The following is a 55,227-nucleotide window of genomic DNA, read 5'->3' as shown; positions in this document are numbered from 1 at the left end:
GCGCGCCGGGCACCGGCTCGACATGGTGCGCGCGATCGTCGATGCCGAGGATCCGGAAGCGGCCGAGGAATGGGCCGATGCCGGGATCGAATCGGAAGCCAGAGACGTCTGAGACATGGACATCGCTCGCAAGTTTGCCGCTTTTCTGCTGCTCCCCGTACTGATGCTGCCGGCCGCCTGCTCGAAAGGTGCGGCCGAGGCGGCGGCCACTGCCCCGTCCGAAACGGCATCGGTCCATCCCGAATCGGGGCTCGCGGTGGTGCCGCTGACGGTCGGACTGGCGTCGGGCAAGAGCCATGCCTTCCGCGTGGAAGTGGCCGCGACCGAGGCGGAGCAGGCCAAGGGCCTGATGTTCCGCACCGAAATGGGCGCGGACGAGGGCATGATCTTCCCCGAGAAAGCCCCGCGTCAGGCGGCCTTCTGGATGAAGAACACGGTAATCCCGCTCGACATCCTGTTCATCGGGCCCGACCACCGCGTGCTCAACATCGCCGCCGATGCGGTGCCTTATGATGAGCGGCCGCTGCCGTCCAAGGGGCCGGTGATCGGCGTGCTTGAACTCAACGGCGGCCGCGCCGCGCAGCTCGGCATCGCTCCGGGTGACAAGGTGAGCTGGTAGGGCCTTCTCAGGTTCCGGTTTCGGCAAGCCGGTCGATCATCGCCTGTACCGAACTGATCTGCGGGCCATAGCGCGTGGCGAAAGGCCCGGTGTAGCCCCACCAGTCCCAGCAGCCCATCGGATTGTCGGATAGCGGGCTTTTCTCGACTTGCGGATAGAGCACCACGATGCGGTTGGTGTCGGCCCAGGCGTTGTATCCAAGCTGCGCATAGACCGCATTGCCGGTGTAGGCGGCAGCCTGACCGCAGCCGTGGAAGACGACATGGATGCGGCAATTCGCGCCGGTCTCGCGGCAGGGCTTGGGAATATAGACATAGCCGGTCGTCGCCATGGCGCTGAGCGCGGAGAGATAGGGCGACTGCGCGAAGGCTTGCGGTGCGCTCGATAGAGTTGTGGCCGGGGGTGCGAGGTCGCCGCCGATGACTTTGGTCAGGATTGCGCCGGGCTGGTCATAGCGCGGCATGCCGGTGGCCGTGGCGTCGGCACCGCAGCGGTTCACGAACGGCGTGCCCAGAATGCCGCAATTGTGCGGCGCGGTGAGCGAAAGGAAGGCGTGCTCGGCCGGGAAGTTCTGGAGATACTGAAGGTTCGCGGCGGGCACGCCGACATCGAGGTAGAAGTCGCGCAGAGCATCGAGCGCGCCCTTGCCCACCACACTGTCGGCCGCGCCGTGGAAGAGGTAGACGCGCTGATCCTTCACATGGACGAGCGGATCGATGGCGCCGCTCATCTCGTTCATCTGTGCGACGATCCTTGCCCCGGCGCCCGAGGGCGTGCCGGACATGCAGGCCGTGACCACAGTGATACCCGCCAGTCCGCAGCCATAAGGTCCGCCCGCGACGATGCCTACGCCGCTTACCGTGGCGGAATGGATCACCGAGAACTGCGCGGCCATGAACCCGCCCGAGGACAGGCCCGAGACAGTGACGTGATTCGCGTCCACGCCCAGAGCGGGCAACTTGGCCAGCCTGGTCGCGGTTTTTGGCGCTGCATCGGCACGCGATGGCGGCATCACGGTTGAAAAAGCGAACGGGAGCAGAGCGACAAATGCAAGTCGCGTGAAAACCTGTCGACGCATGCGAAACCCTCCCCAGGGTTGTTGCCAAGCCAAGCGCCTTCAGGCTTCTCTCCCGCATGAGAGGCTGATCCTGCGGGCCCCGCATGTCCAGCGCGCGTTCGGGGGAGATGCCTCGGAAACGGAATAAGAAGCGGGGCTGCCCGCGAAACCCCCAGCGACTATCGTTTTCGCACGGGAACATGCTTGGCATCGGCGCGGAACGGCGCTAACGCGCAGCCCATGGGAATCCTGTCCAAGATCTTCACCTGGTGGGACGGCGCCACCATTGGCACCTCGCTCTGGAGCTCGCGCAATGGCGAGCACGTCGGCACCGACGCGCAGGGCAACAAGTACTATCGCTCGAAGTCCGCCAAAGTGCGGACCACCGAGGGGTATGACCGCCGCTGGGTGATCTACGCGGGCGCCAACGACGCCAGCAACGTCCCCGCCGAATGGCACGGCTGGCTGCACCACAGCTATGACGGCGTGCCGGAAAGCCACCTGCCGCCGCCGCGCATCTGGGAAGTGGACTATTCGCCGAACGCCACTGGCACGGTCGAAGCCTACCGCCCGCAGGGCGCGCTCGAACGCGGTGGTGTGCGTGCTGCTGCCACGGGCGATTACGAAGCCTGGTCGCCGGAAGCCTGAGCACAAGGCCTGTGAAGCGGGTCTTCGCCTACGCGCCGATCTTCGTCTTGCCGCTGGCGCTGGCCGCCTGCGGCAAGGGTGAGCCCGCGCCTGAGGCGCAGGATACCTCTATCCCCGATGCCATTGCTGGCATGCAGGCCGGCCCGGCGCAAGCCGCGCAGGGCCAGCAGCTCGGCACGCCGAACAAGGACCGCGTGGTCACGCTCGGCGTCCTCAACAAGCGCAACAACCTGACGCAGGACCTGGTGATGAGGCCGGGCGAGGCCAAGCGCATCGGCAATCTGGTGGTCAAGGTCGCCACTTGCGAGAAGTCGCTCCCCTGGGAACGGCCGCAGGAAGAAGGCGCTTTCGTTCAGGCCTTCGTCGAGGAACGCGCCAATGCGAACGAGAAGCTCGCATGGCACAAGGTGTTCTCGGGCTGGCTGTTCAAGAATTCACCCGCGCTCAACACCGTGCAGCACCCGGTCTATGACGTCTGGGTCAAGAACTGCGCGATGAGCTTCCCGGGTGAAGAGGCACTGCCGCCGGGTGCCGAATCGACTGGCAACGCCAAGAGCGCAGCAAAGGCTTCGGGCAATGGCGACGCGGCGCCTGCGCCCGCTGCCTCCGAATCGGATGCGGCGCCGTCGCCGGCACCGGCATCGCCCGCACCCACCACTGCGCCTTCGCCCGCCGCGACTCCCGACTGAGCCTGCTGCAACAGCGCGAGATAGCGCTTCTGCGGCATTTCCACCGCGCCCAGCGAGGCGAGGTGCGGCGTCATGAACTGGCAGTCGAGCAGAGTCGCGCCGCCAAGGCGCAGCGCCGCCACCAGCCAGCACAGCGCCACTTTCGAGGCATCGGGCACGCGCGAGAACATGCTCTCGCCGCAGAACACCCGGTCGAACCCCACGCCGTAGAGACCGCCGACCAGCGCGCGCTTGCCGTCCGCGTCGTCCTGCCAGACCTCGATCGAATGCGCCTGATCCAGGAAATGCAGATTCTCGTAGCTCGCCTGGATGCGGTGGCTGATCCAGCTGCCTGATTCGTCGTCGCTGTCCGGCCGCACCTGACGCGGTGCGGCGCAGGCTTCCATGACTTCGGAAAAGGCCGCGTTGCAAGTAACCGTGAATCGGCCGCGCCGCAGCGTGCGGGCCAGCGAATGCGAAAGGTGGAAGCCGTCGAGCGGGAGAATCGCCCGCAGACGCGGCTCGATCCAGAAAATCTCCGGATCGTCCCGGCTGTCCGCCATCGGGAAAATCCCGCTGCGGTAGGCGAGCATAAGAAGCTCGGGCTCGATCATTCTGGTGGAACTGGGCGCGTGCACGTGTCTTGCCTGACTGGATTGGCGGGTGAGGGGGTGCCTATGGCTTAACAGATTGTGGGGGCGGATTGCAGGGCTGTGGATTAAGTTCGCGCCTTTCTGCCGTAATCCCCTTGTCATCTGCGCCAAGGCGCTCTAGAGGCCACCCCGCCCGCAGGAGTGTAGCTCAGTTGGTAGAGCATCGGTCTCCAAAACCGAGGGCCCACGGTTCGAGTCCGTGCACTCCTGCCAGCATTTTCTTCGCACTATTGCAACGCGGAGCCCCGGAAATCCCCGAGGCCCTGCGCTGCAATGGTGCGATTTGCATTGGTCGCCCCGTCTTCGCGTTTGCGATAAGCCGCAAGCCGCGATACCGTGAAACGCTTGCCAATCGCGCGATTGCGGTTAGGCGCGCTCAGGAGGGGCCGCTTCTGGCGATTCGGGCACTCGTGGAGCCAAGGGCTCCCGCCCCGAAGGGCGCCAGACTGGCTTAAGTCGGGAAAGAATACCTCGCAGATGCACGGTACCGCGCAACCGCAGACCCAGAACCTGTTCAGGGCCATGGCCAAGGCCGTGACGGGCATTCGCATGCCCGCGATCGACCGCGGGCTGGCCTTCGCGCTGGCCATGGCGGTGATCGCCGCCTTGCCGGTGCTGGTCGCCTGGGCCCCGCAGATGACCGACTATCCCTCGCACCTTGCGGGGTACAAGGTCGCGCTCGATCACGGGCAGGATCCCTATCTCACCCGCTATTTCCGCTTCAACTGGGAGTGGACGGGCAATCTCGGCGTCGAACTGCTGATGGTGCCGATGGCGCCGGTGTTCGGGCTGGAGCGGGCAGGGCGCATCATCGTTGCGCTGATTCCCTTCCTTTCGGTGCTTTCGGTCCATGCCCTGTGCCGGTCGCTCGGCCGCCGCATGAACGTGGGGCCGATTCTGGCGCTGGCGATGATCTGGTCGCCCTCGCTGCTGATGGGCTTCGTCAATTGGTCGCTCTCGGTGGCCATGGCGCTGTTCGTTTTCGCGGCCTGGGTGCGCCTGGAGGGCAAGGCCTGGCGCTGGATACCGATGGTGCCGGCCGGATTCGTCGTCTGGCTCTGCCACGTCTCGGGCTGGGGCGTGATGGGCGTGATGATCTTCGGCTACGAATGGGCCCACCGGAAGAGCTGGCGCGATTGGCGTCCCTTCGTGAAGCCCTGGCCGCTGATCTTCCCGCTGCTGCCGATGCTGGCTGGCATGGGATCCAACTCCAAGGTTTCCTACGGACGCTGGGTGCTCGATTACAAGTGGGGCATCCTTTACCGGTCGATGCGCAGCTTCGACTACAGCTTCGACATCGTCAGCCTCTGCGCCGTTCTGGCGGTGCTGGCGGGCGCGCTGGCGCTGCGCAAGATCGATGGCCGCTTCGGCTGGGCCGCGCTGATGCTGCTGGTGCTGACGTTGATCGTGCCGCGCCAGATCTTCGGCGGTGACTATGCCGACTATCGACTGAGCACGATGGCGCTGATGGTCGCCTGCCTCTCGATCGACTGGACTCTGCCGCGTTGGGCGGTCTCGGCGGCAACCGCGCTGTTCGTCTCGCGTACGCTGGTGACCACGGTGGTCTGGTATCAGGACGCGCAGACCGCGCATGAACTGATCGCCGCGCTGGACCAGGTGCCCGAAGGCGCCCGCGTCGCTACCGCCGTGGCGATTCCGCGTCGGCAGTGGCGCTTCGGCCCGTTCGAGCATTTCGGCTCCTACGCCGTGGTGCGGCGCAGCGCGATGGAGAATTCGAACTTCGCGCTGCCCGACGTGCATATGCTGTCGATGCGCGATCTTTCGTACCGTTTTGCCGATCCGACGCAGCGCATTCTCTACGCGCCGCAGCAGCACATCGACCTGCGGACTTTCCCGCCCGCGCGCCATGCCGACTACCTCTGGTACATCGGCACGATCAAGCCGGTGGCGCTGCCGGATGGCGCCCGCGTGCTCTATTCCAGCTCGAACTCGTTCCTCGCGCGGCTTGCTGATCCGGCAGACCTTGCAAATCGGGCAGACGGACGCTAAGTCGCGCTTTCCTTCCGACATAAGGATCCTATCTGCCCCTCCCGGCCCCGGCCGGGGCGGCGATGGCCCCTAGCCGGAAGCGGCGAGACATTTTCCCGCCCGGGCTTCCATCCCGGGCACCAGGCAGAGATGCGAGTACGACTGACATGGCCAAGACCACTCCGGGCGAATTCTTCCGCCAGGTGCGCAGCGAAGCCTCCAAGATTCACTGGCCGTCGCGCCAGGAAACGGTGACGACCGCGATCTTCGTCGGCCTGATGACGCTGCTGCTGGCAGTGTTCTTCCTGGGCATCGACGCACTGTTCGGCTGGATCGTCAGCTCGCTCCTGTCGCTGATCGGCTGAAACCAGACAACGAGAGAGAACCATGGCCCGCTGGTACATCATCCACGCCTATTCCGGCTTCGAGAACAAGGTGAAGGAATCCATCCTCGGCGAAGCCGAGCGTATGGGGCTGTCGCAGCTCGTTGAGGACGTGCAGGTTCCGCACGAGACCATCACCGAGGTCAAGCGCGGCAAGAAAGTCCAGGTCGAGCGCAAGACCATGCCCGGTTACGTGCTCGCCAAGCTGACGCTGAACGACGACGTCTATCACCTCGTCAAGAACACCCCGAAGGTCACCGGCTTCCTGGGATCCAGCGGCAAGCCGCAGGCGATCAGCGAGAGCGAGGCCGCGCGCTACTTCGGCGCTGCCGAAGCCGCTGCCGCTGCCCCGCGCAAGACGGTCAGCATCGATTACGAGATCGGCGATTCGGTCAAGGTGCTGGACGGTCCGTTCGCGACCTTCAACGGCATTGTCGAGGAACTCGATTTCGACAAGAATCGCGTCAAGGTTTCGGTCTCGATCTTCGGCCGCGCGACGCCGGTCGAACTCGATTTCGAGCACGTCGAACTCAGCAAGTAATCCGCGTCGCCTCGCTTCGTGCGGGGCTGCTGGATCGAAAAGAGGCGCTTTCCCATGTGGAAAGCGCCTCTTTTTCGTTTCAGGCAGCAGGAGCGTAGATCGTCAGGCTCACCCGCGCGCGCTCGACGAAGCCGAGCTTGTGATAAAGCGCCAGCGCGGCGGCATTGTCGGCATAGGAATGCAGGATCGGCGTGCGGCTGGCGCCGAGAATCGCGGCGGCGACCCGGCGGGAGAGCAGCGCGGCCAGCCCGCGGCCCCGCGCGTCGGGATGGGCGCAGACGGCGCTGACTTCGATATAGGATCCGGTGCGGGTGCGCTGGCCGGCCATGGCGAGCAGGCGGCCGTCCTCCTTCACGCCCCAGAACTCGCCCAGTTCGCCGGTCCGCGTGCCGAAGGGGCCCGGCTCGGTCAGCGTGGCCAATTCCAGCATCTCGGGATGGTCCGGCGCCTCCAGCGTGACGATACGCGGGTCCTGTACCGCCGCGTCGATGGCATCCCGCGCCGCTGCGTCCCCGGCGAAGATCATCTGCACGCCTTTGGCGGACTTCACGAGATCGATGCCGGGCACGGGCACCGATTCGCCGGGTTGCATCAGCGCGAGCGGCCCATGTTCGCGGCAGAGCGCGGCGAAGTCGGCAAGACTTTCGGGCGAATGGTCGCGCACGGCCGCCAGTGGGCCGATATCGGGATGGAAGCGGCGGGCATTGCCGCTCCCGAGTGCAAAACGCGCCTGTTCGCCGGTGAGAGCGTTCCAGATCAACTGGTCGAGTTCGGTATTTTCCATGGTCCGGCCGATATGGCGAGCGGCGGGCGCGACGTGAAGCCGCAATTATCAGCCTCTTAACCCTGACCCTGCTAAGGATCCGGGCGATGGGGATTTTCGCGACCTTGAAAGGCGAGGCGACGGGGCCGGGCGGACGCTTGACGCGTCTCGATGGGTTGCGCGGGCTTGCCGCGTGCGGAGTCGCGCTGCTCTACCACCCGCAATCGCTGTTCGCGCCGGATGTGAATGCGGCGCTGCCGGGGCTGCTGCGCTGGTTCCAGCACTGGGGCTGGACGCTGGTGGACCTGTTCTTCCTGATCTCTGGCTACATCTTCGCGCATGTCTATCTGATCGAGCGTTCGCCGGGGCAGGGCTATGTACTTCGGCGCGGCACGCTGGAGAGCTTCGCGGTGGCGCGCGCGGCGCGGCTCTACCCGCTGCACCTTGTCATGCTGCTGGTCTGCGGCGTGGTGTTTCTGGACGATCCCGGCAACACCCCGCTCGCCTTGATGGCGCACCTATTCATGTTGCAGGGCTTCGTTGGCTGGGTTGGGCACAGTTTCGACGGACCGAGCTGGTCGATCTCGGTCGAATGCGCCTGTTATGTGCTGTTCGCGCTCGGCGCGGTGGGCGGTCGGCGCACATTGCAGCGGGTGACGGTACTGGCGATCCTGGGCGCCCTGCTGCATTTCGCGGTGCAGGGCAGGGCGGGCGGCCCCTGGGTCGGGGATGGCCTGCCGCGCGGATTGCTCGGCTTCTTCCTTGGCCAGGTGCTCTGGCATGCGCGGGCGCGGCTGCGCCATGCGCCGACGATGCTGCTGCTGTGCCTCATGGCGATCGGCATCTCGCTCGACATGGGCCGGATGAGTTCGCTGCTGCCGCTGAGCCTGCTGGCGTGGCCGGCGCTGTTGCTGCTGGCATTGCGGCTGAAGATCATGGGTTCGGCGCCGATGCGCTGGCTGGGCGATCGGTCCTATGCGATCTACCTCGTGCACTGGCCGATATTGATGCTGGGTGAGCAACGCTTCGGGCATATTCCCGGAGACGGCACCACCTGGATTGTGGCGACCCTGCTCTACTCGGCGTTGGTACTGCTGGCTGCGGACGTCTCGTTCCGCTATATCGAGGGCCCGGCCCGCCACGCGATCCGCGCGGTATGGCAGCGGCGGGCAGATCAGCGGGCAAAGCGGCGGGTGGCAGGTCCGTCCGGCGCGTCGGCCGATATGGGCGGGGCCTGAACTCGGCCCTTTCCTTTCTTTCCGATTTCGTTTAGGGGCGCGCCCTTCGGACCGGATCCGTTCCGGTGCGATTCCCTGCGGGAGGATGCGCCAGCGTCCGTAAAACCGCTAAACATGAGCATCCGCCAAGCGGCTGCGAAAGTGTGAAGGAGTGGCCACATGGCCAAGAAGATCGAAGGTTACATCAAGCTGCAGGTCAAGGCCGGCAGCGCCACGCCGTCCCCGCCGATCGGCCCTGCGCTGGGTCAGCGCGGCGTGAACATCATGGAATTCTGCAAGGCGTTCAATGCCGCCACGCAGGAGCTCGAAAAGGGCATGCCGATCCCCACCATCATCACGGTGTATGCGGATCGCAGCTTCACGTTCGTCACCAAGACGCCCCCGGCGACCTTCCTCATCAAGAAGGCCGTGAATCTGAAGTCGGGCTCGAAGGAGCCGGGCAAGATCAGCGCCGGTACCGTCAAGCGCTCGCAGCTTGCCGAAATCGCTCAGGTCAAGATGGCTGACCTCAATGCCAACGACATTGAAGCCGCCACCAAGATCATCGAAGGTTCGGCCCGCGCGATGGGCCTCGAAGTGGTGGAGGGCTGATTCCATGGCCAAGGTGACCAAGAAGCAGAAGTCGCTGACCGAAAAGCTCGGCGACAACCTCAAGCACTACCCCGTCGCTGAAGCGCTGCAGACCCTGCGCGACCTGAAGACGACCAAGTTCGACGAAACCGTCGAAGTCGCGATGAACCTGGGCGTTGACCCGCGTCACGCCGACCAGATGGTTCGCGGCATGGTTTCGCTTCCGGCCGGCACCGGCAAGACCGTTCGCGTTGCCGTGTTCGCCAAGGGCGACAAGGCTGCGGAAGCTCTCGCCGCCGGCGCCGACAAGGTTGGTGCGGAAGACCTCATGGACGACATGCAGGCCGGCAACCTCGACTACGACCGCGTCATTGCCACCCCGGACATGATGGGCGTCGTCGGCCGTCTCGGTAAGCTGCTGGGTCCGAAGGGCCTGATGCCGAACCCGAAGCTCGGCACGGTTACCCCGAACGTGACGCAGGCCGTGAAGGACGCCAAGGGCGGCCAGATCGAGTTCCGCGTTGAGAAGCAGGGCATCATCCACGCCGGCATCGGCAAGATGTCGTTCTCGGACGCCGACCTGCTGACCAACTTCAGCGCGTTCGTCGATGCGATCGTCAAGGCCAAGCCCTCGGGCTCGAAGGGCAAGTACGTTCGCAAGATCTCGCTTTCGTCGTCGATGGGCCCCGGCCTCAAGATCGACACGACCGAGATCGCCGGCGCCTGATTTTTCAGGAACCGCGAAACGGATTGAAGGGCCGGAGGGAAACCTCCGGCCCTTTTCGTTTGTCCGCCAAAGCCGTCAATTTAACCCGCCGAAAGGCTTGCTTTGCGAAGGCGGCCCCGTAACTTGGCCGCTTCCGATCGTGGTCGCCCTTTCCCGAAAGTCGATAGATGAAGCCTGCCCTGGCCGCCGTTCCCTTCGCTTGCCTGCTGGCCGCGTCCGCCGCGCTGGCCGCGCCGCCCGCGCCCAAGGCGGATGCGCCGGTGAATGCGCCGTCGGGCGATGCGGACAAGCCGGTCGCGCTGTTTCAGCCGGAAGCGGTGCAGTCCACCGGATCGGTCAACGTCGGCGGCTCGCGCATCGCCTATCACGCGGTGGCGGGAACGCTGGTAGCGCATGTCAAGGGCTGGGAAGACACCGACGCGCTTGACGCCAAGGCCTCCGATGACGACGACGACGCGAAGGCGGGCAAGGCCGAAGCCTCGATGTTCTACGTCGCCTATTTCAAGGACGGCGTGCGTTCGCCGGATCGCCCGATCACGTTCCTGTTCAATGGCGGTCCGGGCTCGTCGAGCGTCTGGCTGCACATGGGCGCCTTCGGCCCGGTGCGCGTGCAAACGGCCGACAATGCTCATACCGCGCCGGCGCCCTACAGCATCGTTAACAACGACGCGAGCCTGCTCGACGCCAGCGATCTGGTCTTCATCGACGCACCGGGCACCGGCTTCAGCCGCATCGCGGGGAAGGACAAGGCCAAGGCCTTCTACGGCGTCGATCAGGACATCGATGCCTTTGCGCAGTTCGTGGAGCAGTTCCTGAACAAGTACGGGCGCTGGAATTCGCCCAAGTACCTGTTCGGCGAAAGCTACGGCACGATGCGCGCGGCCGGCATGACGCTGGCCTTGCAGAACAAGTCGATCGACCTCAATGGCGTGATCCTGCTGTCGGACATCCTGAACTGGGATCTGATGCCGGACGATCCGCAGACCAATCCCACGGTGGACCTGCCCTATATCGTCGCGCTGCCCACTTATGCGGCGACCGCGTGGTATCACAACAAGCTGGCCGACCGGCCGGCCGATCTCAAGACGTTGCTTGCCCAGGTAGAGGCTTTCGCGACGGGCGATTATGCGCAGGCACTGATGAAGGGCAATGCGCTGCCCGATGCCGAGCGTCACCGCATCGCCACCCAACTCGCGGCCTATACCGGGCTGCCGGTGGACTATCTGCTGAAGACCAACCTCAGGATCGAATACGGCGCCTTCCAGAAGGAGCTGCTGGCCGATCAGGGCCTGACCACCGGCACGCTGGACACGCGCTTTGCCGGGGCGACGCTGGATCCGCTGAGCAAAGTGGCCGACTACGATCCGCAGAGCGCGGCGCTGGAAGGCGCCTATATCGCGGCGTTCAACCAGTACGTGCGCGGCACGCTGCATTACGGCACCGGCGAGGGCGCCGACAAGCAGTTCAAGCCGGGAATCAGCATCTACGGCAGCTGGGACTATCGCCACCAGCCCCCCGGCGCGGGCAAGCCGCTGATCGCGCTGCCCAATGTCCTGCCCGATCTGGCGATCGCGATGAAGCAGAATCCGACCATGAAGGTCATGGTCAACGGCGGCTATTTCGATGTCTCGACGCCCTATTACGAAGGCGTGTTCGAGATGCAGCACTTGCCGGTGCCACCCGCGCTTCAGGCGAATGTGGAGTACCGCCACTACGAATCCGGCCACATGGTCTATGCCCACCTGCCGTCGCTGCATGAACTGCACGACAATGTGGCGGAGTTCATCCGCAAGACGTCCGGCAGCACCGGGAACTGATGCCTGCTCGCCGGGGCAGCAGCGATCAGGCATCGTGCCCGCGTTTGGTGCTGACCGCCTTTCACCCTTAGATCTTCCGCCAAAGCAGCGCGATGGAGAGCAAGGATGAACGGAACGATCGCATCAACTGGAGAGAGAGCGGGCTCCGTCGCGGTGGTGACCGGGGGCGGTCGCGGTTTCGGCAAGTCTTTCGGTGAGGCGCTGGCCGCCCAGGGCGCCCATGCGGTGCTGGTAGACCGCGACGGCGCGGAAGCCGAAGCGGCGGCAGCAGCGATTCGTGCGGCGGGCGGCAGCGCCACCGGCTATGCAGGCGATGTGACCGACGAAGCGCGCATGGCGGCGATCATGGCCGAGGCTGCGGCGGGGCACGGCGGGATCGACCTCCTCATCAACAATGCGGGCCTTCACAGCGACGAATACAGCCAGCCGATCGCGGCGATGGGGGCGGCCAAGGTGCGGCGCCTGTTCGACGTCAACGTCATGGGCACCGTTATCGCTACGCTGGCGGCGAAGCCCTACATGGCAGGCCGAGCCGGCGCGAATATCGTCAACATCTCCTCGTCCGCTGCCCATATGGGCGGGACGGCCTATGGTACCTCCAAGCTGGCGGTTGCCGGATTGACGATCACTTTCGCCCGCGAACTCGCGCCCGAGGGTATCCGCGTGAACGCGATCTCGCCCGGCCTGATCCTGACCGACACGATCCGCAACGAACTGCCCGAAGCGACCAAGGTGCGGGTGAAGGCGATGCAGTATCTCGACGCCTTCGGCGAAGAGGCGGATATCGTCGAGGCCATGCTGTTCCTCTCGTCGCCGCGCGCCCGCTTCGTCACCGGAGAGACCCTGCGCGTCACGGGCGGCATGGCGGCCGGGATCTGATCGGGGCGAATTTTCCTACAGGGCTTTGTTCTGTCATCTTGGTCGGCAGCAGAGTTCTTTGAAATCGTCGGATTTATGCCACGGACGCCGGCTCCAGACCGGGGGCCGCGTTTCGGTTCAGTACCGTGTCAACTGTGTCAACCGGACTGTCACCTTGCGATCCCTCCACACCATTGCGCCCCCGAAGGGGCAGCCTGCCGGGGCGGTTCGCATGAGCCCGCGCAGGCCGCGGGCCCTGCGGCCCGCGCAATGACGAGGGAAGTCGCGGGGCCTACTTCGAGGCGGCCGCCGCGGCTTTCTGCGCGGGGATGAAGTCGCGCTCGACAGTCTCGGCAAGGATCGAGAGCGGCAGGAGGCCCTGCGAGAGAATGAAGTCGTGATAGGCCTTGCGGTTGAACGCCGGGCCCAGCGCCTTCTCGGTCTTCACGCGTAGCTGGGCGAGTTGCTCGAAGCCGTAATAGTATGAGCCTGCCTGTCCCGGCATGCGGAAGGTGTAGCGGTCCAGCTCCTGATCGGTCATGCCCTTGGACAGCACCACTTCATCCCTCAGTACCCGCCGCGCACTGTCGAGATCGATCATGCCGAGGTTGAGCATCGGATCGAGCATGGCGCGGGCCTGACGCTGGAGGCGGGCCTGCAATGCGATGAGCTGCCCCTCGACCGGCTCGTAGGGCAGCATCTCGCCCTCTGCATAGAGTGCCCAGCCTTCTGCGTTCACGCTGTTGAAGGCATAGAGCGCGCGGGCGAGCGAGACGCCGTGGTCGACCATGGCCCCGAACTGCAACTCGTGGCCCGGGCGCGCTTCGTGGGCGCTCAGGGTCCAGGTGGCGGCATCGTAGCCGAAGTCGTCATAGGCATCCTCGGCCTTTTGCGAATTGCCGGTGGTGAGGATGAATTCGCCTTGCTCGCCGGTATTGCCAATGAGGCGCGGCGCGGTCATGTGCGGGGCAGCCACGGCGGCGGCCTCGGCAGGGGTGGCGAGGCGCATGCGTAGCTGGGTCTGCGGCAGCGTGAGGATGTCCTCGCGGCGGACAATGGCCTCCAGATCGGCATTGACCTTGCGGTACCGCGCCTCGACCTGATCGGCGGGGATCACGTTCTTCTTCAGCTCGCGGATCACCGAGGGGTAGTCGGTGGCCTTGTAGCCGAACTTGGCTGCGACCACCGGGGCCAGCGCCTGCATTTGCGCGCGGGTCACGTAGTAGCCTCGCGCGGCACGGTCGATCAGCTGGCGCGGGTCGATATCAATGCCGACCTGCTGGAGGTTCAGCGCGTAGACTTCCTCGGGCAGGCGATAGTCGGCGCGGGCGGCGGGGAGGACCGTGGTCTGCGCCCACTTGGCATAGTCGGTCAGTTGCTTGTCGAGCTTGGCAAGATCGGCATCGGCGCCCTTGATGCCGTACTTCGCGAAGAGTGCGTGGATGCCCTGGATATAGGTCGGGACATTGCCGATCGCCTGCTCCACGTCGCGGCGATAGGGGCCGAGATGGCCTTCACGGCTGGCGAGGAACTGCGCCTTGGCGAGTTCGACGGCCGGCTTGGTGCCCGGCTCGCTGCCGACATAGCGGCGCAGGCGCTCGGCGGCCTTGGCGCGGCGCTCGGGCGGGGTCTGGTCGGACAGCAGGTCGCCGAAGCCCGAGGCGATTGCCTGCGGCAGGTCGATCCAGTTCATCTGCAGGCGATCATGGGTCTTGATGCCGTCGATCTGGCGCTGGATGTAGGCGGCAAGGATCTGCAGATCCTGACGCACTTCGGGCTGCTGTTCGGTGGCGATCCGGCTCTTGATGTCGGCCAGACGCGCTTGATAGGCGGCGACGAGGCGATCGTCGGCATCGAGCGAAAGGTCGGTGATCTTGCCGTCGAATTCAGGAAGGCCCATCTGCGAGGCGGACTCGGGGGTGAAGGCCGCTTCGAGCTGGATCAGCTTCATCGTCTCGGCATCGCTGGCGACGACCCGGGCCGGCTTGGCGGGGGCGGTTTTCGCAGATGCGGTTGGGGTAGGCGCCGATTGCGCGGAGGCGATTGCCGGGAAAGTCAGCGCGAAAGCCATGGCCGCGAGGGCCGGGGCGACGCGGATAAGAGCACGTCTGGGCATGTGAAGAGAAGCTCCCTGTTTTATGGGCGCCACTCTTAGAAAGCATACGACAATGCGGCACTTGCGCCCGACGAGCGACATATCCTGTTCGACGAAGAGCGTTGAATGACATGCCGTAAATCGTCGCCCCAGCGCTGCCGTCGCTACACGGTTGCGCGGGGTGGCGTCACGCTGTACACATGTTCAGCATAACCAATACGGGAGAGGCGGCCAGATGGCTATCCGCTTTGAAGACATCAAGGAACATATCGGCTCACGCGTGGTCTGGGATGACCGTGCGGACATCTTCACGCCCGAGGCGGCCAAGGCGATTCGCGCCAAGGTGGAAGAACGGACCGTCGTGGTCTTCCCCGAACTGAACCTCACCGATGCCGAGCAGCTCGAAATCACCAACCTGATGGGTGAAAAGGTGCGCCTCACCGCGCGCAACAACGTCCAGGCCAACGATGCGGACGTCTATCAGGTCACGCTGGACGAGAAGATCAATCCGCAGCCGGAATACGTGCTCGGCACGTTCTTCTGGCACATGGACGGTATCACCGTGGACATGCCGCCGCCGTTCGCCACCTTGCTGTCCTGCCGGATCGCGCCGGACAAGGGCGGTGAGACCGAGTTTGCCAGCACTTACGCCGCTTACGAGGGCCTGTCGGACGAGGAGAAGAGCGAGCTTGAGGGGATGAAGGCCGTGCACTCGGTGCGCGCCAGCCTCTCGCCGATTGCCGATGCGATCCCGGAAAAGCACCGTGAGCGCGTGCTTGGCATCGGTCTGATCAAGGAGCATCCGCTGGTCTGGACCCACGAATCGGGCCGCAAGTCGCTGGTGATCGGCACGACCGCAGATCACGTGGTCGGCCTGGAAGTCCCGGCAGGCCGCGCCATGCTGATCCGCTTGCAGGAATGGGCGGCGCAGCCGGCGTTCTCGCTGCGGCACAAGTGGACCAAGGGCGACTTCGTGATCTGGGACAACACCGGCGCGATGCACCGGGCGATCCCCTACGACAAGTCGACCGGCCGCATGATGCACCGCACTTCGATCGCCGGTACCGAGACGGTCGCGGCTTGATCGAACGCGGTTATGGCTCCAGCGCCTCGCGCTGGTAGCATTCGACGACGAGGCTGATCGGCTTCCCGTCGGGCAGGCGCAGCAACGCCCGGTGCGTGAGGAACGTGCCGGGCGGGCAGCCTTCGAGCCGACCGTGGCGTGCTTCGAGCCGCTCGCGCGTGAAGTGCAGCGGGGCGACCACTTTGCCGAAAGGCGTGTCGGTGGAGGCCAGCGTGGCATTCATGGCATCGGTCAGGCGCGCGGGCACGAACCAGTTGTGCGCTTCGGACAGCGTCACCCCGTCGCAGGTCAGGCGGACGTGGCGATAGCCCAGCGTTTCGTGGTCCGAGACCTCCAATAGGGCGCGGGCGTCGGAGGGAAGGGCGGAGTCCTCCCCCTTCACCGGCTGTGCAGTCACGAGCGGCGCATCGGCGCTGTGATGCGCGGCGCACCATTCGCCCAGCGCGGCCGTGGCGCTGTCGTTACGGGCAAGCAGTTGCTCGAACTCGGCTTGTTGCGGGGCCGAACCGGCAAGGAAGATCGACGCGAGCGGAATAAGCTTAGATCCCACCCGGGACTGCCGCCTTGCCGAGCGCGGTCAGGCCGTCGATCAGGGCATGGGCGCAGGCCGCCAGCTCTTCGGCATTGACCGATCGGATCACGAAATTGGCGCCGGTGCGGCCTTCGCCCCAGAACGGGTAGGAGCCGATCTGGCAGCTTTCGAAAGCCTTCTCGGTCTCGCGCAGCAAGTCGGCCACTTCGCTTTCGCCCACCCAGCAGCCGATCGTTTCAGAAAGAAGCGGCGCGCCGCCTTCCAGAGTGCCGGTCAGGGCGTCGAGCATGCCAGCGGTGATGCTGGGCACGCCGGCCATGATGAAGACGTTCTCGTACCGGATGCCCGGCGCGCCGGTGTAGCGGTTGGGGATCAGGCTGGCGCCTTCGGGCGTGCGGGCCATGCGCAGGCGCGCTTCGGTAAGGCTGCCGCGCGTCTCGTAATAGGTTTCGAGAATCGCCCGTGCCTCGGGATGGACGATCACCGGCACGCCGAGTGCTTCGGCAATGGCGTCCACGGTGATGTCGTCGTGCGTCGGGCCGATGCCGCCGGTGGTGAACAGATAGTCGTTACGCGCGCGCAGCAGGTTCACGGCCTCGACGATGGCGGCGGTATCGTCTGCCACCACGCGCACTTCCTTGAGGCGGATGCCCTGCACCTGCAGCCAGGTGGCTACTTGCGCGATGTTCCTGTCGTGTGTGCGACCGGAGAGGATCTCGTCACCGATGACGACGAGGGCGGCGGTGTAGATACGCGACGAATCGACCATGCGCTTTGGCTAGCCGACCCGAACGGACACCGCCACCCGTGGCGCGTCAATCTTCAGCCCGACGGTGCTCGTACCGTCAATCTTCTGAAGGCATGACGATGAACTGCTCCCACGCGCCATTCGCGCCGGGCTCGGCGTAAGTCGAGACCGCGAGCTTGCGCTTGCCGAAGGTGGCGGTGAAAGTGCGGTTGACGAAACCGCCGCGCAGCTTCGGCTTGCCGGCGGGCTCGAAAGCGGTGAGCGGGCCGAGCGGGGTCAGGCTTTCGCGATAGTCCTTGCGCACGGCGGCCGAGAAATAATCGCGAGCATGGGCGGTGAAGCCGGCCGGATCGAACTTGCCCGCCACCAACGCTTCCAGTTGCGCACGGGCATCCGCCGTGCGCGCCGCTTCGCCGCTGTCGAGCGGCAGGTCGCGCGGCATGACGATATCCGCAATCGCCGAGGTGAGCGTGCCCGTCACCGAGCCGAAGTCCGCATTGGTGAGGACGACGATGGCGACGTCGCTGTCGGGGTACATCGTGGCCTGCGAGAGGAAACCGGTCGATTCGCCCCCGTGGTTGATGATTCGGCGACCGTCTGCGGTGCGGGTGAACACGCCGAGCCCGTAAGCGGAGTTGGTTCCATCCGCGAGGATGATCGGGGCTTCCTGTTCCTCCCAGTCGGCGGCGGGCAGCAGCGTGCGATGTAGGCGGGCAATGTCCCAGCGCGCCAGATCGGAGGCGGTCATCGAGATTTCACCGGCGGCCCAGAGCCAGCCCGAGGCAGGCGGCGAGGCCGGCACGACCGGGCCCAGCGCATAACGGTGATAGCCCTGCGGGAAGCCGGGCTTGTTGGTGTCGTCCAGCTTCAGCGGATGGAGGCCGAGCGGCTGGAACAGCTCCCGCTCGAACAGCGTCCACAGCGGTGCACCGCCCGCCTTCTCGGCAATCAGCCCGGCGACGACATAGCCGGTGTTCGAATATTGCCAGCGCGTGCCGGGCTTGTAGTCGAGCGGTGCAGTGGCCCAGCGCCGGACGATTTCCTCCGGCTTCACCGGGGTGTGCATGTCGACGAAGTCATAGTCCTGCGGCCAGAAGTCGCGCAGGCCGGACGTGTGCGACAGCAACTGGCGGATGGTGATTTCGTCCCCGCCGGACACGCCGGTCAGGTACTTCGAAACCTTGTCGTCAAGCGAGAGCTTGCCCTGATCGCGCAGCTTGAGGATCAGCGCGCCGAGGAACTGCTTGGAGTTGGACGCGATCTGGTAGGGCTGGTCGAGGCGGGCGGGCATGCCGTCCGCTGCCTTGCCCCAGGCTTTGGCCAGCACGATCTGGCCGCCGCGCGCGATGGCGACTTGCGCCGAAGGTACACCGCTCTGCGCCAGCGCCTTGGCGACGGCGGCGTCGATGGCCTGTTCCTGCGCGGGCGTGAGCGCGGTGCTGGCTGTGCTCGCGCCTGTGGGCGGTGCGGCCTGCGCGGCGGCGATGTTGGGGGACAGGATGAGTGCGCCGGCGGCAAGCAGGCGGGCAAGGACGGTGCGGTTCATGACGCGACGCTTAAATGCAACGCCCGCGAATTCAATGCCGGGATTGCGCGGAAGCTGCGCAAAAAGAAAGGGCCGATCCGAAGACCAGCCCGTAGAAGTTTTGGGAGAGGATGCCTGAAAGGCCAGTTCCTTATGCTCGCAGACATGTTTTGCTGCAAATGCGAAAAAATCGGCCTTGGTTGCGATTTATGCAACCAATCGCCTGGGCGAAGTGGCGGAACTCCGTCGGTCTGGTTTGACGCATTTGCATTTTCGCGCATTTGTGAGGCCGCATAATGCCGGAGAGCCATTCCGATGCGGTAGGGCGAGGGGCGTCCACGGGACGTGCAAAAGCCTCGCCATGCTCCGGACGGGCTGGCGGCAAAAAAGAAGGGCCGGTCCGAAGACCAGCCCCTTGGGAAGTTTTGGGAGAGGATGCCTGAAAGGCCTCCTCCATATGCTCGCCGGGCCGATTCTCCGCAAACGCGAAAAACTGGAGCATGGTTGCAAGGAGTGCAACTTTGCTGATGGATGAACGCGTGGAAATGCGTTGTTCAGATTTGTTTGTAATGCATTTGAACGGTGTTCGGGATGACCTTTGCCGGAGTTGGCAGGCTTTGCGCTAAGTTGGCGAGCAAGGCTGGGTTTCGAGCCGTTAAACCGGCGGGGGGCTAGCTGTGATCTTCATGGATCTCATCGTCATCCTCGCGAAGGCGGGGATCCCGCTTCCTTAGAGTGGAATGCGAGGTTGCAAGAAAGCGGGGCCCCCGCCTTCGCGGGGGCGACGGAAACAGGAAGAGGGCGGTCCGAGGAGAGCGCGCCTGATGCCGCGCACGCAAACGGTCCCGGCCCCATCACATGATGCTCCCGTGCAAAGCAGGCAAAAAAGAAGGGCCGGTCCGAAGACCAGCCCCTTTGGAAAGTTTTTGGGAGAGGATGCCTGAAAGGCCCGCTCCATATGCTTGTCGGACCGATTCTTCGCAAACGCGAAAAAATCGCCTTTGATTGCAAGACTTGCAACTCGAAGGTGCAGATCCGATCGCGGTCAGCCTTGAGTCAATGCCCCGTAGAGGTCGTGCTCGTCCGCGTCTTCGACAAGAACGTCAACGATATCACCAACTTGCAGATCGCCCACGTTGCGCAGGAAGACATTGCCGTCGATCTCGGGTGCGTCGGCCTGCGAGCGGGCGGTTGCACCGATTTCGCCATCTTCGTCCGGCTCGCCCACTTCGTCGATGATCACCGGGATCACGCGGCCGACTTTGGCCTGAAGCTTGGCGGCGCTGATCGCGGCGGTCTTTTCCATGATCCGCGCATAGCGCTCTTCCTTGACCTCTTCCGGCACCGGATTCGGCAGGTTGTTGGCTGAAGCACCCTCGACAGGTTCGAAACGGAAGGCGCCGACGCGGTCGAGCTGCGCTTCGTCCAGCCAGTCCAACAGGTACTGGAAGTCTTCCTCGGTCTCGCCGGGGAAGCCGACCACGAAGCTGGAGCGGATCGCGATATCCGGGCAGATTTCGCGCCACTTGTGCAGGCGTTCGAGCACCTTGGCCTCGTTCGCCGGACGCTTCATCGACTTCAGCACCGACGGCGCGGCATGCTGGAACGGAATGTCCAGATAGGGCGTCAGCAGACCCTCCGCCATCAGCGGGATCACCGCGTCGACATGCGGATAGGGGTAGACGTAGTGCATGCGCACCCAAGGCGCGCGGCCTTGCGCATCCTTCAACTGACCCAGCTCGCGCGCGAGGTCGGTCATGTGGGTGCGGACTTCATGGTCCTTCCACATGCGCGTCTCGTGCCGCACGTCGACGCCATAGGCCGACGTGTCCTGGCTGATGACCAGCAGTTCGCGCGTTCCGGCCTGCACCAGTTTTTCCGCTTCGCGCAGAACGGCGTCGATGCGGCGGCTTGCCAGCTTTCCGCGCAGAGACGGAATGATGCAGAACGAGCACGCGTGGTTGCAGCCTTCCGAGATCTTCAGATAGCTGTAGTGGCGCGGCGTCAGCTTCACGCCGGCTTCGTCGTAGATCTGCGGGATCAGGTCGACGTAGGGCGAAATCTCGGGCGGGGCGGCGTCGTGAACGGCCTCGACCACGGCTTCGTACTGGTGTGCGCCGGTGACGGCGAGCACGTCCGGGAAGCGGGCGCGGATCACGTCGGCCTCATTGCCCATGCAGCCGGTGACGATCACGCGGCCGTTTTCGGCAATGGCTTCACCGATTGCGGCCAGGCTCTCTTCCTTCGCGGAGTCGAGAAAACCGCAAGTGTTGACGAGCACGACATCGGCGCCGGCGTAGTCCGGGCTCATCGTATAGCCATCGGCGCGCAGGCGGGTGAGGATGCGTTCGGAGTCGACAAGCGCCTTGGGGCAGCCGAGGCTGACCATGCCGACCTTGGGCGGGGTGGGGATTTCAATAGCCATAGGGATGGCGGGCCCGATACTCCGATTGTGGCCGAGAGTCACGAATTGAATGGATTCCGGGCGAGTCGGCTCCGCTGCACTGGATCGATGATTGCCGTGCCGGGTGACGGCGGGTGCCATGCAAGTCATGGAAATCGCAACCGCCCGGCCGCTTTCGGCCGCCCGGATCGTGATCCATTGGGACGCTGGCCGATCTGATCGAAAACGGCGTCCGGAAGAGGCCCGTTCCGCATGCGGAGCCATTTCCTGTTCCAGCGCGCTGTCTCGGATTCGCGGGTGGTTTCCGGAGGCCCGTCGCGCGGCGACGATAGGCTGCGCGCACTTGCGCGCGCCGCTTGCGAGAGTTCCTCCGTGCCACTACCCCTATGATCGCAGGGTGCGCCGGGCGACGTGCGTGACGCGGTCGCCCTATTTGCCTGTGACTGGATCGATGGCGGCGAAGGTGTCGCAGCCCGGCTCGAATGGCCGGATGCGGCCGAATGAACGGAAAGGGATTGCAATGGGTCCGGTGAACTGGCTGGCAGTGTTCCTTGCGGCCGCGCTCGCGATTGCGGTGGGGCTGGTGTGGCATGGGCCGCTGTTCCGCACGGGGCGGCAACTCTTCCCGGGCAATTCGAAGCGTACGGCCAATTACGGCGTCGTCGGGTTGGTCATGCTGCTGGCGTCGATCATGCTCGGCCACAATTTCGCTCGCCTCGGCGAGGCCACGCTGGCGGCCAAGCCCTGGCTCTATTTCATGCAGAGCGGCGGCATTGCCATTTTCTTCGTTATTCCGGCGGTCTGGCTGACGCATCTGAGGCAATCGACCGAGCCGCTGAAGCGCGTGGTCGATTGCGCGTTCTGGCTGGTTGCCTATCTGGCGATGGGGCTGGTGTTCTGGGCGCTAGCCTGACCAATGCCCTGACGAATGATCGTCCAAAGGCGTGGTGGGCGTAATCTCGACCACTACGTCGCCGGATCGCAGCACTTTGGCCTCGTCTTCCCAGAAGCCGATCGTGCGGTTTTCGCGATAGATCCTGAGGCCGCGCCCGCCGCTGGCAAGCCGGTCCAGTGGCCCGCCGACTTCGCTGGGCAGGACCGGGCGCTCGACCAGTTGCACGCGCCCCGCCACCGAGGCGAGGTCCGACAGATATTCCGCCACGTGCTGCCCCTCGGCCGAACCCGCCAGCAAGAGGCCGGTGAAACGCACCGGGTTGATGACATTGTTGGCACCGGCCTGCCGCGCGAGCAATTCGTTGTCATCGGCGCGGATCACCACGGTGATCGGCACATCGGGCGCAAGATGGCGCGTGGTGAGCACGATCAAAACCGAGGTGTCGTCCCGTCCCGCCGAAACCAGCACGGTGCTGGCCGTGCCCACGCGGACGGCGTTCTGGATCTCGTCCCGCGTGGCATCGCCTTGCAGGACGTTGCAACCCAATCCCTCCGCAAGGGAGAGCCGCGCCTGCGCCGGATCGACGACGACGATGCGCGCCGGGTCAGTACCGCGTTCGACCAGTTCCTTCACCGCTTCCGAGCCGCTGACGCCGAAGCCGAGCACGACGATGTGGCCCTCAAGCCGCTCCTGGATCTGCTTCATGCGCCAAGTCTCCCAGCTGCGCTTGATGAAGAAGTTGTAGGCCGTGCCGACGAAAATGGTGATCACCGCAAGGCGGATCGGCGTGACCAGCACGGCCTCGATCAGCCGTGCGCGGTCGCTGACCGGCGCGATGTCTCCAAAGCCAGTCGTCGTGATCGAGATCATCGTGAAGTAGACGACGTCGAGGAAACTGACCTGCCCGTCGTGCGCGTCGTTCAGTCCGGTCCGGTCGGCCCAGTGGACCATGATGACGATGAAGATCAGCAGGAACGCCGCGCCCAGTCGCAGCGCGGCATCGGCCCAGACCGGAACCGCCAGCGAACGACGCAGCGGCCTGAAAACCGCACGAACGGGGCGTCTTTTCGACATGCCCCGGCAGGTTAGGGGGCCTTGGGCAACTCGTCCAGCGGATCGACGGGCTTGCCGTCCCGGCGCACTTCGAAGTGCAGTTCGTCGCCCTTGGCCAGGCCCGTATTGCCGACAAGGCCCACGCGCTCCCCGGCCGCGACCTTGGCGCCATCCTTGACGGTGACGCGGCTGAGGAAGCCATAGGCGGTGAACCATCCGCCGCCATGATCGAGCACGACGAGATTGCCGAACTGCTGCTTCTCGCTGCCGGCGAACTTCACGGTACCGGCAGCGGCGGCGCGGACCATGGTGCCTGCGGGGGCCTTGATGTCGATGCCGTCGTGCGGATCGGCGCCCGAGGCAAAGCGGCGGCCGAGCTTTCCGGCGACAGGCCAGAGGAAGCGGCTAGACGCGCGCGGCGGGGCCTTTTCGGTCGATTCAGCCGCCGTGACCGAAGCCTTGGCCGGAGGCGTCACGGGTGCCGGCGCCTTCGTCTCGACCAGCGTCGGGATCAGCAGCGACTGGCCGACTTTGACCGGCTTCTGCGGATCGAGGCCGTTGGCGAGCGCGACCTGTTCCCACGGCACCGCATATTGGTACGCGATCGAAAAGCCGGTCTCGCCGGACTTGACCGTATGGCGCCGCGTGCGCGGAATCCTGAGGTTCTGTCCGGTCCTCACGGCGTAGGGTGGCTGGAGGCTGTTCGCTTCGATGATCAGCACGCGCGCGACTTTGGCGCGCTCGGCAATGCCGCCGAGCGTCTCGCCCGGCTCGACGACATGGATTTCCTCGGTCTGGGCCGAGGCGGCGGCGGCGTTGCGAGCCACGACTTGCGCTTTCGCGGCGGTCCGGTTGGAGGCGGCTGCGGTCGGCCCGGGGACGGGCTCGACGGGTATGGTTTTTTTGGGGGCTGTCGGGCCCGTGTTCCCGCGCGGGATCGTCAGCTTCTGGCCGGCCTTGACCGTGTAGGGCTGCTTGAGCCCGTTGGCCTTGACGATGGCGCTCGCCGAAACCCCGGCGCGGTTGGCGATGCCGTTCAGCGTTTCCCCCGGCGCGACGACGTGCACCGTCTCCGCCTTGGTCGAGGCGAAGGCAGGCGAACCGGCCAACGCCAGCGCCGCAAACAGGGGAAACGCGCGGCGTATCATGCCGTGTAGCGGCTCGCGATCTGCGCCAGCGAGGCGTCGTGGGTAAGGTCGAGCTGGAGCGGCGTTACCGAAATGTAGCCTTCGGCAATGGCTTCCAGGTCGCTGTTGTGGCCCAGCGTATGCTCGATGCCGTGGAGGCCGAACCAGTAATACGGGAACCCGCGCGGATCCATGCCTTCGACGACCGAACCGCGCGCATAGTCATGGAAGCCCTGACGGACGACGCGGATGCCCTTCACGTCCTCGGCGGCGAGCGGCGGGAAGTTCACGTTGATCAGCGTGCGCGGCGCGAACGGCGCGTCGAGCAGCGGCTTCAGGACTTTCGCGCCCCATGCCTCGGCGGCCGAGAAGCTGACGTTGTTGCCGTGCCCTTCGCCCGAATAGACCTGGCTCAGCGCGATCGAGCGGATGCCCGCCAGCGCGCCTTCCATCGCCGCCGAGACAGTGCCGGAGTAGGTCACATCGTCGCCGAGGTTGGCGCCGCGATTGACGCCGGAGAGGATCAGGTCGGGCGGGCCGGGCATGGCCTTCTTGATGCCCATGGTCACCGAATCGGTGGGAGTTCCCGTCACCGAGAAGCGCTTGGGTGCGTGCTCGCGCATGCGCACCGGACGGGTCAGCGTCAGCGAGTGGCCGGCGCCGGACTGTTCCTCGCTCGGCGCGCAGATCCAGATGTCGTCCGAAAGCTGCGCGGCGATCTTCTCCAGCACATAGAGGCCGGGGGCGTTGATGCCGTCGTCGTTGGTGAGCAGGATGCGCATGGTGTCTCTCTTGCAATGTGGCGCAGGCCTGGTGGTCCAAGCGAAGCGCTGATCCATTCATCCTTTGACAAGCTCAGGATGAGCGGAGGGGAGGCTCAGCCTGGGTAAAATTGGAGGATACCCCCTCTCAATCCCGCTCAGGCTGAGCTTGTCGAAGCCCCTTAGAAGCAGGGCTCCAGCTTCTCGATCCCGCCCATCCACGGCTTGAGCGCCTCTGGCACCAGTACCGAGCCGTCTTCCTGCTGATAGTTCTCCAGCACGGCGACGAGCGTGCGGCCAACCGCGAGGCCTGAGCCGTTGAGGGTATGCAGGAACTCGGTCTTCTTCGAGCCTTCGGGCTTGTAACGCGCGTTCATCCGGCGGGCCTGATAATCGCCGCAGTTCGAGATCGAGCTGATCTCGCGGTAAGCGGCCTGCCCCGGCAGCCAGACTTCAAGGTCGAACGTCTTCTTCGCGGTGGCGCCCATGTCGCCGGCGCAGAGCAGCACCTTGCGATAGGGCAGTTCCAGCGCCTGAAGGATCGATTCGGCGGCAGCGACCATGCGCTCGTGCTCGGCTTCCGACTGATCGGGCTGGCAGACGGTGACGAGTTCCACCTTTTCGAACTGGTGCTGGCGGATGAACCCGCGCGTGTCGCGGCCCGCCGCGCCCGCTTCCGAGCGGAAGCAGGGGGTGAGCGCGGTCATGCGCAGCGGCAGGGTGTCCAGATCGACGATCTCGTCCTGCACCGCATTGGTCAGCGAGACTTCGGCGGTGGGGATCAGCCAGCGGCCGTCCGTCGTCTTGAACAGGTCTTCCGAGAATTTGGGAAGCTGGCCGGTGCCGAACACGGCCTCGTCCTTCACCAGCAGCGGCACGATGCATTCCATGTAGCCGTTGGTGGCGGTCTGCGTGTCCAGCATGAACTGTGCGAGCGCGCGGTGGAGGCGGGCCATCTGGCCCTTCAGAAACGTGAAGCGCGCGCCGGAAATCTTCGCGCCGGTCTCGAAATCGAGGCCGAGTGCCGGGCCGAGGTCGGCATGTTCCTTGGGCTCGAACGCGAACGTGCCCGGCGTGCCCCACTTGGCGACTTCGACGTTCTGCGTCTCGTCCTCGCCGTCCGGCACTTCGGCGACGGGGATGTTGGGCAGGCCCGCGAGTGCATTGTGAAGCCGGGCGGAAAGCTCCTTTTCCTCGGCTTCGAGCGCGGGGAGGGTGTCCTTGAGCTGGGCGACTTCGGCCTTCAGCGCTTCGGCCGTGGCGCTGTCGCCCTGGCCCATGGCCTTGCCGATTGCCTTCGACGCTTCGTTGCGGCGATTCTGCCCTTCCTGCATGCGCGTCGCGACCGAGCGGCGCTGCTCGTCGAGCGCGAGGATGTCAGCGGCCACGGGGAGGGCCCCACGGCGGGCGAGGCCGGCGTCGAACCCTTCGGGATTCTCGCGGATCAGGCGGATATCGTGCATGGGGCGGGGCTATGCCGTCTCGCGCCCGCAGGCGCAAGATTGGGCCGCAACCTTTGCGCCGAAGTCGGCGGCAGAGTTGAGGGCCGGGCCCGGGACTTCAGTCCGGCCACGCCGTTTATCAAAAAAGAACCATTAAAATACTGAAAGGTGTACTTTCGACATTGCTGTTGAGAATTGGTCGCAACGAAAGGCCCTGATCGGCCATCTATAACGCCCTTGGGAGCCCGCGAAAGCTGGAACGGGTCCGGCTCAAGCGGGCGGGATGGGGAAAATACTATGGAATGGTTTAGGGCTAATGCACCTATTCGTCTTAAATTATTGATTGCATTCGGAAGTCTTGTTGCACTGACGGTCGCCAGTGGACTTGCTGGCATGGACCTTGGGGGAGGTCGGGCCGTTTGGGCGGTTCTTGGCGTAGCCGTGATCGCCGCAGTGCTCAGCCACGCCTATCGCGAGGCGATTGCCGGGCCTTACGTCGCCACCGTGGTGCGTATGGAGGGGCTGGCGGCCGGCGACCTCGAAAGTCCGATCCAGTTCACCGACTACCGCGACTGCGTGGGCCGCATGACCCAGGCCATGTTCACGTTCCGGGCGACCGCGCAGGCCGAGATCGTCAAGGGCGAGGAAGCGCAGCGCAATGCCCAGGTCGTGCAGGGCATGGCCGACAATTTCCGCCGCCTTTCCGAGGGGGATCTGACGGCGGATATCGTCGAGAACTATCCGGGCGAATATGCCGCGCTCAAGGAGAGCTTCAACGAGGCGCTCGCCAGCCTTCGCGGGCTGCTGGGATCGGTGAAGTCCGGCACGCAGAACAGCCTCGTCGGCTCGCGGGAGATCGCGCAGGCGTCCGAGGATCTCGCGCGGCGGACGGAGGCCAATGCGGCCAGCCTCGAACAGACGGCTGCGGCGATCCAGCAGATCGACCATCGCCTCAAGGCCACGGCCGAGGCAGCGGCGCTCTCGGTCTCGACGTCCGGTCAGGCGATGACGGCGGTGTCCGAAGGGCGTGCCCGCACCGATGCAGCGGTGGAGGCGATGAGCCGGGTGAGCGACAGCGCCAAGGGCATCGACGCCGTGATCGAGGGGCTCGACAAGATCGCGTTCCAGACCCGCGTTCTGGCGATGAACGCGGCGGTCGAGGCGGGCCGTGCGGGCGACGCGGGGCGCGGGTTTGCGGTCGTCGCCGATCTCGTTTCGGCACTGGCGATGCGGGCCGAGGAAGAATCGAAGCGCGCCCGCGACCAGCTTGGCGTTACCCAGACCGATATCGAAGTGGCGGTGGAGGCCGTCCAGAAGGTCGATTCGGCTTTCGGGGTGATTTCCGCCTCGGGTGAGGAAGTCACGCGCCTTGCCGGGCTGATCGCGGCCGACAACGATGCGCAGGCCGCTGCCATCAGCGAAATCAACGCGGCGGTCGGCGCGATGGACCATTCGACTCAGCAGAACGCGGCGATGGTCGAGCAGACTTCGGCAGCGGCGCGCAATCTGACGTCCGAAGTGGCGTCTCTGGCGGCGGAAGCGGATCGATTTCGCATGATGCCCGCGCAGACGGGTTTCCGCCCGACGCTGGTCGGCAGCCGCATGTGAACATGCATCCGCCGCGAGGGCGCACGCGTCTTCGCGGCGGACCCACTGGGGTCCGATGCTGCATTCAAGTCTTTGGTGGGAAAAGAGAAAGGTGCCATCCTGAAGAGGATGGTGGGCGCGGCAGGGATTGAACCTGCGACCCCACCCGTGTGAAGGGTGTGCTCTACCACTGAGCTACGCGCCCGCCGAATGGACTGTGTCCGATGCGGAAGCGCGCCTCTAGATGAGTCGGATCGAATTGACAAGCGGCCATGGTGAATTAAATCGCGGGCCATGACCGAAGAGACCAACGTCGGCCCCGACGTGCCGCCCGACCGCCTTGCCATCCACTCGAAGAGCGCGTTTTTCGACGCCGACAAGCTGCAACGCGGCGTCGGCATCCGCTTCAAGGGCGTGGTGCGTACCAATGTCGAGGAATATTGCATTTCCGAAGGCTGGGTGCGCGTGCAGGCGGGCAAGACCCTCGATCGCAAGGGTAATCCGCTGACCGTCAAGCTCTCGGGCCCGGTCGAAGCCTGGTACGAGGACCTTGGCGAGGGCGCGCCTGTCGCCAAGCTCTGATCGCGGCTTGAATGGAAATCGGGCCGCCACGACGCGGCCCGTTTTTCCTCAATCCCCGCTCAACGATAGGTTCCGGCGATAATCGCGCCGATGGGGTCGCTGCGGCGGCCCTTTTTCGTGGGTTTGAGGCCGGTTTCCGGCGGACTGGCGGGGGCGGGCGTTGCCGCGTCCTCGCCCGATACCGATTCGAGCCGGGCCTGGCCCAGGTCCTTCACGGCTCCGGGCTTCGCATTGTAGATGAAGCCCTCGACCGGCCAGTGCGTGGTGCCGAGGTTGTGGATCGGCGCGTACCAGATGCGCACTTCGCTCCAGTCATTGTCCGGCGATACATCAAGCGCGGTGACATTGTCCTCTACCTGACCGCGCCGTCCCTCGATGGGGGACCAGTTGGCGTGACTGATCAGAATCGTCCGCGAATCGACGATGCGGCTCACGGTCGCGACATGGCCGAGGTGCGAGTTCGCATAGGCCGGAATCGCCATGACCGCGCCGACGCGAGGCCGGTGGCCAGTGGCATAGCGGCCTTGCGCCTGATCCCACCAGGTATGGGCGTCGCCAAAGATCCGGATGCCCGAAAGCCGCCGCGCATAAGGCACGCATTCGAGGTAGTCGGGACCCTTGATCTCGCTCCCGCCGCCGTCTGCCCCGGCCATGACGTCGTCGATCGCCGAGCGCGCGCTCGCCGGTGCTGCCGCCGCGAGAGCGAGGCCTAAGATGATGAATCTGCGGTAACCCTTCATGTTTGCCATGTTCGGCGGAGAGGGTTAGGGGCTTCCTGAATAATGTGGTTAACGGCGCGGTAACTATTTCGGCCGCGAATCCGCATAAGATCGTCGCTTCAAGTGCCGATCCCGACTGCCGGTTGCCTTTTTTCGATCTGCCGCGATTTGCGGAATCGCCCGGCCTTGACGCCTGACTTCGCATTAGCGGAACGCGGGGCGTTTCCATTTGCGCCGAATTCCCCTATCGGCGCGAATCCTTTATCGAGTTCTTATATGCTTCCCCAGGTGATCATCATCGGCCGACCCAACGTCGGCAAGTCCACGCTGTTCAATCGGCTCATCGGCAAAAAGCTCGCGCTTGTCGACGATCAGCCGGGCGTCACGCGTGACCGCCGCTTCGGCGATGCGGAACTGCTGGGGCTCAAGTTCCAGATCGTCGACACTGCCGGTTGGGAGGACGACGAGGCCGAAACCCTGCCGGGCCGGATGCGCAAGCAGACCGAAGCCGCGCTGGAAACCGCCGATGTGGCGCTGTTCGTGGTCGACGCGCGCGCGGGCCTCACCCCGCTGGACGAGGAGATCGGCCAGTGGCTGCGCGCCTCGCCGGTGCCGGTGGTGCTGCTGGCCAACAAGGCCGAGGGCCGCGCGGGCGAGGGCGGCGTGCTCGAAGCCTATTCGCTGGGCCTTGGCGAGCCGATCACGTTTTCGGCCGAGCACGGCGTCGGCATGGCCGACCTCTTCGAGGCTCTGCTGCCGCACCTCGATTCGCTTCAGCCCGAAGAGCCGGAGTTCCCGGAGGAAGTGGACGACGAAGCGCTGCTGCGCCGGCCGCTCAAGCTGGCCATCGTCGGCCGTCCGAATGCGGGCAAGTCCACACTGATCAATCGCATTCTGGGTGAGGACCGCCTGCTCACCGGGCCGGAAGCGGGAATTACCCGCGATTCGATCACGGTGGACTGGGAATGGACCGATCCCAAGACGCAGGAAGTGCGGCAGGTCAGCCTGATCGACACCGCAGGCATGCGCAAGCGCGCCAATGTAACCGAGAAGCTGGAGCGCATGGCCGTGGCCGATGCGCGCCATGCGATCGACTTTGCCGAAGTCGTGGTGCTGTTGCTCGACGCCACGCGCGGGCTGGAGCATCAGGATCTCACCATCGCCTCCAAGGTGCTGGAAGAAGGCCGCGCGCTGATTATCGCGATCAACAAGTGGGACGTGGCGGAAGGCGCCTCGGCCCTGTTCAACGGCATTCGCGGGGCGCTGGACGAGGGTCTGGCACAGGTGCGCGGAGTGCCGCTGCTCGCGGTTTCGGCGCGGACCGGCAAGGGTCTGGACGAACTGATCGCTGCCGGTTTCTCGATTCGCGAAGCCTGGAGCAAGCGCGTGCCGACTGCCGCGCTCAACCGCTGGTTCGACGATGCGCTTTCGGCCAATCCGCCGCCGGCGCCGGGCGGCAAGCGCATCAAGCTGCGCTACATCACGCAGGCCAAGACCCGCCCGCCGGGCTTCGTGCTGTTCGGTACCCGCCTCGACCTGCTGCCCGAGAGCTATCGACGCTACCTGATCAACGGCATCCGCCGCGAACTGGGCTTTGACGCGGTGCCGATCCGCCTCAACTTGCGCAGCGCCAAGAACCCTTTCGCCAACAAGTAAGCAGTTTACAAAACGGCAGCGCGTTCGTCCTCAGGACGGGTGCGCTGCCGTTTCCGCGTCCGGCTGTGGCTGGTCGGCGGTCATGTTCGCGTCTTCGTGTTCGATGGCGCGGGGATCGATCATGCCGCGGCTGTTGCGCATCTCGCTCATCAGGCCCCAGACCGAGATGAACAGGGCGGCGATCACCGGCCCGACGATGAAGCCGTTGAGCCCGAACACCTGAAGCCCTGCCAGCGTCGCGATCAAGACCACGAAGTCGGGCAGGCGCGTGTCGCGGCCTACCAGGATCGGGCGCAGCAGGTTGTCGATCATGCCGATCACGAACATCCCGCAAAAGGCGAGGATCGCGCCGTGCCAGATGTGGCCGGTGGCCAGCAGGTAAAGCGACATGGGCACCCAGACGAGGCCCGTGCCGACAGCGGGAAGCAGCGAGAAGAAACCCATCAGCACGCCCCACAGGAGCGAGCCGGGGATGCCCAGCAGCGAGAAGATGATCCCGCCGACAAGGCCTTGCAGGATGGCGACGACTACGGTGCCCTTCATCGTCGCACGCACGACGACGATGAAATTCACGATCAGCCGGTCGCGCAGGTGCGGGCGCAGGGGCATGGCCTCGCGGATCAGTTCGCCGTAGCGGCGGCCGTCGCGCAGCAGGAAGAAGGTGAGGTAGAGCATCACGCCCAGCGCCGCGAGGAAGCTGAGCGCGCCTTGCCCGGCCGAAACCAGCTGCGTGGCCAGTCCCTGAAGCCCGGTTGCGATCCCGGCGCCGAACTGGCGGCGCAGCGACTCGAAGTCGGCAAGGCCGTAGCGTTCGACCAGTCCCTCCACCGAATCCGGCAGCGATGACCGCAGCTTGGCGACGGTCTGGCCGATGTCGATCTGGCCGGAGGCGACCTTGTCGTAAATGACGGTCACTTCCTGCACCAGGCTGATGCCCAGCAGGATGGCGGGAATGATGAACAGCGCCAGCAGCATCAGCAGCATAAGCCCGGCCGCCGTATTGGGCCGGCCGCCCATGTTCTGCGAGAAACGGTGGGTCAACGGCTCGAACAGGATTGCCGCCACGACGCCCCACAGAACGGCGCCGAAATAGGGCATGAGCAGCCATGCGAAGGCGATGGAAACGAGGATGACGAGGAAGGCGAAGCCGTAATCTTCGAGACGGTAGGGCGGCTGCGGTCGTGGACTCTCCATGCTTCTGTCTTAGCACGATTTCAGCCTTGGCCAGTCCGGATCGGCTGCGGGGTGGATTTTTTCAGGCGACTGGGCGAGACAGGGCGGCCGGGCGGGGGACACAGGGGCCTTTCCGCTCATCCCATAACGAGAACCGGAGATCGCCGCCTTGCGCACCCCATTCGCCCTTCGACTTGCCGTCCTTGCACTTGGCTGCGCCGTCGTTCCCCTCGCGCCTGCGCTGGCCGACGATGCGGCCGGCGCTGGGCCCGAGCGCGGCTTCACGCCCGATGATCTGTTCAAGCTTTCGGGCGTGACCGACCCGCAGATCTCGCCCGATGGCAGCCGGATCGTCTACGTCCGCTCCAGTGCCGACGTGATGACCGACAAGCAGGTGCCCTCGCTCTGGATCGTCGATGCCACCAGCGGGGCGCAGCGACCGCTGGTAACCGGCCCGGGCGCGCATTTCTCGCCGGTCTGGTCGCCGGATGGCAAGCGGCTGGCCTTCGTCTCCAGCGACGGCACCGGCGCGCCGCAGCTCTACGTCCTGTGGCTGGACACCGGGGCGCAGGTGCGCGTGACCGATCTGCCGGACAGCCCAGGCAGCATTGCCTGGTCTCCCGATGGTCGGCAGATCGCCTATACCATGCGCGTGCCGGGTGAGGGCCTAAAGCTGGGTTCGGCGCCCGCGAACAAGCCGGAAGGCGCCAAGTGGGCCGATCCGCTCGAAGTGATCGACCGCGTGACCTATCGCGCCGATGGCGACGGCTATGCGCAGCCGGGCTACGCGCACATCTTCCTCGTCTCGACCGACGGCGGCGCGCCGCGCCAGTTGACGTTCGGCAACTTCGACGATTCCGGCCCGCTTTCGTGGACGCCGGACGGCAAGCGCATCCTGTTCTCAGGCAACCGCCGGGCCGACTGGGAGCGGGAGGTCAACAATTCGGAAGTCTACGCGCTCGACGTCGTCGGCGGGACGGTTTCGGCACTGACCACGCGCAATGGGCCGGACAACGGCGCGCTGGTCTCGCCCGATGGCAAGCACGTGGCCTATCTGGGCTATGACGACGTCAACCGGTCCTACGAGAATACCGAGCTTTACGTCATGAACATCGACGGTTCGGGCGTGCGGCCGCTCAGCAAGAGCTTCGACCATTCGATCGATTCCATCGCGTGGTCCGGCAATTCCACGATCCTTGCCCAGTATGACGATCATGCGCGGACGTACGTTGCCCGGGTCGGGCTCGATGGCTCGATCCGCACGGCGGTCGAAGGGCTGAGCCCGGGCAGCGGCTATGACCGGCCCTATACCGGCGGGGCCTTCTCGGTCTCGAACAACGGGCGCATCGCCTATACCTCGGGCACGGCGGCGCGGCCGGCGGACTTGTGGGTGAGTAATGGCGGAACCGGCCGGAAGCTGACCGATCTCAACGGCACCTGGATGGAGGCCAAGGCCTTGGCCCCGGTGCGCAAACTGGCTGTAACTGCGCCGGACGGGCGCCAGATCGACGCCTGGTTGGTGACACCGCCCGGCCTCCAGCCCGGCCAGCGCGCGCCGCTCATCCTTGAAATCCACGGCGGCCCCAACACGGCCTATGCGCCCGGATTCGCGACCGACTATCAGCTCTATGCCGCGCACGGCTATGCGGTGCTCTATACCAACCCGCGCGGCAGCACCTCGTATGGCGAGGCCTTCGCCAACCTGATCGACCGCGCCTATCCGGGCACCGACTATGACGACCTCATGGCCGCCGTCGATGCCGCGATCGCGGACGGGGTAGCCGATCCCAACAACCTCTTCGTCACCGGCGGCTCGGGCGGCGGCGTGCTGACGGCGTGGATCGTCGGCAAGAACGACCGCTTCAAGGCGGCGGTGACGCAGAAGCCGGTGATCAACTGGATCAGCGAAGCGCTGACGATGGACGCGACCACCTTCACGTCGCGCTACTGGTTCGACAAGAAGCCGTGGGAAGATCCGATGGAATATTGGCGCCGTTCGCCGCTGAGCCTTGTCGGCAACGTCAAAACGCCGACGATGGTCGTGGTGGGCTCCGAGGATTACCGCACGCCGGTGAGCGAGGCCGAGCAGTACTACGCGGCCTTGCAGATCCGCGGCGTGCCCACGGCGCTGGTGAAGGTGCCGGGTGCCAGCCACGGCGGCATTGCCGCGCGGCCCTCTCAGTCAGCGGCCAAGGCTTCGGCGATTCTGGCGTGGTTCGACAAGTACCGGACCGACAAGCCGGCTGCGGCTAAGCCGTAAGCCCGAGTTCGGCGGCGAGTTGGGCAACCAGCTCCGCCGCCGGCATCGACCGGGTCAGCGGCGCGCCTTGTCCCGCCCATTGCGCGCCGTAGAGGGGCTCTCCAGCGGCCTTCGCGGCGGCGTTGAGCGCCTTCCCGGCATGATAGGTGCGCGGATAGGCAGGCACGGGCGGCAGGTCCGGATGCTCGCCGAACTGCGTGAAGCGATTGGCGAGGCAGCGGGCAGGGCGGCCCGAAATCGCGCGCGTCATCGCCGTGTGACTGGCGGCATCGGACGCGAGCAGGGCACGGTAAGCGGTGTCCGCACTCGTTTCTGGGCAGGCGATGAAGGCGGTGCCGAGCTGCGCGGCGACGGCGCCAAGGTCCAGTGCCGCGCGAATGCCGGCGCCGTCCATGATCCCGCCCGCCGCGATGACCGGCAGCTTGCCCCAGCGCGCCAGCAGCCGCGTGAGCGCGAACGTGCCGAGCCGGTCGTCGCGCGCATCGGGATCGAACATGCCGCGATGGCCACCGGCCTCCCAGCCTTGCGCGACCAGCACGTCGATCCCGGCAGCAAGCGAGAGATCCGCTTCGGCAAGGCTGGTGACGCTGCCAAGCAGCAGACAGCCTGCCGCCTTGAGCGCGGCGATCGTCTCGGAATCGGGCAGGCCGAAATGGAAGCTGACCACGGCCGGTTTCGCCTCCAGAACGACCTCCAGCATCGCCGCGTTTCCGGCGAAGCTGTCGTAGATCGTCTCCAGCGCGGTGGGCGGCTGCGCGCCGTATTCCCGGAACAGCGGGGCGAGGGCATCAAGCCACGCCTGTTCGCCCGCCGGATCGGGGCGGGGCGTCTCGTGTACGAAGAGGTTGAGATTGAACGGACCGTCGGTGCGGGCGCGCAAGTCGGCGATCTGACGGCGGGCCTCGTCAGGCCCGATAGCGCCGAGTGCGAGCGAGCCCAGCGCGCCGGCATTTGAGACTGCGGCGGCAAGGGCGGGCGTGGAAGTGCCGGCCATCGGCGCCTGGATCAGCGGTATCGAAAGGCCAAGGCGCGCGATAAAATCCATGTCCGCCCGCGCGCCTGTCCGGTATCAGTCTTCCGCCGGCTTGCTCTGGAGCTGGCAGTAGTTCTGGATGCCCATGCGGGCGATCATGTCGAACTGCTTTTCAAGGAAGTCGACATGCTCTTCCTCGCTTTCGAGGATGCGCTCGAAGATCTCGCGGCTGACGTAGTCGCGCACCGTTTCGCAGTAGGCGATCGCTTCCTTGAGTAGCGGAATCGCATCGTATTCCAGCGCGAGGTCGGCTTTGAGCACTTCCTCCACGCTTTCGCCGATGCGCAGCTTGCCCAGCGCCTGGAAGTTGGGGAGCCCGTCAAGGAACAGAATGCGATCGGCCAGCACGTCGGCGTGCTTCATCTCGTCGATCGATTCGTGGCGCTCGTATTCGGCGAGCTTCTTGATGCCCCAGTTGTCCAGCATGCGGTAATGCAGCCAGTACTGGTTGATCGCGGTCAGCTCGTTGAAGAGCGCCTTGTTGAGGAAATCGATGACCTGCGGGTCGCCCTTCATGGGGGATGCTCCTGAAAATTTCAGGGGCATTATGGGCGCCTAAACAAAGGGAGGCAACCCGAGGGGGGCCCCGGGTTATCCCGCAGGACTATTCGCCGTGCCGTCAGGCAGCGGCGCTGAGCGGTGCGTCGAGTGCCGTCATTTCATCGGCGATGATGTCTTCGGCATCCTCGATGCATTGGCCGCACTGCGGGGTCCGTCCCAGTGCTGCGTAGAGCGCGTGGGCATCGCCCCGGCAGCAGCGTGCGGCGGTCCGCAGGTCGTTTTCCTTGATGGCGTTACAAATGCAAACGTACATGTGCGAATCCTCTTGGAACCCCATCATATGCAATTGCAAATGGATCGCAATAGCATTCTGAATCGGCGAAAATCCGCAAGAAAAGTCAGCTAGATAGCGGGCGGCGATTGTGCAGAAGGTAGCCTTCGACCAGCGATCGCCAGACCAGTTCCAGCGGTCCGCGCCGGTAGCGGCGCAGGAACGGCGCGCTCCAGCAGAGCATCACGCACCAGCCGATCAGCACGAAAAGCCACTGCTCCGCAGCGCCGACCCGGCCATAAAGCCCCAGTCCCCAGCCGAAGAACAGCGCGCTCATCAGCAGGGAGGTGCCGATATAGTTGCTGAACGCCACTTGCCCGCAGGCTGCGAGTCGCATGCCAAGGCGTGTGCGCAGCAGCGCCGGAGCAGCAGCCAGCAGCAGCGCGCCGTAGCCAAGTGCGGTCAGCAGATGCGGTATCAACAGACCCTTGCCGAGCATCATGTACATGGCGATCGGCGGGAAATGCCGCGGCCATGCCCAGCCGAGGGTGAGGGCGGAGAGCGCGAGTCCTACCGCCGTGGCACTTATTCCCACGGTCAGCAGCGTCCGGCGCGGCACGCCCCCTTGCGCGGCGCCAATGCGCTGGAGCACGAGACCGACCAGCATCAACGGCACCACTTCGCTCCATGCGTGCAGGGTCATGGTGATCAGCCAGAATGGATCGTCGCTCAGCTTGGTGCCGGCGATGTTCCAGAAACCGGAGTGGTAGAGCCGTGCCTGCGCTTCCGCCGCTTCCCGGTAAAGCGCGAGTCGCGCGGCGACCTCATGCCGTTCGGCCAGCGTGGCGACGCCCAGTCGCACCGCCTCTTCGGCGCGGGCCATCGGCACCGTAACGGCGAGGTCGATGATCGAGGCCGTCAACGCGATCCCGGCCGCTAGCCCCAGCAGAACCGCACAAGGCTGGCGCCGCACGAACAGTACGGCGATGCCGCAAGTGGCATAGACGAACAGGATGTCGCCCCACCACAGCAGCAGATAATGCAACTGCCCCAGCAGCATGAGCCAGGCGAGGCGGCGCACCTGCAAGACGTCGCCGTCCCGCCCGGCGGCGTCCATCCGCTCGCAATAGAGCGCGATTCCCGCGCCGAACAGCATGGCGAAAAGCGCGCGCATCTTCCCTTCGAAGAACAGGAAGCCGAGTGCATAGGCAAGTTCGTCGGAACGAGAGGCGGCTGCTGCAAATCCGGGTGAAGCGCTGCCTATTGCAGGGCCTGCGAAGCCGGAAATGTTGATCGCAAGGATGCCCAGCACTGCTACCCCGCGCACGAGGTCAAGCGTACCCAGCCGGTCAACGGCATGAACCGCACCGGACGCCTCGCTATCGTAGTGGACCTCGCGGGCGCTTTCGCCCGTCAATGCCTTCGGCATAGCCCCTGCCTCCCGCGAGCGAGGCTATGCCTCCGATTCGCGGGAGTCCATGGATATTCCGTCCGGGAGCGTGGGCGGCCCAGCAATCGCCGGGACGAAGGTTATTTCGGCGGGCTTACGATGCACTCATGGCCGGAGGAGCGGAGCGCGGTGCAGGCCTTGTCGGCTTCACCCTTGTTCGCGAAGCCGGTCGCATAGAGAAATGTGAGCGATCCGCCCTTCATCATATCGCGGCGGATGCCGGCGAATTCCGGCCGCTTCGACAGGCTGCCCCAGAGCTTGTCGGCATTGCCGGCGACGCCGAAGGCGCCGAGTTGAAGCCGCCAGCCGCCGTGTTGTGCTGGTGCGGGAGCGTGCTGTGTCGTGGGCGGGGTCACGGTTTTCTGCGCGATCGCTTTTGGAGCGACTGGTTTTTCCGGCGGAGCGACCGGCTTTTCCGGAGCGGGCGGCACTGCAAGGGCGACCGCCGCCGCACCGGGCATCGCGAGCGGTTTGCTGACGGGCGCGGGGGCCCCGCGCGTATAGTCGGCACCGGCCGTCGCCGTTCCCCCGGATAGCGCAGCTTCGCGGGCCGGGGCGACGGTCTGCGGCCGAGTCGCGGGAACGGCGGGCGTGTTCAGCGAGGCCGCCGCATCCAGCCGCGCCCGTGCAGCCTCCGATTCGGCGGCCATCTTCGATGCCAGCGCCACGCTCTCCTGTCGCTGCGCCAGCGGAATATGCTCGTCCATCTGCGCCAGTGCGCGGGCGGCCTGCGGCAATCCGGCCTGCTGGGCCAGACTCACCAAGGCATAGGCGGCCACCCAGTCCTTTTCGACGAAGTCGCCATTGAAGTGCGCGACTCCCAGAATGTACTGCGCCCGCGAATCGCCGCGCGCGGCGGCGGCGGCGATATAGGGCATCGCCTCTTCGCGCTGGCCGCGCTGGAACAGCAGCAATCCGTAGTTGTCGGCGGCCTGAACGTGGCCCTGCGCGGCGGCTTTGCCATAGAGCGTTTCGGCCTGCTCCAGATCGAGCGGTACCCCTCTGCCCATCTTGTAGGCCTGCGCCAGGTTGAATTCGGCATCGGCGTCGCCCTTGTCGGCCAGGGGGCGCCATTGCTGCACGGCGATATCGTACTGGCCGGACGACCAGGCATCGACTCCGGACTTTACGTCGGCGTGGGCGGTAGTGGCCGCAAGCGCGCCGATCAGGCAGCAGGCCCCGCTTTTGACGCCGCTTCTGGCGCCACTTGCAGCAAGGAAACGAAGAATTTTCTGCATCTTGTACCCGCCCCGATTCCCGTTCCGAATGGGTGCCATGCTTGGCGAAGATTGACGGATGACGCCAGTGGGATCCCGTGACAATGCGGGCCTCTGCCGAAAATTGGCGTTAACCGGCATGGTAAATACTTTCCTGAACCCATGATGCGATGACAGGCCAGAAGAGTAGCTGGGGGCAGGGTGGCGGCGCGCCACGCCGCTGCGGACCTAATTAACTCTAAATTAGGAACGATCTGCGAATCCCTTCCTCGTGACAGGTTCACTTTCCTAAGCGGAATTCAGGGGACAGGGCTTTGCGAGTACTGGCATTGGCATCGCAGAAGGGCGGTTCGGGCAAGACCACGCTCTCGGGACATCTTGCCGTCCAGGCCCAGCGCGCTGGTGCCGGGCCGGTCGTGCTGATCGACATCGACCCGCAGGGCTCGCTGGCGGACTGGTGGAACGAGCGTGAGGCGGAACTGCCCGCTTTCGCGCAGACCACCGTGGCACGCCTCGCCGCCGACCTTCAGGTCCTGCGCCAGCAGGGCTTCAAGCTGGCCGTGATCGACACGCCGCCGGCCATTACCCTGGCGATCCAGAGCGTGATCTCGGTATCCGAACTGATCGTGGTGCCGACCCGTCCGAGCCCGCATGACTTGCGCGCCGTGGGCGCCACTGTCGATCTGTGCGAGCGTTCGGGCAAGCCGCTGCTCTTCGTCGTCAACGCCGCCACGCCCAAGGCGCGAATCACGGCCGAAGCCGCTGTCGCGTTGTCGCAGCACGGCACCGTGGCGCCGGTGACACTGCACCAGCGGACCGACTTCGCCGCCTCGATGATCGATGGCCGCACGGTCATGGAGGTCGATCCAAACGGCCGCTCCGCACAGGAAGTCGCGGCGCTTTGGAACTACATTTCCGACCGTCTCGAAAAGAATTTCCGCCGCACCGTGTTCTCGGCCCCGCCGGTTCCCGGCCAGCCGGTGGTGCAGGGCGCACAGCGTCCGGTCGGTGGCTTCGGCCGCCGCGTCGTCGGATCCTGACGATGTCCGGCGCGATGACCGAACCCCGTACATTCGCGTCGCTCTCGCCGAGTCTGCTGGCCCGCAAGGGCAGCGCCCGGCCCGCGATGCGCCGTCAGGATACCGCTTCCTTCGGCATGGCCGGGATGCGTGCGGATCCGGGCAAGATGGACGATCTGGGCTGGAACGACTGGGGCGATCCCGAGCAGCAGGCGCCGGTCTCGGCCGTGCCCGAAGCGCTGATGCCTGAGCCGGTCGCCGCGCCCGTGGCGGTCCACATTGAGGAAGCGCAGTTCGACGAGGCACCCGTTGCCGAGGCTTTCCACGCCGAGCCGCATCTGGACGAGGATTCGGGCGAAGACGGCTCGACCGGCCAGCCGATGGCTTCGCTGACGCCCGAAATGCCGGGCATCGCGCCGCGCAAGCCCGATGTTCTGCGCCAGATCGAGGATCTTGCCGAACGCATCAACCGCACGGCAGCTCCGGTGCGCACGATGGTTCCGGAAGGCCGCCGCGCCGCTTTCACGCTGCGTCTCGACGCAGAACGCCACTTCCGCCTCAAGATGGCCGGGCTGCTGACCAACCGCAGCGCGCAAGTCATCGTGACCGAGGCGCTCGACAAGTATCTTGCCGAATTCGCCGACATCTCGTCCCCGGCTCTATCGGCCGGAAAGCATAGCTGACCTCGTCCTAGGGGGGACAATCCGATGCAACGCCTCAATTCTTCGCACGCCCGGACCGGCGGGCTCGCGCTGGGCGCGGCCATGGCTGCCGCGCTGCTCGTGAGCTGCGCCAGCCACGCGCCGGTCGCCAGCGCCGATGCGCCCCTGACTGCGGGCGCCGAGCAGGGCGACAGGGATATCGCCCGCGCCGAACAGCGCGTGGCGAAATCGCCCCGCGATGCCCGTTCGCGCGCCATGCTGGCACAGGCCTATCTGGCGGTGGGACGCTTCGATTCGGCGGCCACCACGTTCGAGGACGCGATCTCGCTGGGTGACGAGGATGCCCACACCGCGCTCGGCGCATCGCTCGCCTATATCGGCGCTGGCCGGAATGCGGAGGCGCTGGCACTGCTTCAGCGCGTACAGGACAAGATCCCCATGAGCGACTTCGGCTTGGCCGTTGCGCTGGCCGGACAGCCTGCGAGCGGTGTCTCGATCCTGACCGACGTCGTGCGCGGCGGCGGGGCGACGCCCAAGGCGCGCCAGAACCTTGCTTATGCCTATGCCCTCGACGGCCGCTGGCGCGAAGCGCGCCTGATCGCCTCGCAGGACCTGACCGGCGACCAGCTCGAAGCCCGCCTCAACGAATGGGCTGCGAGTGCCGACGCGGACAAGAGCCGCGAGCGCATTGCCGGCCTGATGGGCGTGCCGTTGCGCGGAGATTCGGGTCAGCCGGCCATGCTGGCGCTGAACAAGCCTGCCGATGGTGCGCAACTGGCGGTTGCCGATACGGCCGCACCGGTGGCGGCTGCAGCGCCGAAGCCGGCTGCCGGCGGCGAGCTTCCGGCGGTCCAGACGGGTGAAAGCTTCTGGGGCGCCAACCAGCCCGAGGAATCGGCTCCGGCGCCTGCACCGGCTCGGGCATCTACTCCAGCGGCGGTCGTTCGTGTGGCCGCGGTCGAAGCAGCGCCCTCGCGGCCCTTCGCGGCGAGCACGACGGTCCAGCCGGCGCCGGCCGCTCGCCCTGCCGCTGTCCATGCCATTGCGGCGCGTACCGCTGCTGCGCCGAAGTTTGCAGCGGCGCAGCCGACCACGCATCTCGTTCAGCTCGGATCGTTCCGGACGATGGACGGCGCCAAGCGCGCCTGGGCCATCTTCCAGACCCAGAATCCGAAGCTCAAGGACCACACCATGCGCATCACCGAAGCGCAGGTGAACGGCCAGCGTTACTACCGCGTCGCCGCCGAAGGCTTCGATCGCGGTGCGGCGCAGGCCTTGTGCTCGACCGTTCGAAAGGGCGGCGCGGGTTGTCTTGCCTATTCCCAGCAGCGCGCCTTGCCGGGCGCCTCGCTCGCGAGCCGCTGACCGGCGCACGCTTCTACCAGTTCCATGTGAACCTGAACGGCTCCTGTCCTCGGACAGGGGCCGTCTTTTTTGGTGCATGGCTGAGGTTTGGTGTTTCCGGTTGAGCCTGAACCGCGAACCACCCGTCGCCCCCGCGCAGGCGGGGGCCTCGCTTTCTTTTGCTAAGCTGGCCAAGAAAAGCGGGGTCCCCGCCTGCGCGGGGACGACGAGGTGCTTTGGGTGAAAGGGGAGTGCGTTTTGGGCCGGAACGGATCCGGCCCATGCAGCCGCTTACTTCTGAAGCACCGCCACGCCGCCCTTGAACAGCGCTACGGCACGGCCCTGAACAGGCTGTTTGTCGAACGGCGTATTGCCCGCAACAGCCGCCATCTTGCTCGAATCGACGATCCACGGACGATCCGGCGCGACCACTGCGATGTCGGCCTCGGCGCCCACTTCGAGCTTGCCCGCATTCACGCCCAGCAACCTGGCCGGGTTCGTGGCGACCAGCTCGAATGCGCGTGACATCGAGATCACGCCATCGCGCACGAGATTCATCGTGTGCGGCAGCAGCGTTTCGGCGCCCGCCATGCCGGGGGCCGAATCAGAGAAGGGCAGGCGCTTGTCCTCGGGCCCGCGCGGATCATGGCCGGAGGCGATGACGTCGATGGTGCCATCGCCGATGGCGGCGATCACGGCCTTGCGGTCGTCTTCGCAGCGCAGCGGCGGCGAGAGGTGCGCGAACGTGCGGAAGCCCCCCAGTGCGAGGTCCGAGAGCATGAAGTAGGCCGGCGTCACGCCCGCCGTCACTTTCAGCCCGCGCGCCTTGGCGCCACGCACGAGGTCCAGCCCCTTGGCGGTCGTCACCTTGCGGAAGTGGATCGGCGCATTCGCCAGTTCGGCCAGCGCGATATCGCGGGCGATGGCCAGCGCCTCGGCTTCGGCCGGTGCGGAAGGCAGGCCGAGGCGGGTCGCCATTTCGCCGGCCGTGGCGACGGCCTTGCCGACGATGCCCGCGTCCTCGGAATGCGTCATCACCACCATGCCGAGCATGCCGGTGTACTGGAGAAGGCGCAGCATAGTGCCCGAATCGCCGATCCAGTGGCGACCGGTGGCGACGGCCTTGGCCCCGGCGTCACGCATCAGCGCGATCTCGGCCAGCGACGTGCCTTCGAGGCCCTGCGTCGCGGCAGCGAGCGGGTGGACCCAGAAGTCCGGTTTGCCCGACTGCGCGGCGAAGCGCACGCGTGCCGGCACGTCCAGCGGCGGATTCTGGTCCGGCATCAGCGCGGCGCGGGTGATACCGCCGAAGTGGAAGGCTGGTTTGTCGATGGCGAAAACGCCCAGATCGACAAGGCCCGGAGCGATCAGGTGGCCGCCTGCGTCATGGACGGTATCGCCCGGTTGCGCAGTGACATCGGCGCCGATCGCGGTGATGAAGCCGCCCTCGCTGCGCAGCCCGCCCGGGGTGATGGAGCCATCGGCGAGGACCAGCTTGCCATTGGTGACGGTGAGGGGCGCCTGATTGCTCATGCCCAGCCCTCCACACCGCGCGTTCGCCGGGTCAGCACGTCAAGACAGGCCATGCGCATGGCCACGCCCATTTCGACTTGCGTGGTGATCTGCGAGCGGCCGACCAGATCGGCCACGTTGGAGTCGATTTCGATACCGCGGTTCATCGGTCCCGGATGCATGACGAGGGCGTCGGGCTCGGCCTTGGCAAGCCGGTCGAGCGTGAGGCCGTAAAGATGGCGATATTCGCGCGGGGAGGGGATGAACTGGCCTTCCATGCGTTCCAGTTGGAGGCGCAGCATCATCACCACGTCGGCGCCCTTCAGCGCGGCGTCGAAATCATGAAACACCTTCACGTTCATCCGCTCGATATCGGCGGGCATCAGCGCGGGCGGCGCGCAGACGCGCACTTCGGCGCCGAGCGAGGCCAGCGAGAGGATGTTCGAGCGAGCGACGCGGCTGTGCAGGATATCGCCGCAGATGGTCACGCGCAGGCCGTTGAAGGCGCGCTTGGCCTGCCGGATGGTCAGGGCGTCGAGAAGGGCCTGCGTGGGGTGTTCGTGCTGGCCGTCACCGGCATTGAGCACCGGGCAATCGACCAGATCGGCGATCAGCTGCACCGCGCCGGAACTGGCATGGCGGATGACGATGGCATCGGCGCGCATGGCGTTCAGCGTCATCGCCGTGTCGATCAGCGTCTCGCCCTTCTTCACGCTGGAATTGGCGACGGCCATGTTGACCACATCGGCGCCGAGGCGCTTGCCGGCGATTTCGAAACTCAGCAGCGTGCGCGTCGAGTTTTCGAAGAAGGCATTGATGATCGTCAGGCCGGACAGCAGGTCGCGGCGTTTCTGCGTGCCGCGATTGAGTTCGACCCACTGCTGGGCCTCGTCAAGGAGGAACCATATCTCATGCGGGGCAAGGCCGCCGATGCCCACGAGACCGCGATGCGGGAAGGCGAGCGCGCCTTCCGGATAGATATATTCTGGGGATGTCATCGAAGATCAGGCCTTAGGCACAGGTGGGGCCGGGCTCAAGCGTTTTGAGCCGAGTCCTTTGCAAGGCACGCCATTCGTATCCACATGGCGGGCGCATGGGGCCGGAAAAAAGACTTGTTGCCCGCTCTGGCCGCACCGGCCCCGTGGGGGTATGAAGTTGCCGGAAAGGCGGGTGAATCCATGAAATTTGCGCACAGGGTCTGGAGATTGCTGGTCGCGGTGAAGGACGCGCTGGCGCTGGTTTTCCTCTTGCTCTTCTTTGGCGCGCTCTATGCCCTGCTGATGGCGCGGCCCGCCGCCACCCGGATTCAGGACGGCGCGCTGCTGCTCGACCTCAATGGCTCGATCGTCGAGGAGAAGAGCCGGATCGACCCGCTGGCCCTGCTGCTCGGCTCCAGCGCACCGGCCGGCGAATATCAGGCCCGCGACCTCGAACGCGCGCTGCACCTTGCCGCGACGGATAGCCGCATCAAGGTCGTCGTGCTCGACATGTCGCGTTTTCTGGGCGGCGGCATGGTGCATATCGAGGAAATCGGCCAATCGATGGATGAAGTGCGCAAGGCGGGCAAGCCGGTGCTGACGTTCGCCAATGCCTATGCCGATGACGGCGTCCAGCTCGCCTCCCATGCCAGCGAGGTCTGGATCGACCCGATGGGCGGCGCCTTCGTGGCGGGCCCGGGCGGGAATCAGGTCTATTTCAAGGGCCTGCTCGACCGTTTCAAGGTCAACGCCCATGTCTTCCGCGCCGGAACCTATAAGAGCTTCGTGGAACCCTACATGCGCAGCGACATGTCGCCCGAGGCGCGCGAGGCCATGCAGGACGTCTACGGCGCGCTCTGGAACAGCTATCGGGCCAACATCGCCGCCGCGCGCCCCCGGGCGCAGCTTGACCGAATGACCGGCGATCCGCTGGGCTGGGCCAAGGCGAGCGGAGGTGACTTCGCCGAAGGCGCCAAGGCGGCCGGGATCGTCGACCGCATCGGCGACAAGAGCGAGTTCGATGCCCGCGTGGCGTCCATCGCCGGCAAGGACGATTCCGATCAGGACGGCAGGGATCTGCCCTATCGCCACACCGCACTGGCCGCCTGGCTCGCCGCCAATCCCGAAAAGAAGGAAGGCGCCGAGATCGGAGTCGTCACTATCGCCGGTGAAATCGTCGACGGCGATGCCGGGCCGGGCCGCGCCGGCGGCGACCGCATTGCCCAGTTGCTGGACGATAATATCGACGAAGGCTTCAAGGCGCTGGTCGTGCGCATCGATTCGCCGGGCGGTTCGGCCATGGCGGCCGAGCGCATGCGCCGCGCGATCGAGCGCTACAAGGCGAAGAAGATCCCGATCGTGGTCTCGATGGGCAACCTTGCCGCCAGCGGCGGTTACTGGGTCTCGACACCGGGGCAGACCGTCTTTGCCCAACCCGCCACGATCACTGGATCGATCGGCGTCTTTGCCGTCATTACCAGCTTCGAGAATACGTTGGCCCAATATGGCGTCACCAGCGACGGCGTGAAGACCACGCCGCTGTCCGGCCAGCCCGACATCCTCGGCGGCCTTTCGCCCGAGGTGGAGGGCATGTTGCAGGCCTCGATCGAGAGCACTTACCACAAGTTCGTCGGTATTTCGGCGCAGGCGCGCCGGACCACGCCGGAGAAGATGGACGCGATCGCGCAAGGCCGCGTCTGGCCGGGCTCAGAGGCGCAGCGGATCGGCCTTGTCGACCGTATGGGCGATCTCAATGCCGCGCTGGCCGAAGCGGCGCGGCTTGGCGGTGTCGGCAACGGCAAGTGGCATGCCGTCTATCTCCAGAGCGAGGAGGACACGGTCACCCGGTTCGTGAACAGCTACACCTCGCAGGCGCCGGATGAAGACAGCCATGCCCGGGCCTACGACTTCGCGAGCCTCGTGTCGCAGCGCCGTGAGGAGCAGGGCGCGCATCTGGCGGGGCAGCTTGCGGCGATGCTCTCGACCAGCGGGGCACAGGCTTACTGTCTGGAATGCCCGGTCGTGCCCGGTGCTGCCCGCAAGGCGGACAAGCAAACGACGCTGCGGACATTGGCCCGGCTGGTAGGACTGAACTGAATACGGGCCGCTGCCCGGAGCTTGTTTGAAATCCGGTTACGAACGGATTTCAAACAGTCCCTCAGTCCGGGGGCGGCAATTCCGTAGGCGTCGGATCCGGCTGATCGAAGTCCGGGCCAGTCGGTGGCAGTTCCTGCGGGGTATCCGGCGCGTCTGGTTCCATGGGCGGATAGGGCGTTTCGGGCGGGGTATTGCCGGGGTCGTCTCCGGGTTGGGTGGCCATGGCTGCCTCTCGCTTTGTCATGTCTTCAAGGGACATTACTCTAGTTGGGCAGGCGGCAGGCATGGTGCAAGGCGGCCTGCCGGAGGGCTGCCGCGACCCGTCCCGGCACGGGAACGGCGCAGCCTGTCTGCACACCATGCGAATCGCCGCACTTGCCCTTTTCCGCGTGTCCTTATAAGGGCACGGGCCTTGAGTTTCAGGCTTCATCTTTGCGGGCGTGGCGGAACTGGTAGACGCGCTGGTTTTAGGTACCAGTATCGAAAGATGTGGGGGTTCGAGTCCCTTCGCCCGCACCAGTCTGCCGCCCGGGGGGATGAGTCGCGAGAATCGGCCCGCAGGCTCTTTGCGTTGGCCCGTTGAATTGCACAGGAAGGCATTTGAAATGCAGATCGTCGAAACCACCAACGAGGGCCTGAAGCGCGCCTACACGGTGACCATTCCCGCCAAGACCATCACTGCCAAGATCGAGGGTGAGGTCAAGAAGATCGCCCCGCAGGTCAAGATGCCCGGCTTCCGCCCCGGCAAGGTGCCCGCGAACCTCGTCAAGAAGATGCACGGCGACGCGATCCACCAGGAAGCGCTGAACAGCTCGATCCGCGAAGCGATGGACAAGCTGGTTGCCGATCACGCGCTGCGTCCGGCCATGAACCCCGATGTTGCGCTGGGCGAAGGCTATGAGCAAGGCAAGGATGTCGAGCTGACCGTCAGCCTCGAAGTCCTCCCGGTTATCGCCGCTCCCGCGATCGACGGCCTGAAGCTGGAAAAGCTGACCGTGCCCGTGGCCGAAGACGCCGTTGCCGAAGCGGTTGAGCGCATTGCCTCGCAGCAGCAGCGTTTCGAAACCAAGGACGGCGCGGCCGAAGACGGCGACCAGCTGATCATCGACTTCACCGGCAAGCTCGACGGCGTCGAGTTCGACGGCGGCAAGGCCGAGAAGGCCCCGCTGGTCATCGGTGCCGGCCGCTTCATCCCCGGCTTCGAAGAGCAGCTCGGCGGCGCCAAGGCCGGTGACGAGCGCACCATCACGGTGACCTTCCCCGAAGACTACCCCGCCGCGAACCTCGCCGGCAAGGAAACCACCTTCGACATCGTCGTGCACGAAGTGAAGGCACCTGCCGAATCGAAGATCGACGACGATTTCGCCAAGGAACTGGGTCTTGAGAGCCTTGAGCAGCTCCAGGGCCTGCTCAAGGGCCAGCTGGAGCAGGAAACTGCCGGCCTGACCCGCACCGCGATGAAGCGCCAGCTGCTTGACCAGCTTGCCGCCGGTCATGACTTCGACGTGCCGCCGACCATGGTGGAAGCCGAATTCTCGCAGATCTGGCAGCAGCTCACGCAGGAAGCCGGCAACGAGGAAGATCCCGCTGCCGCTCTCGCCGAGATCGAAGCCGAGAAGGACGATTACCGCAAGATCGCCGAGCGCCGCGTGCGTCTGGGCCTGCTCCTGTCGGAAATCGGCCAGGCCAACGGCGTGGAAGTGACCCAGCAGGAAATGTCGATGCTGGTCTCGCAGGCTGCGCAGCAGTATCGTCCGGAAGACCGCCAGCGCTTCTTCGAATATGTCCAGCAGGACCCGATGATGGCTGCCCAGCTGCGCGCGCCGCTCTACGAGGACAAGGTCGTCGATTTCCTGATCGAGAAGGCCGAAGTCACCGAGCGCGAAGTGACCCGCGACGAACTGCAGGCTGCTATCGAGGCTGACACCGACGGCGAGAAGCCGGCGGAAGCCAAGAAGCCGGCCGCCAAGAAGGCTCCGGCCAAGAAGGCCGTTGCCAAGGACGCCGCCGAGGAAGCGCCGGCTGACGAAGCTGCTGCCGAGGAAAAGCCGAAGAAGGCTCCCGCCAAGAAGGCTGCTGCTAAGAAGGACGAAGCTGAAGTCGAGGCCGAGGCCGAGGCGAAGCCCGCCAAGAAGGCTCCGGCCAAGAAGAAGGCCGCTGCCAAGGAAGACTGATCGCGTCGCTTAAACCGCTGACCGATCGTTGAAAGGCCCGCCGTGTGCGAACACGGCGGGCCTTTCTTGTTGATGTCGGTTAAGCGCCCGGCTGCGAAACCGCGACCCAGCCATCGCCGATACGGTGGACCTCGATCGCGTCCACCGCGAACCCGCTCTGGCGCAAGTGGGCGAGGATGACAGCATCGCTCAGGCGATGACGGCTGTCGTGCTCGGCCCAGAACAACGTGGGGCAGGCCTCTGCCCGTTTCCGTGAGGTTTCCGGCTCGATCGCGAAGCCGAAGTGTCCGGCAACCTCGCGATAGGCCCAGGGCGCGACCGAAAGGTTGTCTGCGGGCGGGAGGGACAGGACATCGGCGTTCCAGAAGCGGTCGGTATGGACCAGCGTGCCGGGGCAGAGGCGCACCTCGCGAGCGATGAAGCCGCCGGTGCCGTACCACGAGTAGCGCGCTTCGGCCTTGCCGACATTCTGCACCAGTCCGCAGGCCGAGACGAGCAGCGCGAAGCTGAGAAAGACCGCCGTCGTTTTCGGCCCCAGCGCCCTCAGCAGGCGTCCGCAGGCCAGCGCGATACCCACGCTGACCGCGCCGACCATGGCGGTCAGGTACTTCTCGATCAGCATCGGGTGGAGCAGGTGCACCACCACCAGCATGCCAAGGCCAGCCATCACGCCTGTCGCCAGCAGGGCCAGCGTCCGGACCTCGGTGCAGGCCGTGCGGTTGCGGATGAGGTCGCGCCCCATGAGGAGCACGCCGGCAAGCGCACCCAGCAGCACGAGCGGGTTGGCTTCCAGACTGCGCAGCAGGGCATATTCGATTGACCACCGCGCTTCGCCGAAGCCGGCCGGTATCCAAAACGCCCGGGTATTGGCTTGCCAGTAGGGCAGCTGGATCAGGCTGATGGCGATGAAGACCCCGCCCGCCGCCAGCGCCGGCACGGCGACGGCACGCGCCAGAGTCCAGTCGCGGCGCAGCACGGCGGCGGCGATAAAGGGGGCAATAAGGGCTCCGGCGATCAGCGTGGTGACGATATGGGTGTTGAAAGCCACCAATACGCTGGCAAAATAGATCAGTCGGCGTGCCCGCGAGCCGCCTTCGCACGTGAGCGACAGGGCGCTGAGGAATAGCGCCAGCACGGTGCCCGCGCCAAGCGACAGGAAGTAGGAGCGCAGTTCGCTCGCGCTCAGCACGGTCCATTCGTTGCCTGCCAGCAGCAGCAGAAGCACGGCGCTCGCGGGCAGCAGGCGCGGCACATCGCGCACGATGGCCACGCCGGCAAGGAGGCAGACCACGCCGATGGCGAGGTTCAGCAGCCGGTGAGTCTCTATGGAGCCCATCCAGGCGGTGGCGCGGGCAAGGGCGTAATAGAGCGGCGGATGATTGTCCGCGAGCCAGCTCGTCCGCAGGGCTTCACCCCAGCCGGGGCCGGGGCGCGTCACATATTGCGTGTAGAATTCGTCGTACCATGGACCGCGATGCAGGCACGCCCACGCGATTCCCATGGCAAGGGCCATCACGGTAAGCAGGATCGTGCCCACCTGGAGCTTTTTCGACATGCAAAGGCTCCCCCCGAAGCCGGCGACAAGAGATTTCCCTTATCCCGCCAAGGGATGACGGAAATATTGAGAAAGGGCAACGGATCGTGCCCTCGATCGCTCTGAAGCGGGACAAGTGGGGCTCAAGGTCGGACAATGCCCGCATAAGTTGTGTGCGGTGCACTGATTGAGGGGTTAAAGGCCTTGAACATCGTGCGGGGGCACGCGACATAGGCGGTCCAAATCAGAAGAGGACTCCCATGCTCGACCTGTTTGGCGCCTCGGGCGCCCAAGGAAAGTTCACTACCGACCCCGTGACCGGCGCACTCGTGCCGATGGTCGTCGAGCAGACCAGCCGTGGTGAGCGCAGCTTCGACATCTACTCGCGCCTGCTGCGCGAGCGCATCGTTTTCATCACCGGCGAAGTCGAGGACCACATGGCCTCGCTGATCGTCGCGCAGCTCCTGTTCCTCGAATCGGAAAATCCGACCAAGGACATTTCGATGTACATCAACTCGCCGGGCGGCGTGGTGACGGCCGGCATGGCCATCCACGACACCATGCAGTACATCAAGCCGCGCGTTTCGACGGTGTGCATCGGCCAGGCTGCATCGATGGGCAGCTTCCTGCTCGCCGCCGGTGAGCCGGGCATGCGTATCGCTCTGCCGAACGCCCGCATCATGGTGCACCAGCCCTCGGGCGGCGCACGCGGTATGGCTTCGGACATCGAGATCCAGGCGCGCGAGATCCTGCGGATGCGCAAGCGTCTCAACGATCTCTACGTGAAGTACACCGGCAAGTCGCTCGACGAGATCGAGAAGGCGATGGACCGCGACACCTTCCTCGAAGCCGAGGAAGCACTGGCGTTCGGCCTCGTCGACAAGGTCTTCGAAACGCGGCCCGACGCCGACAAGCCGGCCGAAGCCTGAGCATGACGCGGAAGGTCGGTGCCTGCGGGTATCGACCTTCAGTTCTTTGCAATGGTTCTCGGGGTACCCATATCGGGCTAGGATTGCAAAACCGGCCCCGTCCAAGGTAGACTCGACGAGTCGCCTGGAAATGGCCTAAAGACGGAAAATGACGAAATTGAGCGGATCTGACGCGAAAAGCACCCTCTACTGCAGCTTCTGCGGCAAGTCGCAGCACGAAGTGCGCAAGCTGATCGCGGGCCCCACGGTCTTCATCTGCGACGAATGTGTCGAGCTCTGCAACGACATCATTCGCGAGGAAACCAAGGCCGGGATTGCGGGTAAAAAGGACGGCGGCGTGCCGTCTCCCCGCGACATCTGCGAGACGCTGAACGACTACGTGATCGGGCAGGACCGCGCGAAGCGCGTGCTGTCGGTGGCGGTGCACAACCACTACAAGCGGCTGAAGCACAGCGGCAAGCAGGGCGACGTCGAGCTTTCAAAGTCGAACATCCTGCTCGTCGGGCCGACCGGTTCGGGCAAGACGCTGCTCGCGCAGACGCTCGCCAAGACGTTCGACGTGCCCTTCACCATGGCCGACGCCACCACGCTGACGGAAGCCGGTTACGTGGGCGAGGACGTGGAGAACATCATCCTCAAGCTGCTCCAGGCTTCCGACTACAACGTCGAGAAGGCGCAGCACGGCATCGTCTACATCGACGAAATCGACAAGATCAGCCGCAAGGCCGAGAATCCGTCGATCACGCGCGACGTTTCGGGCGAGGGCGTGCAGCAGGCGCTGCTGAAGCTGATGGAAGGCACCACCGCATCGGTTCCGCCGCAGGGCGGCCGCAAGCACCCGCAGCAGGAATTCCTGCAGGTGGACACGACCAACATCCTGTTCATCTGCGGCGGCGCCTTCGCGGGTCTTGAGAAGATCATTGCCGACCGCCTCCAGAAGCGTTCGATCGGCTTCGGCGCGCATGTCGCCGATCCGGACAAGCGCCGCGTGGGCGAACTGCTCCAGAAGGCGGAGCCGGAAGATCTGCTCAAGTTCGGCCTGATCCCCGAGTTCGTCGGCCGTCTGCCGGTGATCGCGACCCTGAACGACCTCGACATCGAGGCGCTGGTCAAGATCCTGAAGGAGCCGCGCAACGCGCTGATCAAGCAGTACGCCAAGCTGTTCGAGCTGGAAGACGTGGAACTGACCTTCACGGACGAGGCGCTTGAGGCGATCGCCCAGAAGGCCATCGACCGCAAGACCGGCGCGCGCGGCCTGCGTTCGATCGTGGAAGGGCTGCTGCTCGACACCATGTTCGACCTGCCGACCGAAGGCGATATCGCCGAAGTCGTTGTCGACAAGGACGTGGTGGAGGGCCGCAAGGAACCGGTCCGCGTGCTCAAGGGCGACAAGGCCGAAGCCGCAGCCTAAGCGCTGCTGCCAAGATCAAAACGAAAAGGGCCCGTCCGGATTATCCGGGCGGGCCCTTTTCGTTGTTCGGAATTGCGCCCCGGCTCACCGGCCGGGCAGCCGGGGCGCATGGTCGCTTCTCAGTTGTTTCCGTCAGAAGGGGGCGGGCCCATGCGGCCGCCACCGGGACCGCCGCGCCCGCCACGCGGAGGCATCGGATCGCCCTTCTTCATCGTGCGCACGACCTGACCGTCGCGGGAAATCGTCATCTGCTCGGTCTCGGTGGACTTGAGCAGCCATCCCTTGTCGGTCTGGACCCAGGTATCGTGCGACAGTTCGCTCATCGCGATCTGATGGGTTTCGCCGTCACGGCCCTGGCGGTTGTCGGAGGCGTCCTGGCGCTGCTCGACTTCGGCGGTCTGGCCATTGACGGTCACCGAGGTAATCGTGTTGGTCGACTTGCGGCTCGGATCGACGGGAATATTCGCAAGGCGCTCGATCATGTCATTGGCGTTCATGGAATTGCCGCCAAGATCGGTGCGCTTGAAGTCAGGCGTCAGGAAAGGCTTGATGTCATCCGGCTCGCGCGTGTCCATGGCGGTCTTGAGTGCCGCGTAGCGCGCCTCAAGGTCACTCTTGGTGTCGGCATGGGCAAGGCCGGGCAGCAAGGCGCAAGCGAGCGCTGCGGAAAGCATGAGGCGGGCGGGGTGTCGACGTTTCATCGCGGATCTGTCCGTGCAATCAAAGATGGACACGATTCCTAAACGCCGCCCCGCCTGCCGCAATCGGGTTTATTGTACCTTATTGTCGCTGGGCGCGGACGGAGCACGCCAGACCGATTTCAGACGACGGATTCGCTTTCCAGCGAACACACGCATTCGGCCTCGGTTTCGATCTGGATGGTCGGGTGGCCGATGCGGAAATCGTGCTCAAGGTCATGGGCAAGTTGCTGGAGGAAAGCGTCGCCGGGCTGGCCCTCGGGCATGACGAGGTGCGCGGTAAGCGCGGTCTCGGTCGTGCTCATCGGCCAGACGTGAAGGTCGTGGACGCGCTCCACGCCGGGGCGGGCTTCCAGGAAGCCGCGCACGGCGCCGATGTCGATGCTCTCTGGCACGGCCATCATGCCCATCCGCAGCGACTCGCGCAGCAGGCTCCAGCTCGACCAGCCGATGACGGCGGTGATGACCAGCGAGGCGATCGGATCGACAAGGCTCCAGCCGGTCCAGACAATGACGATGCCGGCGATAACCACCCCGGCAGAAACCGCTGCGTCGGCCATCAGATGCACGAAAGCGGCGCGCAAATTGAGATCGGTCTTGCTGCCCTTGGCAAACAGCAGCGCCGAGAGAGCGTTCACTGCAATACCTAGCGCCGCGACCACGATCATCGTCGTCCCCGCGACGGGTGCCGGTTCGGCGAAGCGGCGGATCGTTTCGACCAGGATCGCGCCGATCGCTACCCACAGCAGAGCGGCATTGGCGATGGCAGCTAGAATCGAGGAGCTTTTCAGCCCGTATGTAAAGCGCTCCGTCGGCGGCCGCGAAGCAAGCACGCTGGCGGCCCAGGCGAGCAGGAGCGAGAGTACGTCCGACAGATTGTGACCCGCATCGGCAAGCAGGGCCATCGAGTCGCTGAGAAAACCGGCGGTCACTTCCGCCACCACGAAGATGAGATTGAGCCCGACCGCGAGAGCGAAAGCCCTGCCTATGTTGCTCGGCAGGGAGTGGTGATGGCCATGGTGGTGGCCCCCATGGCTATGTCCATGGCCGTGCCCATCACCGGGCCCGTGATGGTGACCATGACCATGACCGTGATCGTGGTGCGGGTGGCCGTGATTATGGCCCTGGTGGTTGTGTGCGACGCCCATGGACCGCGTGTCTCGCACAGGCACCGCAAATGCATCAAGCGATGTCGTAACATGTCATGCACATCGAGGTCGCTCATACCGCAGTGCGGCATGTTGAAACAATATTGCGAGTGACATTTTTGTCGCACGGAGCGGGCAAAAATATTTCCATGAATCGCCGAAAAACAAGGAAATGCACGAGTCCATCGCGCTCAATCTGTCACGTTGCGGAAAAATTGCATCGCCCCCGATAGAAATGAATCCCGCGTGTCAGGGAGTTGTCATATTGCACTGCTCTTAGCAGCCGCAGCAAACCTGTGGCGGGGCAAAACCTTCCGCATCATTGCGTCAATCCCACTCTCAAGGCTCCAGGGGGCTAAGATGAAGTTCCATTCCGTTCTCTCCACCGCGACCAGCACGCTCGCCGTCGGCGCAGCGTTCCTCGCGATGCCGGCTCTCGCCCAGTCGACCGGTTCGTCGCAATTCGAAGAAGGCACCATTGTCGTCACCGGCAATGCGCCGCGTCAAATCGGCGGCGTCAAGCTGCCGGATACGACCAAGACCAAGCAGGTCATCACGCAGGATCTGATCGCCACGCAGCGTGCGGGCCAGACCGTGATGGAGGTCATCAACCTCGTCCCCGGCGTCAGTTTCCAGAACAACGATCCTTACGGTTCGTCGGGCGGCACGCTGAATATCCGTGGTTTTGACGCCAGCCGTATCTCGCTGACGTTCGACGGTATTCCGCTCAACGATACCGGTAACTACGCGCAGTATTCGAACCAGCAGCTTGACCCCGAGCTGATCGAGCAGGTCAACGTCAACCTCGGCACGACCGACGTCGACAGCCCGACCGCCGCCGCTTCGGGTTCGACCGTGAACTACAAGAGCCGCAACCCGACCGAAGACTTCCACGTCAGCACCAGCGGTTCGGTCGGTGAATACGGCTTCTTCCGCATGTTCGGCGTTGTCGACACCGGCACGTTCACCTCGATCGGCACCCGCGCCTGGATCTCGGCCAGCCACGCCGAGAACGAGAACCCGTTCCAGCGTTCGAGCAAGACCAACAAGTCGCAGTACAACGCGAAGATCTACCA

At 65.2% G+C, this 55,227-nt stretch carries 50 protein-coding genes, 3 tRNA genes and 1 pseudogene (2 of these 54 running past the window's edge); 28 read left to right on the top strand and 26 right to left on the bottom strand.

What is annotated here, in order from left to right:
- Together AC1VVM_RS16345 and AC1VVM_RS16340 are read left to right on the top strand one after the other, a co-directional pair.
- Positions 1-112 carry the end of a regulatory protein RecX gene (locus AC1VVM_RS16345; RefSeq protein WP_482955515.1) on the top strand. 458 nt of this gene lie to the left of the window's left edge, so only the last 112 of its 570 coding nucleotides appear in the window; its start codon lies beyond the left edge, outside the window; the stop codon is at positions 110-112.
- Between the two features lie 3 nt (positions 113-115).
- Complete coding sequence (locus tag AC1VVM_RS16340; RefSeq protein WP_243652513.1) at positions 116-619, top strand: DUF192 domain-containing protein; 504 nt, start codon at positions 116-118, stop codon at positions 617-619.
- 7 nt (positions 620-626) lie between these two features.
- Here the strand turns inward: AC1VVM_RS16340 and AC1VVM_RS16335 are convergent, their stop codons facing one another.
- On the bottom strand, positions 627-1,697 hold the full coding sequence (locus AC1VVM_RS16335; RefSeq protein ID WP_482955514.1) for an extracellular catalytic domain type 2 short-chain-length polyhydroxyalkanoate depolymerase: 1,071 nt from the start codon (positions 1,695-1,697) through the stop codon (positions 627-629).
- 219 nt (positions 1,698-1,916) lie between these two features.
- Between AC1VVM_RS16335 and AC1VVM_RS16330 the strand changes: the two genes are divergently transcribed.
- Complete coding sequence (locus AC1VVM_RS16330; RefSeq protein WP_132386695.1) at positions 1,917-2,324, top strand: NADH:ubiquinone oxidoreductase subunit NDUFA12; 408 nt, start codon at positions 1,917-1,919, stop codon at positions 2,322-2,324.
- Between the two features lie 131 nt (positions 2,325-2,455).
- Positions 2,456-2,755 (top strand): annotated as a pseudogene (locus tag AC1VVM_RS16325) (DUF2155 domain-containing protein); the annotation flags it as partial.
- A gap of 35 nt (positions 2,756-2,790) precedes the next feature.
- Here the strand turns inward: AC1VVM_RS16325 and aat are convergent.
- A complete protein-coding gene (aat, locus tag AC1VVM_RS16320) occupies positions 2,791-3,606 on the bottom strand; it encodes a leucyl/phenylalanyl-tRNA--protein transferase (RefSeq protein WP_482905118.1) in 816 nt (271 codons plus the stop codon).
- Positions 3,607-3,782: 176 nt separating this feature from the next.
- Between aat and AC1VVM_RS16315 the strand changes: the two genes are divergently transcribed.
- The 4 genes from AC1VVM_RS16315 (at position 3,783) to nusG (ending at position 6,558) form a co-directional block, all read left to right on the top strand.
- Positions 3,783-3,858: transfer RNA gene (locus AC1VVM_RS16315), tRNA-Trp, on the top strand.
- Between the two features lie 264 nt (positions 3,859-4,122).
- Complete coding sequence (locus AC1VVM_RS16310) at positions 4,123-5,655, top strand: hypothetical protein (protein ID WP_243652512.1); 1,533 nt, start codon at positions 4,123-4,125, stop codon at positions 5,653-5,655.
- Between the two features lie 146 nt (positions 5,656-5,801).
- On the top strand, positions 5,802-5,999 hold the full coding sequence (secE, locus tag AC1VVM_RS16305; RefSeq protein WP_132386693.1) for a preprotein translocase subunit SecE: 198 nt from the start codon (positions 5,802-5,804) through the stop codon (positions 5,997-5,999).
- A gap of 22 nt (positions 6,000-6,021) precedes the next feature.
- Positions 6,022-6,558 (top strand): transcription termination/antitermination protein NusG, encoded by a 537-nt coding sequence (nusG, locus tag AC1VVM_RS16300; protein ID WP_132386691.1) that lies wholly within the window; start codon positions 6,022-6,024, stop codon positions 6,556-6,558.
- 79 nt (positions 6,559-6,637) lie between these two features.
- On the opposite strand, the gene AC1VVM_RS16295 is transcribed toward nusG, so the two are convergent.
- Positions 6,638-7,387, bottom strand: a complete 750-nt coding sequence (locus AC1VVM_RS16295) for a GNAT family N-acetyltransferase (protein ID WP_482904654.1) — start codon at positions 7,385-7,387, stop codon at positions 6,638-6,640.
- A gap of 41 nt (positions 7,388-7,428) precedes the next feature.
- Here AC1VVM_RS16295 and AC1VVM_RS16290 point away from each other — a divergent pair, with 41 nt between their 5' ends.
- From AC1VVM_RS16290 to AC1VVM_RS16270, 5 genes are all read left to right on the top strand, one after another.
- Entirely contained in the window at positions 7,429-8,559 is a 1,131-nt protein-coding gene (locus AC1VVM_RS16290) for an acyltransferase family protein (RefSeq protein ID WP_482955513.1), read from the top strand.
- A gap of 159 nt (positions 8,560-8,718) precedes the next feature.
- Positions 8,719-9,150: a 50S ribosomal protein L11 gene (gene rplK, locus AC1VVM_RS16285; protein ID WP_132386687.1), complete on the top strand. Its 432-nt coding sequence runs from the start codon at positions 8,719-8,721 to the stop codon at positions 9,148-9,150.
- Between the two features lie 4 nt (positions 9,151-9,154).
- Positions 9,155-9,856 carry a 50S ribosomal protein L1 gene (gene rplA, locus AC1VVM_RS16280; protein ID WP_132386685.1) on the top strand — a complete coding sequence of 234 codons (702 nt, stop codon included), beginning with the start codon at positions 9,155-9,157 and terminating at the stop codon, positions 9,854-9,856.
- Positions 9,857-10,023: 167 nt separating this feature from the next.
- Positions 10,024-11,673, top strand: a complete 1,650-nt coding sequence (locus AC1VVM_RS16275) for a S10 family peptidase (RefSeq protein WP_482955512.1) — start codon at positions 10,024-10,026, stop codon at positions 11,671-11,673.
- A gap of 105 nt (positions 11,674-11,778) precedes the next feature.
- The gene (locus tag AC1VVM_RS16270; protein WP_482904651.1) at positions 11,779-12,552 is read left to right on the top strand and encodes an SDR family NAD(P)-dependent oxidoreductase; all 774 of its coding nucleotides are present in this window, start codon (positions 11,779-11,781) and stop codon (positions 12,550-12,552) included.
- 271 nt (positions 12,553-12,823) lie between these two features.
- Here AC1VVM_RS16270 and AC1VVM_RS16265 read toward each other — a convergent pair whose 3' ends face one another.
- The gene (locus tag AC1VVM_RS16265) at positions 12,824-14,647 is read right to left on the bottom strand and encodes a DUF885 domain-containing protein (protein ID WP_482955511.1); all 1,824 of its coding nucleotides are present in this window, start codon (positions 14,645-14,647) and stop codon (positions 12,824-12,826) included.
- Between the two features lie 214 nt (positions 14,648-14,861).
- Here AC1VVM_RS16265 and AC1VVM_RS16260 point away from each other — a divergent pair, with 214 nt between their 5' ends.
- A complete protein-coding gene (locus tag AC1VVM_RS16260; RefSeq protein ID WP_482904649.1) occupies positions 14,862-15,710 on the top strand; it encodes a TauD/TfdA dioxygenase family protein in 849 nt (282 codons plus the stop codon).
- Between the two features lie 10 nt (positions 15,711-15,720).
- Here AC1VVM_RS16260 and AC1VVM_RS16255 read toward each other — a convergent pair whose 3' ends face one another.
- From AC1VVM_RS16255 to rimO, 4 genes are all read right to left on the bottom strand, one after another.
- Positions 15,721-16,260, bottom strand: a complete 540-nt coding sequence (locus tag AC1VVM_RS16255) for a hypothetical protein (RefSeq protein WP_482904648.1) — start codon at positions 16,258-16,260, stop codon at positions 15,721-15,723.
- Complete coding sequence (locus AC1VVM_RS16250; RefSeq protein WP_132386673.1) at positions 16,250-17,011, bottom strand: competence/damage-inducible protein A; 762 nt, start codon at positions 17,009-17,011, stop codon at positions 16,250-16,252. Before AC1VVM_RS16250 ends, AC1VVM_RS16255 begins: the two co-directional genes overlap by 11 nt.
- Positions 17,012-17,087: 76 nt before the next feature.
- A complete protein-coding gene (locus AC1VVM_RS16245) occupies positions 17,088-18,536 on the bottom strand; it encodes a serine hydrolase domain-containing protein (protein WP_482955510.1) in 1,449 nt (482 codons plus the stop codon).
- Positions 18,537-19,560: 1,024 nt separating this feature from the next.
- A complete protein-coding gene (gene rimO / locus AC1VVM_RS16240) occupies positions 19,561-20,940 on the bottom strand; it encodes a 30S ribosomal protein S12 methylthiotransferase RimO (protein WP_132386669.1) in 1,380 nt (459 codons plus the stop codon).
- Positions 20,941-21,439: 499 nt separating this feature from the next.
- On the opposite strand from rimO, the gene AC1VVM_RS16235 reads away from it, so the two are divergent.
- Complete coding sequence (locus AC1VVM_RS16235; protein WP_482904645.1) at positions 21,440-21,832, top strand: DUF1761 domain-containing protein; 393 nt, start codon at positions 21,440-21,442, stop codon at positions 21,830-21,832.
- Here AC1VVM_RS16235 and AC1VVM_RS16230 read toward each other — a convergent pair.
- The 4 genes from AC1VVM_RS16230 to serS form a co-directional block, all read right to left on the bottom strand.
- Entirely contained in the window at positions 21,824-22,888 is a 1,065-nt protein-coding gene (locus AC1VVM_RS16230) for a potassium channel family protein (protein ID WP_482955509.1), read from the bottom strand. The genes AC1VVM_RS16235 and AC1VVM_RS16230 overlap by 9 nt on opposite strands.
- Positions 22,889-22,899: 11 nt before the next feature.
- Positions 22,900-24,015: a LysM peptidoglycan-binding domain-containing protein gene (locus tag AC1VVM_RS16225; protein ID WP_482904643.1), complete on the bottom strand. Its 1,116-nt coding sequence runs from the start codon at positions 24,013-24,015 to the stop codon at positions 22,900-22,902.
- Positions 24,012-24,776 (bottom strand): 5'/3'-nucleotidase SurE, encoded by a 765-nt coding sequence (gene surE, locus AC1VVM_RS16220; protein WP_132386662.1) that lies wholly within the window; start codon positions 24,774-24,776, stop codon positions 24,012-24,014. The genes AC1VVM_RS16225 and surE overlap by 4 nt, the downstream gene beginning before the upstream one ends.
- A 161-nt stretch (positions 24,777-24,937) precedes the next feature.
- The gene (gene serS, locus AC1VVM_RS16215) at positions 24,938-26,218 is read right to left on the bottom strand and encodes a serine--tRNA ligase (protein WP_482904642.1); all 1,281 of its coding nucleotides are present in this window, start codon (positions 26,216-26,218) and stop codon (positions 24,938-24,940) included.
- Between the two features lie 372 nt (positions 26,219-26,590).
- On the opposite strand from serS, the gene AC1VVM_RS16210 reads away from it, so the two are divergent.
- Positions 26,591-27,805, top strand: coding sequence for a methyl-accepting chemotaxis protein (locus AC1VVM_RS16210; protein WP_482904641.1), 1,215 nt, complete (start codon positions 26,591-26,593; stop codon positions 27,803-27,805).
- 109 nt (positions 27,806-27,914) lie between these two features.
- Here AC1VVM_RS16210 and AC1VVM_RS16205 read toward each other — a convergent pair.
- Positions 27,915-27,989 (bottom strand) — tRNA-Val (locus AC1VVM_RS16205).
- 89 nt (positions 27,990-28,078) lie between these two features.
- Between AC1VVM_RS16205 and AC1VVM_RS16200 the strand changes: the two genes are divergently transcribed.
- Entirely contained in the window at positions 28,079-28,366 is a 288-nt protein-coding gene (locus AC1VVM_RS16200) for a DUF3297 family protein (protein WP_132386656.1), read from the top strand.
- Between the two features lie 59 nt (positions 28,367-28,425).
- Here the strand turns inward: AC1VVM_RS16200 and AC1VVM_RS16195 are convergent, their stop codons facing one another.
- The gene (locus AC1VVM_RS16195; protein WP_482955508.1) at positions 28,426-29,106 is read right to left on the bottom strand and encodes a CHAP domain-containing protein; all 681 of its coding nucleotides are present in this window, start codon (positions 29,104-29,106) and stop codon (positions 28,426-28,428) included.
- A gap of 255 nt (positions 29,107-29,361) precedes the next feature.
- Between AC1VVM_RS16195 and der the strand changes: the two genes are divergently transcribed.
- On the top strand, positions 29,362-30,741 hold the full coding sequence (gene der, locus AC1VVM_RS16190) for a ribosome biogenesis GTPase Der (RefSeq protein ID WP_132386652.1): 1,380 nt from the start codon (positions 29,362-29,364) through the stop codon (positions 30,739-30,741).
- Between the two features lie 30 nt (positions 30,742-30,771).
- Here the strand turns inward: der and AC1VVM_RS16185 are convergent, their stop codons facing one another.
- Entirely contained in the window at positions 30,772-31,935 is a 1,164-nt protein-coding gene (locus AC1VVM_RS16185; RefSeq protein WP_132386650.1) for an AI-2E family transporter, read from the bottom strand.
- A gap of 148 nt (positions 31,936-32,083) precedes the next feature.
- On the opposite strand from AC1VVM_RS16185, the gene AC1VVM_RS16180 reads away from it, so the two are divergent.
- Positions 32,084-34,174, top strand: coding sequence for a prolyl oligopeptidase family serine peptidase (locus AC1VVM_RS16180; protein ID WP_482955507.1), 2,091 nt, complete (start codon positions 32,084-32,086; stop codon positions 34,172-34,174).
- Here AC1VVM_RS16180 and AC1VVM_RS16175 read toward each other — a convergent pair.
- From AC1VVM_RS16175 to AC1VVM_RS16155, 5 genes are all read right to left on the bottom strand, one after another.
- A complete protein-coding gene (locus AC1VVM_RS16175) occupies positions 34,164-35,219 on the bottom strand; it encodes an NAD(P)H-dependent flavin oxidoreductase (protein WP_482955506.1) in 1,056 nt (351 codons plus the stop codon). The genes AC1VVM_RS16180 and AC1VVM_RS16175 overlap by 11 nt on opposite strands.
- Before the next feature lie 24 nt (positions 35,220-35,243).
- Positions 35,244-35,723 (bottom strand): bacterioferritin, encoded by a 480-nt coding sequence (bfr, locus tag AC1VVM_RS16170; RefSeq protein ID WP_132386644.1) that lies wholly within the window; start codon positions 35,721-35,723, stop codon positions 35,244-35,246.
- A 103-nt stretch (positions 35,724-35,826) separates the two neighbouring features.
- Positions 35,827-36,021 (bottom strand): (2Fe-2S)-binding protein, encoded by a 195-nt coding sequence (locus AC1VVM_RS16165; RefSeq protein WP_132386642.1) that lies wholly within the window; start codon positions 36,019-36,021, stop codon positions 35,827-35,829.
- An 85-nt stretch (positions 36,022-36,106) separates the two neighbouring features.
- Entirely contained in the window at positions 36,107-37,408 is a 1,302-nt protein-coding gene (locus AC1VVM_RS16160; RefSeq protein ID WP_482955505.1) for a DUF418 domain-containing protein, read from the bottom strand.
- A 101-nt stretch (positions 37,409-37,509) separates the two neighbouring features.
- Entirely contained in the window at positions 37,510-38,667 is a 1,158-nt protein-coding gene (locus AC1VVM_RS16155; RefSeq protein WP_482955504.1) for an SPOR domain-containing protein, read from the bottom strand.
- A gap of 293 nt (positions 38,668-38,960) precedes the next feature.
- Here AC1VVM_RS16155 and AC1VVM_RS16150 point away from each other — a divergent pair, with 293 nt between their 5' ends.
- The 3 genes from AC1VVM_RS16150 to AC1VVM_RS16140 are packed head-to-tail and all read left to right on the top strand — an operon-like array spanning position 38,961 to position 41,692.
- Positions 38,961-39,686 carry a ParA family protein gene (locus tag AC1VVM_RS16150; protein ID WP_132386636.1) on the top strand — a complete coding sequence of 242 codons (726 nt, stop codon included), beginning with the start codon at positions 38,961-38,963 and terminating at the stop codon, positions 39,684-39,686.
- A 14-nt stretch (positions 39,687-39,700) separates the two neighbouring features.
- The gene (locus AC1VVM_RS16145) at positions 39,701-40,348 is read left to right on the top strand and encodes a hypothetical protein (RefSeq protein ID WP_482904634.1); all 648 of its coding nucleotides are present in this window, start codon (positions 39,701-39,703) and stop codon (positions 40,346-40,348) included.
- Positions 40,349-40,372: 24 nt separating this feature from the next.
- Positions 40,373-41,692: an SPOR domain-containing protein gene (locus AC1VVM_RS16140; RefSeq protein ID WP_482955503.1), complete on the top strand. Its 1,320-nt coding sequence runs from the start codon at positions 40,373-40,375 to the stop codon at positions 41,690-41,692.
- Positions 41,693-41,962: 270 nt separating this feature from the next.
- Here AC1VVM_RS16140 and AC1VVM_RS16135 read toward each other — a convergent pair whose 3' ends face one another.
- Positions 41,963-43,204 (bottom strand): dihydroorotase, encoded by a 1,242-nt coding sequence (locus tag AC1VVM_RS16135; RefSeq protein ID WP_482904632.1) that lies wholly within the window; start codon positions 43,202-43,204, stop codon positions 41,963-41,965.
- A complete protein-coding gene (locus AC1VVM_RS16130; RefSeq protein ID WP_482904631.1) occupies positions 43,201-44,181 on the bottom strand; it encodes an aspartate carbamoyltransferase catalytic subunit in 981 nt (326 codons plus the stop codon). Before AC1VVM_RS16130 ends, AC1VVM_RS16135 begins: the two co-directional genes overlap by 4 nt.
- Positions 44,182-44,361: 180 nt before the next feature.
- Between AC1VVM_RS16130 and sppA the strand changes: the two genes are divergently transcribed.
- Entirely contained in the window at positions 44,362-46,257 is a 1,896-nt protein-coding gene (gene sppA, locus AC1VVM_RS16125; RefSeq protein WP_482955502.1) for a signal peptide peptidase SppA, read from the top strand.
- 61 nt (positions 46,258-46,318) lie between these two features.
- On the opposite strand, the gene AC1VVM_RS16120 is transcribed toward sppA, so the two are convergent.
- A complete protein-coding gene (locus tag AC1VVM_RS16120; RefSeq protein ID WP_165912152.1) occupies positions 46,319-46,480 on the bottom strand; it encodes a hypothetical protein in 162 nt (53 codons plus the stop codon).
- Between the two features lie 211 nt (positions 46,481-46,691).
- Between AC1VVM_RS16120 and AC1VVM_RS16115 the strand changes: the two genes are divergently transcribed.
- Together AC1VVM_RS16115 and tig are read left to right on the top strand one after the other, a co-directional pair.
- Positions 46,692-46,776: transfer RNA gene (locus tag AC1VVM_RS16115), tRNA-Leu, on the top strand.
- Positions 46,777-46,862: 86 nt separating this feature from the next.
- On the top strand, positions 46,863-48,431 hold the full coding sequence (tig, locus tag AC1VVM_RS16110) for a trigger factor (RefSeq protein WP_482955501.1): 1,569 nt from the start codon (positions 46,863-46,865) through the stop codon (positions 48,429-48,431).
- 79 nt (positions 48,432-48,510) lie between these two features.
- On the opposite strand, the gene AC1VVM_RS16105 is transcribed toward tig, so the two are convergent.
- Entirely contained in the window at positions 48,511-49,986 is a 1,476-nt protein-coding gene (locus AC1VVM_RS16105; RefSeq protein ID WP_482955500.1) for a hypothetical protein, read from the bottom strand.
- A 239-nt stretch (positions 49,987-50,225) separates the two neighbouring features.
- Here AC1VVM_RS16105 and clpP point away from each other — a divergent pair, with 239 nt between their 5' ends.
- Positions 50,226-50,894: an ATP-dependent Clp endopeptidase proteolytic subunit ClpP gene (gene clpP / locus AC1VVM_RS16100; protein WP_465135813.1), complete on the top strand. Its 669-nt coding sequence runs from the start codon at positions 50,226-50,228 to the stop codon at positions 50,892-50,894.
- Positions 50,895-51,042: 148 nt separating this feature from the next.
- Entirely contained in the window at positions 51,043-52,305 is a 1,263-nt protein-coding gene (gene clpX / locus AC1VVM_RS16095; protein WP_132386618.1) for an ATP-dependent Clp protease ATP-binding subunit ClpX, read from the top strand.
- Positions 52,306-52,424: 119 nt separating this feature from the next.
- Here clpX and AC1VVM_RS16090 read toward each other — a convergent pair whose 3' ends face one another.
- Both AC1VVM_RS16090 and AC1VVM_RS16085 read right to left on the bottom strand, forming a co-directional pair.
- Entirely contained in the window at positions 52,425-53,006 is a 582-nt protein-coding gene (locus tag AC1VVM_RS16090) for a DUF4440 domain-containing protein (RefSeq protein ID WP_482955499.1), read from the bottom strand.
- A 119-nt stretch (positions 53,007-53,125) separates the two neighbouring features.
- Positions 53,126-54,151: a cation diffusion facilitator family transporter gene (locus AC1VVM_RS16085; protein WP_482955498.1), complete on the bottom strand. Its 1,026-nt coding sequence runs from the start codon at positions 54,149-54,151 to the stop codon at positions 53,126-53,128.
- 360 nt (positions 54,152-54,511) lie between these two features.
- Here AC1VVM_RS16085 and AC1VVM_RS16080 point away from each other — a divergent pair, with 360 nt between their 5' ends.
- Positions 54,512-55,227, top strand: the 5' portion of a protein-coding gene (locus AC1VVM_RS16080; RefSeq protein WP_482904624.1) for a TonB-dependent receptor. 1,915 nt of this gene lie beyond the right edge of the window; the window shows 716 of its 2,631 coding nt (coding positions 1-716); the start codon lies at positions 54,512-54,514; the stop codon falls past the right edge of the window.

This window comes from Novosphingobium sp. BL-S-33 (genome assembly GCF_056857025.1).
Note: the sequence above shows the minus strand (reverse complement) of the source record. Positions and strands in the feature narration are given on the sequence as shown.

Excerpts from the sequence above, each read along its gene's own strand:
- AC1VVM_RS16230 (WP_482955509.1), bottom strand. The coding sequence starts at position 22,888 with ATGTCGAAAAGACGCCCCGTTCGTGCGGTTTTCAGGCCGCTGCGTCGT.
- rimO (WP_132386669.1), bottom strand. The coding sequence starts at position 20,940 with ATGGCTATTGAAATCCCCACCCCGCCCAAGGTCGGCATGGTCAGCCTC.
- AC1VVM_RS16330 (WP_132386695.1), top strand. The coding sequence starts at position 1,917 with ATGGGAATCCTGTCCAAGATCTTCACCTGGTGGGACGGCGCCACCATT.
- secE (WP_132386693.1), top strand. The coding sequence starts at position 5,802 with ATGGCCAAGACCACTCCGGGCGAATTCTTCCGCCAGGTGCGCAGCGAA.
- AC1VVM_RS16135 (WP_482904632.1), bottom strand. The coding sequence starts at position 43,204 with ATGAGCAATCAGGCGCCCCTCACCGTCACCAATGGCAAGCTGGTCCTC.
- AC1VVM_RS16210 (WP_482904641.1), top strand. The coding sequence starts at position 26,591 with ATGGACCTTGGGGGAGGTCGGGCCGTTTGGGCGGTTCTTGGCGTAGCC.
- sppA (WP_482955502.1), top strand. The coding sequence starts at position 44,362 with ATGAAATTTGCGCACAGGGTCTGGAGATTGCTGGTCGCGGTGAAGGAC.
- AC1VVM_RS16275 (WP_482955512.1), top strand. The coding sequence starts at position 10,024 with ATGAAGCCTGCCCTGGCCGCCGTTCCCTTCGCTTGCCTGCTGGCCGCG.
- AC1VVM_RS16090 (WP_482955499.1), bottom strand. The coding sequence starts at position 53,006 with ATGAAACGTCGACACCCCGCCCGCCTCATGCTTTCCGCAGCGCTCGCT.
- AC1VVM_RS16105 (WP_482955500.1), bottom strand. The coding sequence starts at position 49,986 with ATGTCGAAAAAGCTCCAGGTGGGCACGATCCTGCTTACCGTGATGGCC.
- nusG (WP_132386691.1), top strand. The coding sequence starts at position 6,022 with ATGGCCCGCTGGTACATCATCCACGCCTATTCCGGCTTCGAGAACAAG.
- AC1VVM_RS16200 (WP_132386656.1), top strand. The coding sequence starts at position 28,079 with ATGACCGAAGAGACCAACGTCGGCCCCGACGTGCCGCCCGACCGCCTT.
- AC1VVM_RS16290 (WP_482955513.1), top strand. The coding sequence starts at position 7,429 with ATGGGGATTTTCGCGACCTTGAAAGGCGAGGCGACGGGGCCGGGCGGA.
- AC1VVM_RS16175 (WP_482955506.1), bottom strand. The coding sequence starts at position 35,219 with ATGGATTTTATCGCGCGCCTTGGCCTTTCGATACCGCTGATCCAGGCG.
- AC1VVM_RS16270 (WP_482904651.1), top strand. The coding sequence starts at position 11,779 with ATGAACGGAACGATCGCATCAACTGGAGAGAGAGCGGGCTCCGTCGCG.
- AC1VVM_RS16260 (WP_482904649.1), top strand. The coding sequence starts at position 14,862 with ATGGCTATCCGCTTTGAAGACATCAAGGAACATATCGGCTCACGCGTG.
- AC1VVM_RS16140 (WP_482955503.1), top strand. The coding sequence starts at position 40,373 with ATGCAACGCCTCAATTCTTCGCACGCCCGGACCGGCGGGCTCGCGCTG.
- rplK (WP_132386687.1), top strand. The coding sequence starts at position 8,719 with ATGGCCAAGAAGATCGAAGGTTACATCAAGCTGCAGGTCAAGGCCGGC.
- AC1VVM_RS16225 (WP_482904643.1), bottom strand. The coding sequence starts at position 24,015 with ATGATACGCCGCGCGTTTCCCCTGTTTGCGGCGCTGGCGTTGGCCGGT.
- AC1VVM_RS16185 (WP_132386650.1), bottom strand. The coding sequence starts at position 31,935 with ATGGAGAGTCCACGACCGCAGCCGCCCTACCGTCTCGAAGATTACGGC.
- clpP (WP_465135813.1), top strand. The coding sequence starts at position 50,226 with ATGCTCGACCTGTTTGGCGCCTCGGGCGCCCAAGGAAAGTTCACTACC.
- AC1VVM_RS16335 (WP_482955514.1), bottom strand. The coding sequence starts at position 1,697 with ATGCGTCGACAGGTTTTCACGCGACTTGCATTTGTCGCTCTGCTCCCG.
- AC1VVM_RS16130 (WP_482904631.1), bottom strand. The coding sequence starts at position 44,181 with ATGACATCCCCAGAATATATCTATCCGGAAGGCGCGCTCGCCTTCCCG.
- AC1VVM_RS16195 (WP_482955508.1), bottom strand. The coding sequence starts at position 29,106 with ATGAAGGGTTACCGCAGATTCATCATCTTAGGCCTCGCTCTCGCGGCG.
- bfr (WP_132386644.1), bottom strand. The coding sequence starts at position 35,723 with ATGAAGGGCGACCCGCAGGTCATCGATTTCCTCAACAAGGCGCTCTTC.
- rplA (WP_132386685.1), top strand. The coding sequence starts at position 9,155 with ATGGCCAAGGTGACCAAGAAGCAGAAGTCGCTGACCGAAAAGCTCGGC.
- AC1VVM_RS16145 (WP_482904634.1), top strand. The coding sequence starts at position 39,701 with ATGACCGAACCCCGTACATTCGCGTCGCTCTCGCCGAGTCTGCTGGCC.
- AC1VVM_RS16155 (WP_482955504.1), bottom strand. The coding sequence starts at position 38,667 with ATGCAGAAAATTCTTCGTTTCCTTGCTGCAAGTGGCGCCAGAAGCGGC.
- surE (WP_132386662.1), bottom strand. The coding sequence starts at position 24,776 with ATGCGCATCCTGCTCACCAACGACGACGGCATCAACGCCCCCGGCCTC.
- aat (WP_482905118.1), bottom strand. The coding sequence starts at position 3,606 with ATGATCGAGCCCGAGCTTCTTATGCTCGCCTACCGCAGCGGGATTTTC.
- AC1VVM_RS16245 (WP_482955510.1), bottom strand. The coding sequence starts at position 18,536 with ATGAACCGCACCGTCCTTGCCCGCCTGCTTGCCGCCGGCGCACTCATC.
- AC1VVM_RS16235 (WP_482904645.1), top strand. The coding sequence starts at position 21,440 with ATGGGTCCGGTGAACTGGCTGGCAGTGTTCCTTGCGGCCGCGCTCGCG.
- AC1VVM_RS16340 (WP_243652513.1), top strand. The coding sequence starts at position 116 with ATGGACATCGCTCGCAAGTTTGCCGCTTTTCTGCTGCTCCCCGTACTG.
- der (WP_132386652.1), top strand. The coding sequence starts at position 29,362 with ATGCTTCCCCAGGTGATCATCATCGGCCGACCCAACGTCGGCAAGTCC.
- clpX (WP_132386618.1), top strand. The coding sequence starts at position 51,043 with ATGACGAAATTGAGCGGATCTGACGCGAAAAGCACCCTCTACTGCAGC.
- AC1VVM_RS16160 (WP_482955505.1), bottom strand. The coding sequence starts at position 37,408 with ATGCCGAAGGCATTGACGGGCGAAAGCGCCCGCGAGGTCCACTACGAT.
- AC1VVM_RS16265 (WP_482955511.1), bottom strand. The coding sequence starts at position 14,647 with ATGCCCAGACGTGCTCTTATCCGCGTCGCCCCGGCCCTCGCGGCCATG.
- AC1VVM_RS16310 (WP_243652512.1), top strand. The coding sequence starts at position 4,123 with ATGCACGGTACCGCGCAACCGCAGACCCAGAACCTGTTCAGGGCCATG.
- tig (WP_482955501.1), top strand. The coding sequence starts at position 46,863 with ATGCAGATCGTCGAAACCACCAACGAGGGCCTGAAGCGCGCCTACACG.
- serS (WP_482904642.1), bottom strand. The coding sequence starts at position 26,218 with ATGCACGATATCCGCCTGATCCGCGAGAATCCCGAAGGGTTCGACGCC.
- AC1VVM_RS16120 (WP_165912152.1), bottom strand. The coding sequence starts at position 46,480 with ATGGCCACCCAACCCGGAGACGACCCCGGCAATACCCCGCCCGAAACG.
- AC1VVM_RS16165 (WP_132386642.1), bottom strand. The coding sequence starts at position 36,021 with ATGTACGTTTGCATTTGTAACGCCATCAAGGAAAACGACCTGCGGACC.
- AC1VVM_RS16085 (WP_482955498.1), bottom strand. The coding sequence starts at position 54,151 with ATGGGCGTCGCACACAACCACCAGGGCCATAATCACGGCCACCCGCAC.
- AC1VVM_RS16250 (WP_132386673.1), bottom strand. The coding sequence starts at position 17,011 with ATGGTCGATTCGTCGCGTATCTACACCGCCGCCCTCGTCGTCATCGGT.